Source organism: Verrucomicrobiia bacterium, from assembly GCA_036405135.1.
Taxonomy (GTDB): domain Bacteria; phylum Verrucomicrobiota; class Verrucomicrobiia; order Limisphaerales; family JAEYXS01; genus JAEYXS01.
Map to the genome: position 1 here is coordinate 1 of DASWYF010000045.1, position 45,424 is coordinate 45,424.

Annotated in this window: 46 protein-coding genes; 26 read left to right on the forward strand and 20 right to left on the reverse strand. The window is 56.5% G+C overall.

The features are described from left to right. Positions 1 to 639 precede the first annotated feature (639 nt). The 5 genes from VGH19_20760 to VGH19_20780 all read left to right on the forward strand — a co-directional run bounded on the left by VGH19_20760 (position 640) and on the right by VGH19_20780 (position 5,742). Positions 640 to 1,722 (forward strand): ionic transporter y4hA, encoded by a 1,083-nt coding sequence (locus VGH19_20760; protein ID HEY1173809.1) that lies wholly within the window; start codon positions 640 to 642, stop codon positions 1,720 to 1,722. 207 nt (positions 1,723 to 1,929) lie between these two features. Next, positions 1,930 to 3,162 (forward strand): M14 family zinc carboxypeptidase, encoded by a 1,233-nt coding sequence (locus VGH19_20765; protein ID HEY1173810.1) that lies wholly within the window; start codon positions 1,930 to 1,932, stop codon positions 3,160 to 3,162. Positions 3,163 to 3,187: 25 nt separating this feature from the next. Further along, positions 3,188 to 3,652 carry a hypothetical protein gene (locus VGH19_20770; GenBank protein HEY1173811.1) on the forward strand — a complete coding sequence of 155 codons (465 nt, stop codon included), beginning with the start codon at positions 3,188 to 3,190 and terminating at the stop codon, positions 3,650 to 3,652. Positions 3,653 to 3,671: 19 nt separating this feature from the next. Further along, positions 3,672 to 4,367 (forward strand): pseudouridine synthase, encoded by a 696-nt coding sequence (locus VGH19_20775; GenBank protein ID HEY1173812.1) that lies wholly within the window; start codon positions 3,672 to 3,674, stop codon positions 4,365 to 4,367. Positions 4,368 to 4,488: 121 nt separating this feature from the next. Then, entirely contained in the window at positions 4,489 to 5,742 is a 1,254-nt protein-coding gene (locus VGH19_20780; GenBank protein HEY1173813.1) for an MFS transporter, read from the forward strand. Positions 5,743 to 5,943: 201 nt separating this feature from the next. On the opposite strand, the gene VGH19_20785 is transcribed toward VGH19_20780, so the two are convergent. From VGH19_20785 to VGH19_20795, 3 genes are all read right to left on the reverse strand, one after another. Continuing rightward, positions 5,944 to 6,144, reverse strand: a complete 201-nt coding sequence (locus VGH19_20785) for a hypothetical protein (protein ID HEY1173814.1) — start codon at positions 6,142 to 6,144, stop codon at positions 5,944 to 5,946. Positions 6,145 to 6,309: 165 nt separating this feature from the next. Beyond that, complete coding sequence (locus tag VGH19_20790) at positions 6,310 to 6,699, reverse strand: Hsp20/alpha crystallin family protein (GenBank protein HEY1173815.1); 390 nt, start codon at positions 6,697 to 6,699, stop codon at positions 6,310 to 6,312. Positions 6,700 to 6,779: 80 nt separating this feature from the next. Next, complete coding sequence (locus VGH19_20795) at positions 6,780 to 7,247, reverse strand: Hsp20/alpha crystallin family protein (GenBank protein HEY1173816.1); 468 nt, start codon at positions 7,245 to 7,247, stop codon at positions 6,780 to 6,782. 257 nt (positions 7,248 to 7,504) lie between these two features. On the opposite strand from VGH19_20795, the gene VGH19_20800 reads away from it, so the two are divergent. Together VGH19_20800 and VGH19_20805 are read left to right on the forward strand one after the other, a co-directional pair. Continuing rightward, a complete protein-coding gene (locus VGH19_20800) occupies positions 7,505 to 8,071 on the forward strand; it encodes a DUF922 domain-containing protein (GenBank protein ID HEY1173817.1) in 567 nt (188 codons plus the stop codon). Between the two features lie 180 nt (positions 8,072 to 8,251). Continuing rightward, entirely contained in the window at positions 8,252 to 9,685 is a 1,434-nt protein-coding gene (locus VGH19_20805; protein HEY1173818.1) for a hypothetical protein, read from the forward strand. A gap of 76 nt (positions 9,686 to 9,761) precedes the next feature. Here VGH19_20805 and VGH19_20810 read toward each other — a convergent pair whose 3' ends face one another. Together VGH19_20810 and VGH19_20815 are read right to left on the reverse strand one after the other, a co-directional pair. Beyond that, entirely contained in the window at positions 9,762 to 10,418 is a 657-nt protein-coding gene (locus tag VGH19_20810; GenBank protein HEY1173819.1) for a sulfite oxidase-like oxidoreductase, read from the reverse strand. A gap of 92 nt (positions 10,419 to 10,510) precedes the next feature. Next, a complete protein-coding gene (locus VGH19_20815) occupies positions 10,511 to 11,530 on the reverse strand; it encodes an aldo/keto reductase (protein ID HEY1173820.1) in 1,020 nt (339 codons plus the stop codon). 189 nt (positions 11,531 to 11,719) lie between these two features. Here VGH19_20815 and VGH19_20820 point away from each other — a divergent pair, with 189 nt between their 5' ends. The 5 genes from VGH19_20820 to VGH19_20840 all read left to right on the forward strand — a co-directional run bounded on the left by VGH19_20820 (position 11,720) and on the right by VGH19_20840 (position 17,288). Further along, positions 11,720 to 12,409 (forward strand): UDP-N-acetylglucosamine diphosphorylase, encoded by a 690-nt coding sequence (locus tag VGH19_20820; protein ID HEY1173821.1) that lies wholly within the window; start codon positions 11,720 to 11,722, stop codon positions 12,407 to 12,409. 44 nt (positions 12,410 to 12,453) lie between these two features. Continuing rightward, complete coding sequence (locus VGH19_20825; GenBank protein ID HEY1173822.1) at positions 12,454 to 12,891, forward strand: antitoxin Xre/MbcA/ParS toxin-binding domain-containing protein; 438 nt, start codon at positions 12,454 to 12,456, stop codon at positions 12,889 to 12,891. Then, positions 12,888 to 13,373, forward strand: a complete 486-nt coding sequence (locus VGH19_20830) for an RES family NAD+ phosphorylase (GenBank protein HEY1173823.1) — start codon at positions 12,888 to 12,890, stop codon at positions 13,371 to 13,373. Before VGH19_20825 ends, VGH19_20830 begins: the two co-directional genes overlap by 4 nt. A gap of 3 nt (positions 13,374 to 13,376) precedes the next feature. Further along, entirely contained in the window at positions 13,377 to 15,503 is a 2,127-nt protein-coding gene (locus VGH19_20835; protein HEY1173824.1) for a helicase C-terminal domain-containing protein, read from the forward strand. 156 nt (positions 15,504 to 15,659) lie between these two features. Then, positions 15,660 to 17,288: a methyl-accepting chemotaxis protein gene (locus tag VGH19_20840; protein HEY1173825.1), complete on the forward strand. Its 1,629-nt coding sequence runs from the start codon at positions 15,660 to 15,662 to the stop codon at positions 17,286 to 17,288. A gap of 163 nt (positions 17,289 to 17,451) precedes the next feature. Here the strand turns inward: VGH19_20840 and VGH19_20845 are convergent, their stop codons facing one another. The 6 genes from VGH19_20845 to VGH19_20870 all read right to left on the reverse strand — a co-directional run bounded on the left by VGH19_20845 (position 17,452) and on the right by VGH19_20870 (position 21,741). Further along, entirely contained in the window at positions 17,452 to 17,790 is a 339-nt protein-coding gene (locus VGH19_20845; GenBank protein ID HEY1173826.1) for a hypothetical protein, read from the reverse strand. 87 nt (positions 17,791 to 17,877) lie between these two features. After that, positions 17,878 to 19,413, reverse strand: a complete 1,536-nt coding sequence (gene trpE, locus VGH19_20850) for an anthranilate synthase component I (protein HEY1173827.1) — start codon at positions 19,411 to 19,413, stop codon at positions 17,878 to 17,880. A 118-nt stretch (positions 19,414 to 19,531) separates the two neighbouring features. Continuing rightward, on the reverse strand, positions 19,532 to 19,915 hold the full coding sequence (gene hisI / locus VGH19_20855; GenBank protein ID HEY1173828.1) for a phosphoribosyl-AMP cyclohydrolase: 384 nt from the start codon (positions 19,913 to 19,915) through the stop codon (positions 19,532 to 19,534). Next, entirely contained in the window at positions 19,912 to 20,328 is a 417-nt protein-coding gene (locus tag VGH19_20860) for a DMT family protein (GenBank protein ID HEY1173829.1), read from the reverse strand. The genes hisI and VGH19_20860 overlap by 4 nt, the downstream gene beginning before the upstream one ends. Beyond that, entirely contained in the window at positions 20,325 to 21,098 is a 774-nt protein-coding gene (hisF, locus tag VGH19_20865) for an imidazole glycerol phosphate synthase subunit HisF (protein ID HEY1173830.1), read from the reverse strand. Before hisF ends, VGH19_20860 begins: the two co-directional genes overlap by 4 nt. Positions 21,099 to 21,360: 262 nt before the next feature. Continuing rightward, positions 21,361 to 21,741 carry a hypothetical protein gene (locus VGH19_20870; GenBank protein HEY1173831.1) on the reverse strand — a complete coding sequence of 127 codons (381 nt, stop codon included), beginning with the start codon at positions 21,739 to 21,741 and terminating at the stop codon, positions 21,361 to 21,363. 447 nt (positions 21,742 to 22,188) lie between these two features. On the opposite strand from VGH19_20870, the gene VGH19_20875 reads away from it, so the two are divergent. The 5 genes from VGH19_20875 to VGH19_20895 are packed head-to-tail and all read left to right on the forward strand — an operon-like array spanning position 22,189 to position 26,155. Next, positions 22,189 to 22,797 (forward strand): hypothetical protein, encoded by a 609-nt coding sequence (locus VGH19_20875; GenBank protein ID HEY1173832.1) that lies wholly within the window; start codon positions 22,189 to 22,191, stop codon positions 22,795 to 22,797. Positions 22,798 to 22,848: 51 nt separating this feature from the next. After that, positions 22,849 to 23,478, forward strand: coding sequence for a penicillin-binding protein activator LpoB (locus VGH19_20880; protein ID HEY1173833.1), 630 nt, complete (start codon positions 22,849 to 22,851; stop codon positions 23,476 to 23,478). 25 nt (positions 23,479 to 23,503) lie between these two features. Continuing rightward, complete coding sequence (locus VGH19_20885; protein HEY1173834.1) at positions 23,504 to 24,673, forward strand: hypothetical protein; 1,170 nt, start codon at positions 23,504 to 23,506, stop codon at positions 24,671 to 24,673. A gap of 12 nt (positions 24,674 to 24,685) precedes the next feature. Then, positions 24,686 to 25,096 carry a YcfL family protein gene (locus tag VGH19_20890; protein ID HEY1173835.1) on the forward strand — a complete coding sequence of 137 codons (411 nt, stop codon included), beginning with the start codon at positions 24,686 to 24,688 and terminating at the stop codon, positions 25,094 to 25,096. Positions 25,097 to 25,114: 18 nt separating this feature from the next. Further along, positions 25,115 to 26,155, forward strand: a complete 1,041-nt coding sequence (locus tag VGH19_20895; GenBank protein HEY1173836.1) for a hypothetical protein — start codon at positions 25,115 to 25,117, stop codon at positions 26,153 to 26,155. A 129-nt stretch (positions 26,156 to 26,284) separates the two neighbouring features. Here the strand turns inward: VGH19_20895 and ubiE are convergent, their stop codons facing one another. Further along, positions 26,285 to 27,004 (reverse strand): bifunctional demethylmenaquinone methyltransferase/2-methoxy-6-polyprenyl-1,4-benzoquinol methylase UbiE, encoded by a 720-nt coding sequence (gene ubiE, locus VGH19_20900; GenBank protein ID HEY1173837.1) that lies wholly within the window; start codon positions 27,002 to 27,004, stop codon positions 26,285 to 26,287. Between the two features lie 307 nt (positions 27,005 to 27,311). On the opposite strand from ubiE, the gene VGH19_20905 reads away from it, so the two are divergent. The 8 genes from VGH19_20905 to VGH19_20940 all read left to right on the forward strand — a co-directional run bounded on the left by VGH19_20905 (position 27,312) and on the right by VGH19_20940 (position 33,746). Then, positions 27,312 to 30,113: a DNA topoisomerase III gene (locus tag VGH19_20905; protein ID HEY1173838.1), complete on the forward strand. Its 2,802-nt coding sequence runs from the start codon at positions 27,312 to 27,314 to the stop codon at positions 30,111 to 30,113. A gap of 256 nt (positions 30,114 to 30,369) precedes the next feature. Next, positions 30,370 to 30,621, forward strand: a complete 252-nt coding sequence (locus tag VGH19_20910) for an AbrB family transcriptional regulator (protein ID HEY1173839.1) — start codon at positions 30,370 to 30,372, stop codon at positions 30,619 to 30,621. Then, positions 30,614 to 31,012, forward strand: coding sequence for a PIN domain-containing protein (locus VGH19_20915; protein HEY1173840.1), 399 nt, complete (start codon positions 30,614 to 30,616; stop codon positions 31,010 to 31,012). The genes VGH19_20910 and VGH19_20915 overlap by 8 nt, the downstream gene beginning before the upstream one ends. Positions 31,013 to 31,034: 22 nt before the next feature. After that, entirely contained in the window at positions 31,035 to 31,994 is a 960-nt protein-coding gene (gene xerA, locus VGH19_20920) for a site-specific tyrosine recombinase/integron integrase (protein ID HEY1173841.1), read from the forward strand. Further along, positions 31,969 to 32,352, forward strand: coding sequence for a hypothetical protein (locus VGH19_20925; GenBank protein ID HEY1173842.1), 384 nt, complete (start codon positions 31,969 to 31,971; stop codon positions 32,350 to 32,352). Before xerA ends, VGH19_20925 begins: the two co-directional genes overlap by 26 nt. Positions 32,353 to 32,414: 62 nt before the next feature. Further along, positions 32,415 to 32,768: a septum formation initiator family protein gene (locus VGH19_20930; protein HEY1173843.1), complete on the forward strand. Its 354-nt coding sequence runs from the start codon at positions 32,415 to 32,417 to the stop codon at positions 32,766 to 32,768. Between the two features lie 149 nt (positions 32,769 to 32,917). Continuing rightward, positions 32,918 to 33,310, forward strand: a complete 393-nt coding sequence (locus VGH19_20935; protein ID HEY1173844.1) for a DUF1801 domain-containing protein — start codon at positions 32,918 to 32,920, stop codon at positions 33,308 to 33,310. Between the two features lie 25 nt (positions 33,311 to 33,335). Continuing rightward, positions 33,336 to 33,746 carry a hypothetical protein gene (locus tag VGH19_20940; protein ID HEY1173845.1) on the forward strand — a complete coding sequence of 137 codons (411 nt, stop codon included), beginning with the start codon at positions 33,336 to 33,338 and terminating at the stop codon, positions 33,744 to 33,746. A 75-nt stretch (positions 33,747 to 33,821) separates the two neighbouring features. On the opposite strand, the gene VGH19_20945 is transcribed toward VGH19_20940, so the two are convergent. Then, positions 33,822 to 34,241 carry a DUF1398 domain-containing protein gene (locus VGH19_20945; GenBank protein HEY1173846.1) on the reverse strand — a complete coding sequence of 140 codons (420 nt, stop codon included), beginning with the start codon at positions 34,239 to 34,241 and terminating at the stop codon, positions 33,822 to 33,824. 10 nt (positions 34,242 to 34,251) lie between these two features. Then, complete coding sequence (locus VGH19_20950) at positions 34,252 to 34,716, reverse strand: MarR family transcriptional regulator (protein HEY1173847.1); 465 nt, start codon at positions 34,714 to 34,716, stop codon at positions 34,252 to 34,254. A gap of 256 nt (positions 34,717 to 34,972) precedes the next feature. Between VGH19_20950 and VGH19_20955 the strand changes: the two genes are divergently transcribed. Further along, positions 34,973 to 37,684, forward strand: coding sequence for a right-handed parallel beta-helix repeat-containing protein (locus tag VGH19_20955; GenBank protein ID HEY1173848.1), 2,712 nt, complete (start codon positions 34,973 to 34,975; stop codon positions 37,682 to 37,684). A gap of 88 nt (positions 37,685 to 37,772) precedes the next feature. Here VGH19_20955 and frr read toward each other — a convergent pair whose 3' ends face one another. The 6 genes from frr to VGH19_20985 form a co-directional block, all read right to left on the reverse strand. Next, positions 37,773 to 38,327 carry a ribosome recycling factor gene (frr, locus tag VGH19_20960; GenBank protein HEY1173849.1) on the reverse strand — a complete coding sequence of 185 codons (555 nt, stop codon included), beginning with the start codon at positions 38,325 to 38,327 and terminating at the stop codon, positions 37,773 to 37,775. 40 nt (positions 38,328 to 38,367) lie between these two features. After that, entirely contained in the window at positions 38,368 to 39,102 is a 735-nt protein-coding gene (pyrH, locus tag VGH19_20965; GenBank protein ID HEY1173850.1) for a UMP kinase, read from the reverse strand. A 195-nt stretch (positions 39,103 to 39,297) separates the two neighbouring features. Further along, positions 39,298 to 40,128, reverse strand: coding sequence for a translation elongation factor Ts (gene tsf, locus VGH19_20970; protein ID HEY1173851.1), 831 nt, complete (start codon positions 40,126 to 40,128; stop codon positions 39,298 to 39,300). Between the two features lie 92 nt (positions 40,129 to 40,220). Then, positions 40,221 to 41,021 carry a 30S ribosomal protein S2 gene (rpsB, locus tag VGH19_20975; protein ID HEY1173852.1) on the reverse strand — a complete coding sequence of 267 codons (801 nt, stop codon included), beginning with the start codon at positions 41,019 to 41,021 and terminating at the stop codon, positions 40,221 to 40,223. Positions 41,022 to 41,260: 239 nt separating this feature from the next. Continuing rightward, positions 41,261 to 44,707: a PAS domain S-box protein gene (locus tag VGH19_20980; GenBank protein ID HEY1173853.1), complete on the reverse strand. Its 3,447-nt coding sequence runs from the start codon at positions 44,705 to 44,707 to the stop codon at positions 41,261 to 41,263. Positions 44,708 to 45,211: 504 nt separating this feature from the next. Next, on the reverse strand, positions 45,212 to 45,424 hold a 213-nt coding region (locus VGH19_20985), incomplete at its 5' end, for a hypothetical protein (protein HEY1173854.1).

Consider the following 45,424-nt stretch of genomic DNA (forward strand, 5'->3'; position numbering starts at 1 on the left):
GATTGCAAATCTGCCGCAGGACTTCCAGTTTCGAACGGTGCTGGTTTGAGTGCTTTTTTGTTTTCACCTGCTCCGTGTGGCGCAGTCAAAATCCTCAGACCAGCATTTTCTGCTTCTACTCCTGTGGTTTGCTACTGATCCTCAAATTTGAAATCCTCCTACCTGTTTGACGTTTCCTGCCCCCCTCTTTAATTTTTTCCCGCATGCCTTTCCCCGTTCAACCACCCACCAGTGCCACACTTTTTGGGAACATTCGACCTTCGTCACGAACCCCGCGCCAATAGGTCGGGGTCGGATTTCGTCATTGATCATTTTTCTCCCCAATATCCCCAACTGCACCTTGCACAAACATTCCCAGTGAATAAACTGTCCTTTGTCTCGTCAGGTTATGGCGGATGTCACAACCGCTTCCAGATGGCGCTTCTTAGAAGTCTCCGCCTAGACGACCTGACCGGCATCTGACCGTCGTCCTGTTTGCCTGTAGGCATGCAGAAACAGCACGGTTCAAGGTAAACAATTTTTACCAGTGATTTCAGCAACCGCCCGGACATTCCCGGTAGTGGTCACTGGTCCGGGAATGCGACCGCCCAGGCAGCCACCGCTACCCGCGCTAACAACACAACGCCTTTGCTATCCGACATGACGAAGAAAAACACGCCTGTATGGACCTGGTTGATCCCAGTGCTCGCCCTCATCACGCTCATTTTGACGCTGATCACCGGCGTTAGCACCGTCACAGCCCTCATTTGTAGCGCTGCGCTCGCCGGTGCCGTGTTCGTCGCCGTCCACCATGCGGAAGTCGTCGCCCATCGCGTCGGCGAACCGTTCGGCACCCTCGTCCTCGCCCTCGCCGTGACCGCCATCGAATCCTCCCTCATCCTCTCCATGATGATGGCCGGCGGCCAGGAGATGGCCGTGCTCGCGCGCGATGCCCTCTTCGCCGCCGTCATGATCATCTGCACCGGTGTCGTGGGCCTGTGCCTCCTCGCCGGCGGCATAGCTCATCGTGAACAAACCTTCCGTGTGGAAGGCGCCAGCGCCGGACTCGCCGCTCTCATCGTGCTGGCCTCGCTCACCCTGGTCATCCCCGCCTTCACCACCAGCACCTCCGATGGCACCTATAATAAATCCCAACTCGCCTTCGTCGCCATCAGCTCCGCCACCTTGTGGGCCATCTTCGTCTTTGTGCAGACCATGCGCCATCGCGATTACTTCATCCCCGCTGAGAATTCCTCTGACCCGGAAGCGCACGCCGCCCCGCCCACGAACCGTGAGGCCTGGATCAGCTTCGGCTTTCTCCTGCTTTCGCTTGGCACCGTGGTGGGCCTCGCCAAGATGCTCTCTCCCTCCATTGAAAAAGTCGTAGCCGCTGCCAACGCCCCACGCGCCGTCGTCGGCATCATCATCGCCGGCCTCGTGTTGCTCCCGGAGACGTGGGCCGCCGTCCGCGCCGCCCGTGCGAACCGTCTGCAAACGAGCATGAACCTCGCCATCGGCTCCGCGCTCGCCACCATCGGCCTCACCGTGCCCCTTGTCGTCGTGGCCTCCCTCATGTTCGATCTGCCCTTGGTGCTGGCCCTCACCCCGAAGGATATCGCCCTGCTGACCGTAACGTTTGTAGTGAGCTCCATCACCCTCGGCACCGGCCGCACCTACATGATGCAAGGCGCCGTCCACCTAGTCCTCTTCGCCGCCTACCTCTTCCTCGCCCTAGTCCCATGATAAAGCGGCGAAGCATCAAGCCCCGTGCTGCCGGATTCCAGCCGGCAGGATAAGCGCGTACGACGCAGCCAACCCGCCCGTAGTGGGACAGGTGCCACCACCTGTCCCGTCTCCCATTCTGATCTGCGCCTATCTGCGTTCATCTGCGGTTAACTTTTCTTTCCCTGTTTTCATTTCTTGCTGATTATGCTGAACTCAATCACCGCCATGAAACACACTCTCACCCTCGCTCTCCTCACGCTGTGTTTCCAACTCACCGCCGCCGCCGAAGTCAAAGTCCGCACCGATTTCGAAGGCGGCTCCGCCCACATCGAGAGCATCGATCAAACCAACAAGGTCATCCGCTTCACCCCCGGTGGCGATCCCGCCCGTGGCTGGGCCTGCTGGTGGTATCTCCGCGTGGACGGCATCGCCAAAGGCGACACGTGGACCTTCGACCTCGCCGCCAGCCCCAAGCCCACGCGCAACGACGGCAAGCTCCAGCCCAATCCCCTCGCCGCCTCGTGGGCCATGGCCGACCGCGCCACCTTTTCCACCGATGAAAAAACGTGGACCCACACCGCCCCCGGCAAACGCGTGGACAAACGCATCCACTACACCGTCACTGGCACCGGCGGCCCGCTCTGGCTCGCCTGGGGCCCGCCCTTCACCCCGCGCGATACCGATAAACTCCTCACCGAAGCGAAAGCCAAACTGCCCACCGCCGAGATCTTCACCCTCGCCACCACCCGCGAGAAACGCCCCGTGAAAGCCTTGCGCATCAATGAGTCAAAGAATCCCCAAGCCCCCGTCATCTGGGCTCACGCCCGCCAACACGCGTGGGAAGCCGGCGCCAGTTGGGTCGCCCGCGGCCTCACCGAATGGCTCGTGAGCGATGACGCAGACGCCCGCTGGCTCCGCGCGAATGCCGAGATCATCCTCATCCCCATCATGGACGTGGACAACGTCGCCACCGGCAACGGCGGCAAAGAAGCCGACCCCCGCGATCACAATCGCGACTGGACCGAGCAACCTGTTTACCCGGAAGTCGCCGCCGCCCAAAAACGCCTGCTCGCCTACGTGAAAGAAAATCGCCTCAGCCTCTTCCTCGATCTGCACAATCCCGCCCCCGGCGATCGCCAGCCCTTCTTCTTCGTCGGCCCGGAAGAAGACCTCACGCCCCAAGCCAAAGAGAACCGCGCCAAATTCCTCGCCGCCGCTATGACGCACATAAACGGCCCTCTCCCCGTGGAAAAGAAAACCCGCACCACCGGCGCCAGCTACCATCCCCTCGTCAAACAGATCAGCGGCATGTGGGTCACCGCGAACGGCAATCCCCACACCGTCGCCGCCTGCCTCGAAACCTCCTGGAACACCCCGCACAGCACCACTGAAGGCTACTTGACCGTCGGCAAACAATTAGGCGAAGCAGTGACCGCTTACGTGAGGCAGCAGAAGTAAGTCTGATTCTCGCTCATCCATCACCATGCCCAAAAAACGTTCGCCATTCTATCAACCACTACCCGATCATGGCATAGTTGTCGCAGTCAAACTGGAAAATGGACTGTGGTGTTATGTGAGAAAGTATGTGCTTTGCTACGGCTTTCTCCCATTCCTTTCACGAGCACCTTTATCCGCCAAACAACTTCCCACTCTGCAAGCCGCCCTCTGTTTCGACCTCTGGTGCTACGATTCAGAGCCGACACCCATGGTTTACATCGGCAAGTTTCCCTTCGCCAACCAGGCGGAATCCATTGGTGAACCTTGCTATACCGCTCCGGACATCATCGATAACTGCTACAGGATCCATGAAGTAGCCAATGGCATCTCGCGCCTGAGAAAGACCAAGGATGTCAACGAAGTATCCGGCATGCGACTTCAACGCCGCTACGAGCCTTCAGAATTCGGTAAATTTCTAAATGGAAAGACCAGTGCTTGGCCCATCTTATAAAAACCCTTACCCTCACTCCGTGCAACCGCGTCGTCTCGACCAGATCTTTTCCCGCTACGGCTACGGCAGCCGGAGCGAGGCCCGTCATTGGCTCAACTCCGGTCGCATCACCGTCAAAGGCGTCATCGCTAAAGAGCCCGATGATAAAGCCGACCCGCTCGATGTGCTCATCGATGGCAAACCCATTGAAGCGCCCGATGGCCTGCTCGTCCTATTCCACAAACCCGCCGGTTACGTCTGCTCCCACGACACCCGCGAAGGCGCGAACATCTACGATCTCCTGCCGCCGCAATGGCTCCAGCGCAACCCACCCGTGACCTCCATCGGCCGCCTCGATAAAGACACCACCGGCGTGCTTCTGCTCACCGACATCGGCGAGATCGTCCAACGCTGGACCTCACCCAAACACAAAGTCTCCAAAATCTACGACGTCACCGTGGAAGGCGTCCTGAAGCCCGAACTCATCCCCCTCTTCGCCGCTGGCACTTTGCAGCTCGAAGACGAAGATAAACCCTGCCTCCCTGCAAAACTCGAGATCCTCTCCGCGAATACCGCCCGCCTCGAACTCATCGAAGGCAAATACCATCAGGTCAAACGCATGTTCGCCAGCCAAGGCAACCCCGTCACCAAACTCCACCGCAGCCGCTTCGGCGATCACACCGTAGATGATCTGCCCGCAGGCCAATGGCGCGCCATCCCCCTCCCCAAACTGTAGCCGCGGACATTAGTCCGCGCTTGCCGCCCTTTTAGTCAGCGCCGACTAACCTCGGCAGCTACGGCTCACTTTCCCCATTGCACAATTTCCCCCTCACCCCACAATCCGCCGCGTTGTGTCAATGACGACGGATGCCCATCCTGCCGCCCCTTCCGCGGAGATCACCCGCCTGACGTTCCGTAGCGAACGTTGGCGGGCATTCAGTTCTGGCATCCTCGAAACCGCCGCCACCACGTTCCTCCTGCTCATCGCCGTGAAGGAACTTCACGCGGGCGCGACGGCGAAAGCCCTCATCGCCGCCGGTGGTAGTGTGGGTTTGTTGCTGGGCCCTCTGACGGTTTCCTTCGTGCAAGCACGCGGGATGAAGCCCTCCGATGCCGCCGCGCGCATGGCCATGATGGGTGCCGCCGCCTTCGTCGTGATGGCGCTATTGCCGTTTCTGCCCGTCTATGTCATCGGCAGCATCGTGGCACTCACTGCATCCACAGCGGTGATCCCGCTCATCACCCAGGTCTATCAGGAGAATTATCCGGATAAGGAACGCGGACGAATGCTCTCGAAGTCGTTTGTTATCCGCATCGCCACCGCCGCCATTTTCAACGAACTCGCCGGACGCGCCCTCACCGGTCATCTCGAAAAATATCAATGGCTCCTGCTCGTCTTCGCCGCCGCCTATGTAGTGGCCGCCTATTGGCTCGCGAAAATCCCTTCCACCCCCCTGCACGTCAGCGGCGGCACGCATCCCTTCAAATCCCTGCGCTATGTGAAGGAAGACGCGCTCTTCCGCCAAACCTTGGTCGCCTGGATGCTCATGGGCTTCGCGAACCTGATGATGATACCCCTGCGCGTGGAATACCTGGCCAATCCGCAATACGGCTATGCCCTCACTGCGGGAGAGATCGCGTTTCTCGTCGGCGTGGTCCCAAATCTTGCGCGCCTCGTCCTCAGTCCCTTCTGGGGCTGGGCCTTTGATCACATGAATTTCTTCATGCTGCGCGTGGTGTTAAACATCGGCTTCGCGCTCGGCATCCTCTCCTTCTTCACCGGCGAGACCATGACCGGCATGCTCATCGGCGCGATCATCTTCGGTGCGTCGAATGCCGGTGGTGACGTCGCATGGAGCTTGTGGGTCACCAAATTCACCGCGCCCGAACGCGTGGCGGATTACATGTCCGTGCACACCTTCTGCACCGGATTGCGTGGACTTTTCGCTCCGCTCGCCGCCTTCCACCTCGCCGCACATTTCACACTCATCCAGCTCGGCTGGTTCGCCGCCACCTTGATCGGCCTCTCCTGCGCCGTCCTGATCCCCGAAATCCCCTGGGGCAAGAAAGCCAAGCAATCCGCCCCCCTCACTGAAGAAGTGCAGGATTAGCTGGAGCGCCGGCCTCCGGCCCGGCTCGAACGACGAATCCTTGCGCCCCGTGCTGCCGGATTCCAGCCGGCAGGACAATCGCGCCCGACGAATCTCAAGCCCCGCCACGTAGGCACACTCCGTCCGTAAATGAGAACAATTGAGAGAACCCAAAACTCCTAAAACTTACACGCCGATTCAGCGATCGGCGCTCCACTCACCTCACGCCGCCCACAACCGCAGATCCGAAGGCATCGGCACCACGCGCTCGCGCGCATGAGCATACCGCAACGCCATCTGATGGCTCCGCTCAATGGAACTCTCCAGCGCTGCACGAAAGCCTTCGTGCGCGAGCAATTCGCCCCAAACCTCCGGCCCCACCACCCCGGCCAGCCATTGTTTTTGCGTTTCTGTAGGTTTCATACCGTCTGCTTTTTGTTGCTGTAAGATTCGACGGCGCGGCTTTCCTCTTTATTGAATTTCTTTCAAAATATTTTCACCCCTTTTAAGCACAAAAAAGACCGGCAGAGCATCTTCCGCTCCGCCGGTCTGCACTTCACTCACTGACAATCACTTACATCAATCGGTTCAGCTCACCTGGATGCGACGCGGCTTCACTTTCTCTGCCTTCGGCAGCTCCAAAGTCAGCAGCCCCTGATCGATTTTCGCCACGATGCGATTCGTATCCACCACTGGGTCCAATTCAAAGACCCGTCGGTAATCGCGACCCGTGCTTTCACGATAAAGCGGCTCACCTACCCCAGATACCGCCTTGCGATGGCCGATGATGGTCAGCTCGTTATCTTCCAGGAGGATTTCGAGCCCATCCTTAGCCACCCCCGGCATCTCCGCATGCAGCACATACCCATCCTTCTCTTCATGGATATTCACGCGCGGCGTCAGATAGCTCTTTTGCTCCTGCTTTGCCTGCGCAGGTGCCGCCTGGGTGCCATTGGTTTCGGTAACAGTATTCGTCATAACTCTAAGTTCTCTTTGGTGTCCGAGGCGATTTACCTCGGACGGATTGTTCACGTTTTTCGTTTTGGTTCGTTCGTTTGTTATTCTCCCGTCACCGTGATCTGGCGCGGCTTGGCTTCTTCGGCTTTTGGCAGCGTCACCGTCAGCACACCATCTTCATAGGTGGCCTTGATGTTGTCCGCCTTCACCTGTTTCGGCAGCGTCACTGTGCGATGGAAGCGGCCATAGAAGCGCTCCAAACGATGCGTCGCGCCGTGGTCATCCTTCTGCTCGAACTTGCGCTCACCCGCCACATGCAGCGCACCATCCTCCAGCCACACGTCGATTTCTTCCTTCTTCAAGCCCGGCAATTCCACGCGGGCCACGAGGCTTTCCTTATCCTCATACAGATCGAGGTTCGGCGACCAGCCATTGAAGAAATCCGCCCGGCGCTCCAGCAAGCCAAACGGCTCCTCGAACAACCGGCTGATCTCATCACGCAGATGCGACAACTGCGGGGTCGAACTCCAGTTCCACAAACTCGGATTTTGAATTCTCATCAGTTTCATATCGTTGTTCCTTTCTTTAAAATTCGTTTTTAACCGCAAGCATTAATATAGCGTATGGAATGCCAACTCGCCTGAATTTTCTCAACTCGCACATTCACAGTTATTTACGAAATATTACCCACTCAAATAAACCCCTCAAAGTGAGACATTTTGTCCCAAATTATGTGACTTTGAGAACTTTTCAAAGTGTGACAAAATGTCCCATTTCAGAAATCATTAGGCAAACCACATCAGCGAGAACTATAATGAGTTAGCGCGTGAGATTGAGGGTCATACTTCTATGGATTTGCGGCTTGTGGCTGAGCAGTCAGGCCGGAGCCGCTCCCGTCGTGAATCTCAAGACCAATTACTACTACATCCAAGGCCAGTCCCCTCGTGAATTGCGTCATTCCATGAATGCGCAACGGCCTAAGAACCAAACCCACGACGCCTTCACCGTCTGGAATGTCACGTGGAGCTACACCTGGCGCAACGCTGAGGGCGGAGGCGTGCTGATCCACCAACCCAAGATCACCGTCACGATCAACACCACGCTGCCACGTTGGAGTCCGCCAAAAGACACGGACAAATTCCTCGTGGACCGCTGGACAGCATACATAAAAGCCCTCGCGCTTCACGAAAACGGTCATGCCGCTTATGCTATTCAAGCGGGACGCGATCTGGAGCAACGCCTCGCCACCCTCGGCAAACAACCCTCCGCCGAACTGCTCAAACAGACTGTCGACATGATCGGCCACCAGCTCATCGCCGAAGCTCGCGAAAAAGAAAAACGCTTCGACGAACAAACCCATCATGGCATGAAACAAGGCGCACGATTCCCCTGATGGAGCGCCGGCCTCCGGCCCGGCTCGAATAATCCGAGTCCCACAAAATTCCCGAAATCTTCCCGACGATTGAAAGATCGGCGCCACACCATACCCACACTTCCCTTCCTTCATTCGCTTGACCCCATTCGGTTGAAAAATTTCTCTCCTGCATCATACTCTTCCCACACCAATTGCCGTATGAAGCGAAGCCACCTAAACCTTCTCATCGCGTTCCTGACGCTTTCCACCTTCGCCATTACTGGCCTTGCCGCGACAAACAAACCCGTCTGGGAACTCGCCCAACCGCTCAAGCCCGTTCCCGGCGCACCGAAGTATAGCGATGTCACCGCCCGCAGCCTCACGCTTCGCCCCGCGAACGCCAAAGACACAAACGACACCTTCCGCATGGCTCAGGAGTTTCATCTTACGCGACTCGACTGGTGCTACGGTGTGGACCGCACCTATGCTCAACGCGCCAAGGAACTGAAACTCAGCATCGGCAGCGCGTTGAGCGCGAATCTGCCGGATGCAAAAGGCAAACGTGACACCGGCCGCGTGACGGATAAGGAAGGCAAACTGCGCACGTATAAATGGATGGCGGATGGCATCTGGGCCGGTTGCCCCACCGCGCCTGAATTTCGTGCCGCCTGGCTATATCACGCCACGAACGCCGTCAACGCCGGTGCAGATTTCATCCAACAAGACGACCCGCACATGAGCACACGCACGACCTCGCTCTGCTATTGCTCACACTGCACCGCTGCCTTCACCAAGTATCAAGCCCAGCACGGCACGAATGCGACCTATGAGAAATTTCAGGAAGACGCCGTGCTCACCTTTCACAAAGAGATGCATCAGCAGCTCGATAAATTCGCCGGTCGCCACGTTCCTTTCTCGCATAACAGCATCATCGGCTTCACCAGCAAGCTGGACTGGACCGCCCCTGCGTTTGATTTCGTGAATGCCGAGATTGAAGGCAAACACGTGCATCCCATGGAACTCGCCAAGATCGCCGCTGTGCGTCGCAGTTCCGGCGTGCCCATGGTATTTCAGTATCGCGAAACCTCCGTCACCGCCAATCGTCGCGCCCTCGCCGCCATCTACGCGAATGGCATGACCATGATGCTGCCGTGGGATGTTTACATGCCGGATAACGCGCCGCGGTATTTCATCGCCAAAGAAGACATCGCCGATCTCTCCGCCTTCATCCGCGCGAACGCCAATTACCTCGATGGCTACGAACACGCCCTCGCCACTGGCCCCGGCCTCACCGCCTATAGTAATCTGTTGAAGCTCGAAGGCGGCACCGTAAACACCTTCGCCTACCTCCGCGCGCAACCTGACAAAGCCGATGCGCCAGTGGTGATCCACCTTGTTGAATGGGCAGACAAAGGCAAACCCTGCAAACTCCTCCTGCACAAAAGCGCTCTTGGTGGTGATCGCAAATTCACCGCCCGCATCCGTCTCCCGCTTCCCTACGATGCCGGCGCGCACACGAAAGCCCAAACCACCGGCATCTTCACCACCCTGATCCAAGAAACCAACCTCCCCATTACCACAAACGGCGACTGGCTCACCATCGAAGTTCCCGCCGTGAACCCTTGGGGAATCTTAGTCCTGAAGCCCGAATGAAGTTGAAATACAATCAAGTGTGGTAGGGACCGGTGTTCTCACCGGTCCGCCGCCGAAACCAATGGCGTGCGAACACTTACGGAAAAGTGACGTCCTCATTCCGAGAAAACCTATCCTCACGCCACGGATCCGCCGTATTCGAATACCCGCGCACTTCCCAAAAACCCAAGATATCCCGATCCAAAAACGTGATCTCACGTATCCATTTCGCGCCCTTCCACGCATAACGCTTCGGCACGATCACCCGCGCCGGTCCGCCATGCTCCACTGCCAGCGGCTTGCCGTTCCAATGATGCGCGATGAGCACATCGTCATCCATGCACGCTTCGAGCGGATTGTTCGTGGAATACCCATCGTAACTCTTGAAGAAAACATGCGTCGCCTCTTTCGTCGGCTTCACCAGATCCATGAGTGTGAAGAACGCGACGCCTTCCCACTGCATGTCATACTGGCTCCAAGTCGTGACGCAATGCATGTCACTCACATCTTTGAACTGCGGCAGCGCGAGAAAATCCGTCCATTTGAGCCTCACCGGATTCTCTACCTTGCCATGGATGTAGAGTTCCCATTCCTCCAACGGCACCTTGGGCTTCACGCCCAGATCGAGCGTCGGGAAATTATGCACCTCCCGTTGTCCGGGCGGCAGACGATTGCTCGACCGCACCGACGGCTTCTCCTGACCCGCCATCTTTCGCGCCCACCGTTCCTTCCGTGCGATGTAGTCGTCTTTCATGGCTTAATAGGAGCGCGGGCTTTAGCCCGCTTCAATGTAAACAAGCAAAGCGCCACCTGGAATTCAAAACGCGTATCCCTCACGCAAACAGCTCACCTCATCAGGTCTTCCACCCGCAACAACTCTTCCCGCGTCAGCACATTCTTTTCCGACGCCAGTGCAAACTCCACCAAATCCTCGCGCGAGGCAATATTCGGCAGGCAACTCGCCACCGTCGGCTCCGCCAGATGCCAGAGCAACGCCGCTTGCGCTAACGTGCGCCCGGTATCCTTCCCCGTCAAAAACTGAAACCGCTCCGCTTGCGCCAAGCCATCACGCAACCACTCCACCCCCAGCTTGCTCCGCGCATCATCCGGCTTGAACCCTGTATCTGCCGTGAATTTTCCTTCCAGTAAACCTGACGCATGCGGCCCACGCACAATCAATGACACCGGCTGCTTCGCTTTCTCCGCCATCAGCCCATGACTGAACCGAACGGATTTGCCCACTTCCTCACGAAACGTCTCCGCCGTGATCGCCAACCCAGGCTTCGGTTCCAACAGATGATGCAGATGCTCGATGACTGTGGGCTTGCCACCATGCACCGCCGCCTTCGCCTCCTCCAGCCAACCCGCACCTGGCCCGAGAGCGATGCCGTGATGCCGGATCTTCCCCGCTTGCTTCAGTGCGTCCAACGCACCTTGCAATTCCTGATGCTGGATCGCCTCCACCGTCACATCATGCAACTGCAACAGATCGATGCGATCGCACTTCAATCGTTGCAATGCCTTATCGACAGCAAAACGGATATACTCCGGCGTGAATTGCACCGAGGGCTTGCCACTCGAATGCAATCGCGCATGCGCGTGATAAAAATCATACCCCACCTTCACCGCGATGGTGATCTCCTCGCGCTGGGAACGAAACGCCTTCGCTAACAATTCCTCGCCCGCTCCCTCCGCATCAACATCCGCGGTGACGAAGAAATTCACGCCCAAGTCCAGCGCATCATGCAGCAGCGCCGTGGCGTCCGTCGTATTGAAATGCCCCCAGCGACCCGTGACCAAAGTCCACAGGCCAAACCCGATCACCGAAACATTGATATCCGTCCCCGCCAGCGTCCGATACTTCATGCAACTGGAAGATGATAAGGCAACAGCTGCGAAACGCAATGCAGCGGAGCGCGACTCTCCGAGTCGCAGCAACTCCCATAAGCAAAGTAAGTTTTAAATTTCCCTTCATTCGCTTGCCCCCATTCGGTTGACATCTTTCCTTCTACGCTCCGCGCTTGCCGTCCGCTCATCTTCACTTACCTTGGCCACATGATCAAACCGTCCGATTTGTTTGACTTGAGCCAGACCGAGCACGCCGCCTTGTTTGAAGGCTGCGAGACCGCTTGGGATGCTCTCAAGAAATTGAAAGCCTACGTCGAGAAGACCGTGAAGCCCGGCCTCAAGAACCGCTGCGATGGCCACGCTTTCATCGGCGATCTCGTCTTCATCGGCGAAGGCACCGTGGTGGAAGACGGCGTGATGATCAAAGGCCCCGCCATCATCGGCAAGAACTGCGAGATCCGCCACAACGCCTACATCCGCGAGCACGTGCTCATCGGCGATGGCTGCGTCATCGGCAATTCGTGCGAAGTAAAGCACTCGCTCATCTTCAACAACTGCCAGGTGCCGCATTTCAATTACGTCGGCGATTCCATTCTCGGCTACAAAGCGCACATGGGCGCGGGCAGCATCCTCTCCAACGTAAAATCCCTCCCTGGCAACGTGACCGTGGAGATCGAAGGCAAGAAGGTGGACACCGGCCTGCGCAAATTCGGCGCGCTCCTCGGTGACCATGCTGAGATCGGCTGCAACTCCGTGCTGAACCCCGGCAGCATCATCGGCCGCAGTTCCATCATCTATCCGACTACGAGCTGGCGCGGTGTATTGCCCGCCAACTCCATCGCCAAGACCAAGGCGACGCAGGAAGTTGTCATAAAGAAGGCGAAGGACGGCAAATAATACCCGCTTGCGCGTTTGCCGTTTGGCTGGTTTATTGATGCCATATGGCAGTCAAAGAATTACCCTTGGTCGAACGCCTGCTCGCACCCGGCAAGAAACACGCGGAGAGCCGTCACGCTGTCTCCACGGCTGTGCTGATCCAAGGGGTGAAAGAAGGCTTTGCGGCCAAATCCTTCGATCTGCTCTGCGAGGCGTACGATGTCCCCCGCGAACGCATCTGCCAGGTCATCGGCATTCCTGTTCGCACCTTGGCCAGACGCACCGTGTTCAAGCCGGATGAATCCGAGCGCATCCTGCGCTTGGGTCGCCTCTTCCAACGCGCCACCGTTGTCTTGGGCTCTGCCGAGGAGGCACGCACCTGGTTTCAAGCACCTCAACACGCCTTTGGCGGCATTGCTCCGCTGGATTACGCCGATACGGAGCTGGGCGCACGCGAGGTGGAGAATCTGCTCGGCCAGTTGGAGCACGGAGTATTCGCGTGACCTGCCAGGCCTATCGCATTGTCCAGTCCCACCTGGTCCGCACCGCTTTTAGCGGTGAAGGCGCACGACTGTATGGAGGCCGTTGGAACAGCCCAGGCATCCGTGTGGTTTACACTGCTGAATCACGCGCTTTGGCTGCCTTGGAGATGCTTGTGCATCTTTCCTCTGAACAGGTGTTGCATCAGCAATACAGCCTGATCCCCATCCGCTTTCCTTCCAATCTGGCGAAACGCTTGGAGGAATTGCAGAAGTTGCCCGCGAACTGGAACGCTGTTCCTGCTCCGTTGGAACCCAAGCTAGCGGGTGATCGTTGGGTAACTGATCACACCACTAGCGTATTATCCGTCCCCAGCACGCTCATCCCTTCCGAGAGGAATTATCTTTTGAACCCCGATCATCCAGATTTCTCCAAGATTGAAATCGGTCGTCCCGAACGATTTGTCTTTGATGAACGTCTCGCCAAACGCCTAAAATCGGACTGACGGATGATCAGCATCATCGAACAGCAGCCCGCCGATACCGGCAGCGACCTTGTCGCGCAGGTAGAGGCCATATTTTCGCCTAATGGCATCCTGTCGCGGGCGAGTAATTTTGAGTATCGCCCGCAGCAACAGCAGATGGCGATGGCAGTGGCGCGTGCCTTGGAGAATGGCGATCACCTCGCGGTTGAAGCTGGCACAGGCGTCGGTAAGAGCTTGGCGTATCTGGTGCCGTCCATTCTGTTCGCGGTGGCGCGGAGCAAGAAGGCGGTCATCTCCACTTACACAATCAATCTGCAGGAACAGCTCATCGAGAAAGACCTGCCGATGCTGGAGAAGGTGCTGCCGGTGAAGTTCAGCTACACGATGCTGAAGGGCCGTCAGAATTACCTCTGCACCCGTCGTCTGCGCAAAGCGATGCAAACGGCTGACAGCCTCTTCACCTCGCCCGAGGTGCAGGAACTGCAACGCATCTACGAATGGTCCAAGACCACGAAGAACGGCAGCCTTTCCGACTTCGAAGAAGAGCCTGACCCGAAGGTTTGGGAGCACGTCTGCTCAGAGCGCGGCCTTTGCTCCCCGAAACTCTGCGGTCACAGTTCCGAGTTCGGCACGGAGAATGGCGCGTGCTTCTTCCAGCGCGCGCGTCAGAAGATTCTCTCGGCGGATGTCGTGGTGTTGAATCACACCCTCTTCTTCATGCACCTCGGCGGTATCAATGAGGAGATGGAAGGTGGCGTGGTGTTCAAGAACGACTTCGTGGTGTTCGATGAAGCGCACCAGATGGAAGGCGTCGCGTCACGTCACGTTGGCGTGAGCGTGTCCAGCGGACAGATCCGCTACGCACTGCAAAAGCTTTGGAATCCACGCACGGAAAAAGGCCTGCTCTCAGTTCTACGCAAGGGCAATGCGGTGAAGATGGTCTCAGATGTACTGTCGGAGAGTGACAAGTTTTTCAACGCACTGGAGGCGAGTTGCGAGGAGATCGCGGAGAAAGCCACTCCGGAAGACCGCACCAGTGCTGCCAACAAACGCACGTGGTCTGAGCTGCGCATCCGCCGCCCTGATCTGGTGGAGGACACGATGAGCCTGCCTATCCAGCGTGTGCGCGAGGCCTTGAGCGAACTCATCAAACTGAGCGATGACAAGGACACCGGGCAAGAGTTGATGGAATGCAGCCGCCGTCTTATGGAGGTCAAAGGTGCCATCGCCACCTTCATCGGGCAGATGGAGGAACACTACGTTTATTGGGTGGAGCGCGGCGGCAAGACGCAGCGCAATCTCTCCCTGCACGCTGCGCCGATCAATGTCGCCGCCTTCCTGCGTCATCGTCTGTTCGCCTCGGACACGTCCATCATCATGACGAGCGCGACGCTCTCCATCAGCGAGGATGTTTCCAAACTCAGCAACCCGAAGCCCGGCCAAGACACACCCGTTGCGAAAGCCAAGCAGTCTCGTAGCGGCCTGAACTACTTCGCCGGTCGCGTGGGCGCTGAATCCGCACATCTCCTTCAAGTCGGTTCGCCGTTCGATTACGCCGAGCAGATGCGCGTGTATGTGGCGGGCAAGATGCCGGACCCGCGCGAGGCCGGTTATCGCGATGCCTTGGTGAAATGGATCAAACACTTCATCAAGGAAACGCACGGCAAAGCCTTCGTGCTCTTCACCAGCTACAAGCTCATGATGGAAGTGAGCGAGCAGATGCAGCCGTTCTTCGACAAGCTGGGCATCGAATGTTTCGTGCAAGGCACCGGCACACCGCGCTCCACCATGTTGGAGAAATTCAAGGAAGACGTAGATTCCGTCCTCTTCGGCACCGACAGCTTTTGGCAAGGCGTGGATGTCCCCGGCGAAGCTCTCTCCAACGTCATCATCACGCGCTTGCCCTTCGCCGTGCCGGATCATCCGCTGATTGAAGCACGCATCGAGGACATCGAAGCCAGCGGCGGCAATGCGTTCGGTGATTTCTCGTTGCCCGAAGCCATCCTGAAATTCCGCCAAGGCGTCGGCCGCCTCATCCGAACGAAGTCAGACAAAGGTATCGTGGTGATCTTAGACAATCGCGTGCTGACCAAGCGTTACGGTCAGGCTTTCTTGGATGCGATTCCGAAATGCCCGGTGGAGGTTGTGTAACTTCCTCGGTCGGTCCTTGAACAATCCCCGTTTCGCTCTCAGCAAAAAAGGACAAGGCATTACTCCTGTAATTGCTTAATGCAACCCGCCTGCTTCCGATAAGCGATTGGACACGTGTGCAAGGATTCCCCTTGGAATCACGTTGATCCAATAAGAATGAATAATTGGACCGTCGGAAAACGCATCATCTTCGGCTTCGCCGCAGTGATCGCCATCATGATTGTGCTGGGCATCTACACCCGGCTGCGCATCGATTCCATCGAGGAGGACGTAAAAGAGATCGCCCAAAACGGCATGCCCAGCCTCATCCTGCTTGCCGAGGCAGATCACGCCATGACTGCCTCCCGGGAACTCATCTATCAACACATCAGTTCACCGAGCGCAGACGACATGAAGGCGCTGGAGAAAGAGATGCAAGAACGTACCGATAAACTGGAACACGCTCTAGCCTCATTTGAAGCCTTGGCAAGTGCCGATCAGAAAGAACTCCTGCAAAACCTAAAAACTCGTCGAAGCCAGTATATGAAATTGCGCGACGAGATACTGGAACAAAGCCACTCCGCAACAAACGCAGCTGATACCGCCAAACTCTATCAGCGCGCACGTGCCGAGTTTGATCCCATCAACGACGCCTTTGTAGAAGCCATGGACCGTTGCGAAGAAGCCGAGAAAAAGGAGAACACCCAATCCATGAAAGAGATCATGGAGGCCACACACACCACGAACCTCGCCGTCCTTACCGGCACCATTCTGGCGCTGACAGTAAGTATTCTCCTCGCCACTCTGATCATTCGCAGCACAGAATCTGTCCTGCGCCGTGTTTGCTCGACTCTGAGCGACGGCTCCGCCCAAGTGGCTGCTGCCTCCAGCCAGGTTTCGGCCTCCAGCCAATCTCTGGCGGAAGGCGCGAGCGAGCAGGCGGCCTCAGTCGAAGAAACGAGCGCCTCTCTCGAAGAACTTTCCAGCACCATTAAAACCACCACTGGAAACATCCAGAAAGCGAACGGTCTGGCGAAGGAAACCCGCACAGCCGCCGATCAGGGCGCACAGGATACTCACATGATGACCATCGCCATGGATGGACTCAAAACCTCCAGTGACGATATCGCCAAGATCATCAAAACCATCGATGAGATCGCTTTTCAGACAAACATCCTCGCTTTGAACGCCGCTGTGGAAGCAGCCCGCGCAGGGGAAGCCGGCATGGGATTCGCCGTAGTAGCCGATGAAGTCCGCAATCTGGCGCAACGCTGCGCCCAAGCCGCCCGTGAGACATCCGTGCAGATCGAAAGTGCGATTCTGAAAACGGAACAAGGCGTCGAAACGAGTCATAAGGTTTCTACCGCTTTGAATGACATTGTGCTAAAGGCCCGCGATCTCGACGGCTTGGTGGCCGAAGTCACCCACGCCGCCCAAGAGCAATCTCAAGGCATTGCCCAACTCGGTGAAGCCACCATCCGTATCGATAAAATCACTCAATCCACGGCAGCAAATGCAGAAGAGACTGCGGCAGCAGCAGAAGAATTGAATGCACAGGCCGAAACCATGAAAGCAGCCGTGGCCGACCTCACGAAACTGATCGGCGTCAATGGCTCCGCGAGCGAGAACCTCATCATTCCCCGGCCTGCCCCCTTCCCCTCAAACGCCAAATCGATGAACGCGAAAGCATCCGCGCCGCTTAATGGCAAGCGCAACGGTCATAGCCAGGTCATCCGGCCGCAAAGCCCGGTGAAGAAATCCGTTGAAGAAGAGCTTCCGATGGAAGCCGCTTTCAAGGACTTCTAAAAATCAGTTCTTTCAACCGGCTTCGGGCTAGCTCTGCTGCTCGAAGCTCTGCGCCAAGGCGATGGCTTTGATCATCGCCTTGGATTTATTTACGGTCTCCTGATATTCGCCTTCCGGCGTGGAGTATGGACCCAGCCGCCACCGGCTTGCACGTGCTCGGAGATTATTTAGGTGCTGGCATGCCCCGTTGCAGCCAGCGTTCATACTGCACCAACTGATTGGTACGATCGAGCGTGATAACAAGGGTGGCACCGACCAACCCCACAACGATTGCAGAAATACTTACAGCAGCAATGCCGGCGAAGCGACGGCGCAAGGCAAAACAAACCATCCCGACCAACGCGAGCGGCAGATACAGGAACAAAGCGATGAGCGGTTCCCAACCGGTGTGGCCTGATCGATTATCAATGGAGTAGCCGACAATAAATGCGATGGCAGCAAGCCCAAGGAAGGTCAGGAGCCATAGACAGAACGCTAGGAATCTCCTGAGATGGTCGCGCATCGCGCTAGTTTCTAGCAGACGCTAGAATTGATGGCGAGTGGTGAAATAGAGGGAGTTTAGCCGAACTGGAGTTAGGCGTTCCACCGCTTACTTCTGCTTCTCGAAACTCTCCGCCAGCGCGATGGCTTTAATCATCGCCTTCGATTTGTTCACCGTCTCCTGATACTCGCCTTCTGGCGTGGAGTCGTGGACCCAGCCGCCACCGGCTTGCACATGTGCCATGCCGTCTTTGATGAGGGCCGTGCGGATGGTGATGCAGCAATCGAGATTGCCATTGAAGGAGAAGTAACCCACGCAACCGCCGTAAGGCCCACGTTGCGTGCCTTCCAGTTCCGAGATGATCTGCATGGCGCGGATCTTCGGCGCACCGGAGAGCGTGCCCGCCGGGAATGTGGCGCGCATGAGATCGTAAGGTGACTTACTCTTCGAGAGCTGGCCTTCCACCTCGGACACGATGTGCATCACATGGCTGTAACGCTCGATGATCATCAGGTCTTTCACCTGCACAGAACCGTAATCACACACGCGGCCCAAATCATTGCGCGCGAGGTCCACAAGCATGACGTGCTCAGCGCGTTCCTTCGGATCAGCGAGCAAGTCTTTCTCGTTCGCCACATCTTCTTCCACCGTCTTACCACGAGCGCGCGTACCGGCGATCGGGCGTATCTCGACCTTGCCCTTCTCGCAACGCACATGGATCTCCGGCGACGCACCGACGAGCGCGAAGCCATCCAGCTCCAGCAAGAACATGTACGGCGAGGGATTGATCGTGCGGGCCGCGCGATAGATGGAGAGCGGACTGGCTGTGACCGGTGCGGAGAAGCGTTGCGAACCGACGACCTGGATGATATCGCCACTGGTGATGTATTCCTTGGACTTGAGCACGTTCGCAATGAACTGCTCCTTGGTCACGTTAGAAACAAACGGCAGGTCCTTCGTATCCGAGTTCAGCGTGACCGGCGTGTTATGCACCGGTTCCGAGAGCAACGCGAGGATGCGGTCGATCTCCTCCACGGCGTTCTCATACGCTTCATTCACTTTCGTCGGGTCTTCGATGAAGGCGTTGACGAGGATGGTGATCGTCTGTGCGACGCGATCGAAGATGAGCAATTCATCCGCGATCAGGAAATACATCGTGGGTGTGCCCAAGTCATCCTTCGCCGGACGCGGCACCACCGGTTCCACATCATGGATGAACTCGTAACCGAGAAACCCCACCGCACCACCCGTGAAGATGGGCAGGCCGGGCAATTGCACGACCTTGTAACGCGACAGCACGCGCTCAATGACTTCCAGACCATCGCGCACGCATTGATCGCATTCGGTGTTCTCTTTGCCCTTGGCCGGGATGGCGAATTTCTCGATGCCCTTGCCGTTCTCGATGAGTTCGATGCGGTTGCCGGTCTGCTTGATGATCGCGCGCGGATTGCAGCCCACGAAGGAGTAGCGCCCCAAGTGCTCGCCGCCTTCCACGGACTCGAGCAGGAAGGATTCGCCCTCACCGCGGATCTTTTGATAGGCGGAGAGCGGCGTCTCGAAGTCCGCGAGGATGCGGCGCGTGACCGGGATCAGGTTCCCCTGCTTGGCCAGCTCCAAAAACTCAGTCTGCTTGGGCGAATACATAACTGTTCTTTTACTCGGTCAGTCAATAACGGCACCGTCGTTTCAAAATCATGGGCTGATGCATTATTGGCACCAGCCTCGTTTTCACCTTGCTGCGGCTCGGAGAGCCGCGCTCCGTTTACTTCTTTCCGTAGATCTGTTCGGGCGTCTCGAGTTGTTTCTCGGTCACTTCGAACTCGGCTTCTTTTACGGAGCGGAAGAAGCAGGATTGATAACCTTCATGGCACGCGGCGCCGATCTGTTCCACTTGGATCAGCAGCGTGTCGCCATCGCAATCAAAGGCCACGTCTTTCACCGCTTGCGTGTGGCCGCTGGATTCGCCCTTCATCCAGAACTTCTGGCGGGAGCGGCTCCAAAAATGCGTCTTGCCCGTGGCGATGGTCGTCTCCAGCGAGGCGCGGTTCATCCACGCCATCATGAGCACGCGGCCCGTGGATTGTTCCTGAACGATGGCCGGGATGAGGCCATCCGAGTTGAACTTCAGCTTGTCGTAAAAGCTCATTCTGTTTTCTCCGTCGGATTTACGTTATTAAGAGTATCAAGCGGACGCTTCTCATGAAAGCGATCCGGCAAAAAGGTGAACGCCACGGCTGCCAGGATGCACAGGAACGCAGCGATGTGATTCCACTTCAATTTTTCGCCCAAGATGGCCACGGCAAAACCACTGAAAACCACCAGCGTGATCACTTCTTGAATGATCTTAAGCTGCGTGGCCGAAAAATTCGTATGCCCGTAACGGTTCGCCGGAACCATCAGGCAGTATTCAAAGAACGCGATGCCCCAGCTCGCCAGAATGGCCGTCCACAGCGGCACATTCTTGTGTTTCAAATGTCCATACCATGCGAACGTCATGAACACGTTGGAGCAAACCAACAGGACGATGGGGAACCAGCGTGTTTGGATGAGGTCGTTCATAAACGCACCGGGATATTTTGCTTCGCCAGATAATCTTTCACCTGCCCCACGGTGAATGTGCCGTAGTGGAAAATGCTCGCGGCCAAGACCGCATCCGCGCTACCCGCCAGCAACACCTCGGCCATGTGCTCCAAGCTGCCTGCGCCACCGCTAGCCACCACCGGCACAGCGACGGATTCACTCACGCGCTTGGTGATGACGAGATCGAAACCCTTCTTCGTGCCGTCCGCATCAATGCTGTTCAGCACGATCTCACCGGCACCGAGGCCAACAGCTTTCGTCGCCCATTCCACGGCATCAAGGCCAGTAGACTTGCGACCGCCGTGCGAGAACACTTCCCAACGATCCGGCGCGACTTTCTTGGCATCGATGGACACCACGATGCATTGACTGCCGAACTTCTCGGCGCCAGCACGGATGAGATCGGGATTGGAGAGCGCGGAGGAGTTGATGCTGATCTTGTCCGCACCGGCCTTAAGCATGATGCCCATGTCTTCCACCGCGCGGATGCCGCCACCGACGGTCAGAGGCATGAAGCATTGGTCCGCGACGCGTTCGATCACGCCCACCATCGTGGCGCGACCGTGGGCGCTGGCGGTGATGTCAAAGAACACCATCTCGTCCGCGCCCTGCTCATTATATCGCAAAGCCAGCGCGACGGGATCGCCGACGTTCTTCAACTCACCCGCTTCCGCTTTGCCGAACTGCACGCCACGGGTCACCTGACCATCATGCACGTCCAGACATGGTATGACACGTTTGGCTAACACAAATTCTTGCTACGTTCACTGCATCCGAAACCGCCAACACGCTGGCCGGTTCCATCAAAAAAAAATTCCCGATGACCAGTTAATCATCGGGACGGGACCTTGCCACGCTTTGCCAGGCAAAAACGAGTCTCCACGAGGGAGGTCCCGCTTATCTATGCCAATGGCTCAAGCCTGCAAACATGGTGAAACTAGACCCGAAACAGAACCGCCGCGCAAGCCCCCATTTTTTCGGGCATCGCGCGGCGGTGTCTGGATAAAAGGTTTACTTCGCGGCGCTGAACTTGCCGTCGGCGCGTTTGAAATTTTTGCCTGAGTAAAGCACCACGTTGAGCGAGTTCATCGGATCCTTGGTGCTGAACACATAACCGAGCTTCAAGATGCCATCGAGAATCTCCTGTTTGGTCATAGCCTTGCCGGAAGCGACCTTCAACGCAGCTTCCTTCAAGGAAAGCTCATTGCGGGCGCGACGACGAGGGCCGCGAACGCCAGCAGCTTTAGGGGCTTTGGCGGAAGAAGCAGAACCCCCTTCACTAACCACACCCAAGGCTTTTTCAATTTCTGCCAAGCGGGCAGTCAGTTCCGCTTTTTCTTTAAGAAGACCGTCACGAAGAGCGATAAATTTTTTAATGCTGCTGTTTTTCATATTCAGAAGTTGTTAACTTATAACAACAAACAAGAACTTGCCAACCAAGATTTCGGCAGGTCAATCGCGTCAAATGTCGCTAATAGATAAGTCCAATTTGCTCCAACCGATTATAGCATTGGTAATTTACACGTGCAAACTTCGCAAAAAACAGCTATAAAATTATCATTCTTATATTACCGCCGTCCCCATTTTCTACCCGCTCTGAAAGTTTCCAAAGCACAGGGAATGTTGCCCACTTGAAGAAAATCCGACACTACTACCATCATACCCTCATTGTGATACTGATTTTTTCTTCCCGTTGATTTCTGAATCAAACATGCGAGGTTTTAACCAGAGTTCGCCAATCGCCTGCGTTTCTATGCAACATGCACGGGCGCAACGATTAGCAAGCACCGGTGTTGAAATGAATGAAACGCACCGTTTTGGTGTCCAATGTTGTAACATATGAAGAGTTTGGTTTTAGCAGCAGCAGTCGTATTCGCGGCAGCCATTCCGGCCCAAGCACAGCTATTCGGCGGCCCTAACTCAGTGGGCGGAGCGGTTCTGGGTGGCATCGCTGGTGGTATCATCGGCCACAATAACGGTGGTCGCACTGCTGAAGGTGTGGCCATCGGTGCCGGTGCTGGTTTGGTTTTAGGTGCCATCGCGGATCGGAATAATGCGGATAGGGGCTATTATGGTTATTCTTCACGCCCAAGTTATTCAGTAGGTGTGAGTTACGGATACGGACATAGCCCGTATCGTTATGGGTACGGTCACAATCATTGGGGCCACCGCCATTACGGGCATTACCATTACCCCCGTTACAGCGTAGGCTTTTACAGCACGCCAAGTTACTACTATCGTCCCACCTATGTGGCTCCGGCTCCGGTAGTTGTGAGTGCCCCTGCGCCAGTGTATGTCTCACCGAGTACGCAATACGGTTACGAACCCACCTACCAGACTCAGTCGCAACCGGCTCAATCTGCCCCGCAGCAAGTCACGATCATCAATAACAACTATTTCGGCAACTCCTCGCCCATGAGCAGTGCCAACGGACTTTTTGGCCGCTAAGATTTGCGGTTGGCCAAAATCCGATTCAACTTTAGGATGGTGGAACCTTTTATGAAGAAGTCGTACGTAAACTATTCTCTTTGCTTGGCCGCTATCGCGGCATTGACCGCTGGTTGCGCCTCCTCTGGCGTGAAGAATCCTCGTGGCGTTCCGGTCACCGAAATGAAGGCCGATGAACGCGGCTTCGTCGCTGGCACGGGCGTGGAATCCCAAGACCTTGTGACCGTCACGGACAAAATGGCCCGCAGCATTCTGGCCATCCCCGAGATCGCCAATGCCCAAGGCACGCCGCGCGTGGTCTTGAATCCGGTGAATAACGAGACCCGTTTCCCGATCAATAAGGACATCTTCCTCACCCGCATCCGCGCGCAACTGAACTCGAAGGCTGCCGGTAAGGTGCGCTTCCTCGCGCGTGATCAGATGGCTGCCTTGGAAAAGGAACGTGACTTGAAACAATCCGGCCAAGTGACCGCTTCCAGCGATCCGAATGTGGTCGAATTCAAAGGTGCGGATTTCTTCCTCACCGGCACGCTCCAAAACATGACCACCCGCACCTCGAAGGGCGTGAGCGATTACGTGCTCTACTCCTTCCGCCTGATCGATGCCCGCACCAGCGACATCGTTTGGGAAGACATGGCGGAGATCAAGAAGCAGGGATTAGAAGATGCCGCTTACCGTTAAGCGCGTATCATCCGATCATTAAGTCATGAAGGTCGCTTTTCTCAGCGTGGCTCTGGGGGCTGTGTTGCTGCTCACAGGTTGTGCCTCCACACCGAAGGCATCACGCCTCCCGCTCACTGGTGACGCCCTCGTCGATGGCCGCACGCATATCGAACAAGGCCCGGTCAATGACCGCGTGCTCTGGCAATATCGCACGGCCCTCGTAGCGATGCGGCGCGGCGATTACCCACAGGCGAAAGCCTTGCTGGATGACGCCATCCTCAGCATCGGCGGCATCCTGACGAATGATCGCGATGCGCGGAAGGCACGCAGCATGTTCGCCAGCGAGAGCCGCAAGAAATATATCGGTGAACCGTATGAACGCGTGATGGCGTATTACTATCGCGGCATCCTCTACTGGATGGATGGCGAACCGGATAATGCCCGTGCCTGCTTCCGTAGTGGTGAACTCATCGATAGCGATACCGAGGTGGACCATTACGCCGCGGATTACGTGCTGCTGGACTACCTTGATGGTTACGCCTCCGACAAATTATTCACCGATGGCAGTGATGCCTTAAAACGCGCCAAAGCAAATGCCAGCGCGAAGTCAGAGATGCCTCCGGATTACGATAAGGCTGCCAATGTAATCTTCTTCACTGAATGTGGTAACGCACCACAAAAGTACTCCACCGGCCAGTATCGTGAGCAATTGCGATTCCGCGAAGGACAGCAACAAGCACGCACCGTGACCATCACGCTGAATAACGGTCAGACCATCCGCACACGCGCTTGGGATGACCTGTATTTCCAGGCCTCCACTCGTGGCGGTCGCGTGATGGACCACATCCTCGCGAATAAAGCAGTGTTCAAGCAAAGCACTGATACGGTGGGCGATGTGGCCATCGTGAGCGGTGCTGTTCTGGCTACTGGACAGAACACACAAGAGGCCGGTCTCGGTGTGTTGGCATTCGGTATCCTGAGCAAAGTAGTTGCTGCCAGCACAACTCCCGCAGCGGACATCCGCACTTGGGATAACTTGCCGCAATACTTGGGCTTCGGCGCATTGCGCGTGGCTCCGGGCAACTATACTGCCAAGGTTGAATTCCAAGACGCCGCAGGCCGTCTATTGGCTAACCTCACGCGCACCATCTCATTTGAAGTCAAAGCAGCAGATCGCGATACCGTGGTGTATATTTCCGACAAGCAAAAGTAACGTTGTATCCCTATGAATAAGATTTGGTTCAGCTCACTCTTACTCGCCGCCGTGGTGGCTACCGGTTGCAAATCCGGTGGTGCTTATGCGCCGAAGAACACGACGAAGTATGATCTGGAGAATAAGGAGAAGTTCGTGCTCATGGACAGCATGGTGCAACGCTCCGTGACCTCCTCCGGCATACAGAAACGCATTCTGCCGGATGGCCGACTGGAAGTGATCGCGCATGTGCGAAATCGCGAAGGTCGTCGCATCCAGGTGCAGACCAGTTGCGTGTTCAAGGATGAGCAAGGCTTCTCCACGGATGACGAGACGCCGTGGCAGACGCTCATCCTCACCGAGAATTCCCAGGAAGACGTCCGTTTTGTTTCCATCAACAACAAGGCGCGTGATTTCACCATCCGCGTCCGTCAGGCGCACTAAGCTAAAGAAAGTTTCCGTATGAAAACGTCCATTGCAGCTACACTGGCAGTTGTCCTCGCCGTTGGTTCGGCTTATGCCCAGCCCGCGCAGAAGATCGGTCCGGATGGCAAGCCGATGGCTCCGCAGCCACCACCGCCGTTGACCACCGCTGAAGGCGGCGCAGTGCAACCGCCCGTGGTGCCCACAGCGAACAATCCGGTTTACGTCTATCAACAGCAGCCGATCGCCGGACAGCCTTCACTCGTCTCGCCCGAACAGGCGCGTGGCATCATCGAGGCATTCAAGAAAGGTTACGCCAAGCTCGGCGAGCCACGTATCCTGATCTACGTGAATCGCGAACTGGTGGATGAAAAATCCGGTTTCGCGCTCTCCGGTCGCACGGAGAAAACGACCACCTCAAAGACCACTTACAACAGTGATTTCGTAGCTGATCCGAACGCCAATAACAAAGCGAACGGCGGCAACATCTCCGCCGGTGGCAATGTGAACATCAGCGGCGATGCGGGCAGCGGCAATGTGCCGATCGGCAAGGGCAATATTTCCTCTGTGAACGAAAAGTCCTCGCGCGATGATACATTCAAGAACACCGCGCGAGCTGACCAGACCTTGGCCGATAAACAAACCGTGCGCGATGTGGAACGCCTCTTCGGCCGTCCGCTCCGCCACGGCAATGCGAAGATCACCGATCAACGCACCGCCACCCAGCTCATGGGCAGCCGCTCTGTGGAAGAGATCCTGAAATCCACGGACACCGAGCAAGCCCGCAAAGATCGTGCGGCCATTGCTGCACAGGCAGACGTGGTGCTGGAAGTGCTCATCTCCTCCCGCAACATCACCGTGCCCGAAGTCAGCGGTGACAAAACGTATTCCGCCCCTGACATTCAAGCCACGGCCATCCGCGTGAAAGACTCGCAGATCATCGGCCAAGCCTCCGCATCGGACATCCTCGGCAAAGACCGCTACGCCGGTCGCGTGCTACGCAGCTTCGATGTGCGAGAGATCGCTGAAGCCACCGCGCTGGCGCTTATGGAAGACATGCTGCTGAGTGTGAAGGATTAAGTTTAAGCCTCAATAAATGTGCATGCCCCGAACGAAAGTTCGGGGCATTTTTCTTTATCCGTAGCCGCGGCCGTTAGTCCGCGCTTGCACGCAAAGAGTCAGCGTCGACTAACGTCAGGCAGCTACATATCAGGAAGCCTTCACTCCATAATTAATCCCCATCACCCCGCCCAGCAGATTCACCACCCGCACATCCTGACAGCCCAGCTTGTGCATCAGCTTCTCCACCCCGCGTTGCGCCGGGTAATGCTGCAGAGACTTCAGGATGTAAGCATGCGTGTCTGAATCCCCGCAGAAGAGCCGACCAAAGACCGGCACGAACCATTTCAGATATTGAAAGTAGCCCCAACGCCAAAGCACATTGTCCGGCACACCGAAATCCAAAACGAGCAACCGTCCACCTGGCTTAAGCACCCGCAACATCTCACGCAAGCCTCCCTCAAAATCCGCTAAGTTCCGCAAACCATAGCTGATCGTCAGCACATCCACCGATGCATCCGCCGCTGGCAGTCTCAGAGCATCGCCGCGCACGAACTCAACCTGCTTCACGCCATCCCGCGCCTGACGTTCCTTCGCCACCATCAGCATCGGACCGCTGAAATCCACGCCCAATACCTCCGCCCCCTGCCCCGCCAAGGCGAAGGCGACATCGCCCGTCCCGCAACAAAGGTCCAGCGCCTTCCCCCCGGGCTTCACCGCCGCCAGCTTGATCAATTTCCGTTTCCAAAGCCGGTGCATCCCGAAACTTTGCAGGTCATTGATCAGGTCATAACGGGGCGCAATGGCAGCGAAAAGGTCGTTCACCTTCTCCGCCCGTTTCTCACCCGCCTCATAGAACTTGTTAGCCATTGCGCGGGCGCACTTTAGCACGATTGGGTAAAAAACAAGCCCCCTGACCGGGCAAACACCAAAACCCAAGCTCCAAATCCCAAAGAAATCTCAAATTTTCAAACAGCAAAAGACGGCGCACTCATAACTTATTCATCCAAAACGCTTTAGCATTGGTTGTCCACTGTGGCTTTGAGCTTTGGATTTGACGTTTTTCTCCTCACTTTTAGGAATGAGTTTTTGACTTGTGGCGGTTTTTTGTCCACGTTTCGGCGCTTGTAAAGTCTCGGAGCGCAATCAGCCCTGCGAGGTAAAGCGTACAGAAATCATGGGCAAGTCACTGATCATCGCAGAAAAGCCATCGGTCGCTGGCGACATCGCCAAGGCCTTGGGTGGTTTCAAGAAAACGGACGACTATTACGAGAGCGATAACGCTGTCATCGCCTCGGCCGTCGGCCATTTGCTCGAGATCGCCTGCCCGGAAGAGTATGAGGTGAAGAAGGGCAAGTGGAGCTTTGCCGCCCTGCCCGTCATCCCCCCGCACTTCGCCCTGATCCCTCGCGAGAAGAGCATGGATAAGCTGAAAACGCTCCAGAAGCTCATCAAGCGCAAGGACGTAGACAATTTGATCAATGCTTGCGATGCCGGGCGCGAAGGTGAACTGATTTTCCGTTACATCATCCAGCACACGGGTGCCAAGCAGCCCATCCAACGTCTCTGGCTGCAAAGCATGACGGCAGCAGCCATCAAGGAAGGTTTCAATAAACTGCGCAAGGGTGAGGATATGCAACCGCTCGCCGATGCCGCCACCTGCCGGAGCGAGGCCGATTGGCTCGTAGGCATCAACGGCACGCGCGTGATGACCGCCTTCAATTCCAAAGGCGGCGGTTTCAACAAGACTACCGTGGGTCGCGTGCAAACGCCTACCCTCGCCATTCTTGTTGAACGCGAGGAAAAGATCCGTCGCTTCATCCCCCGCACCTATTGGGAAGCGAATGCTACTTTCACCTGCGAAGCGGGCGAATACGTTGGCCGTTGGTTCGACGAAAAATTTTCCAAACCCGCTGGCGGCAAGGAAGCCGATGAAGCCCTGCGCGCCGAGCGCATCTGGGACAAGGCGAAGGCGGAAGCGATCAAGGCGAAGTGCCTGGGCAAACCCGGCATCGTCACGGAAGAAAGCAAACCGAGCAGCCAGCTTTCCCAGCTCCTCTACGATCTGACGAGCTTGCAGCGCGATGCCAACCGCCGTTTCGGCCTCTCCGCTTCGCGCACGCTGCAGATCGCGCAAGCGCTCTACGAGCGTCACAAGGTTTTGACCTATCCGCGTACTGATGCTCGCGCCCTGCCGGAGGATTACCTCCCCACCACACGCACGACGCTGGAGTCCATGGCGGATACGGTGTACGCACGTTTTGCCGGGACGATTTTGGAGCAAGGCTGGGTGCGCCCGAACAAGCGTATCTTCAATAACGCCAATATCTCGGATCACTTTGCGATCATCCCCACAGGTGTCGCACCGAAGGATCTGAGTGACATGGAGCTAAAGGTTTACGACATGGTCGTGCGCCGTTTCCTCTCCGTGTTCTATCCGGCGGCCGAATACCTCGTCACCGTTCGCATCACGCGCGTGGAAGGCGAACCCTTTAAGACAGACGGCAAAGTACTCGTGAAAGCGGGCTGGCTCGAAGTCTATGGCAAGGAAGGCGCGGGCGATAGCGATGACACCACGAGCAATCTCGTGCCGGTGAAGCCGGATGAGAAGGTCCACACGCGCGAGATCGACCTCAAGGAATCGCAGACCAAGCCGCCTCCGCGCTATTCAGAAGCGACGTTGCTCTCCGCGATGGAAGGTGCGGGCAAATTGGTGGATGACGAAGGCTTGCGCGAAGCGATGAGCGAACGCGGTCTCGGCACACCCGCCACGCGCGCATCCATCATCGAAGGTCTCGTTAACGAAGAATATCTGCTCCGCAATGGCAATGAACTTCAGCCCACTGGCAAGGCGTTCATGCTCATCGCGCTGCTGCGCGGTCTGAACATTCAGGAGCTGTCCAAGCCGGAGCTTACCGGTGAATGGGAGTTCAAGCTCAAGGAGATGGAACAAGGCCGCCTCTCGCGTCCGGATTTCATGTCGCAGATCGCGGACATGACGCGCCGGATCGTCGAGCGCACGAAAGGTTTCCAAGGCGAAGAAGTCCCGGGTGATTTTGGCGACCTCAAAACGCCCTGCCCGAAGTGCGGCGCAGTGGTGAAGGAGAATTATCGCCGCTTCCAATGCACCAAGTGCGATTTCAGCCTGCCGAAGTTCCTCTCCGGCCGCATCATGGAAGGCACGGAATCCGAGACGCTGATCCAGAATCGCGTGCTGGGACCGCTGCAAGGTTTCCGCAGCCGTCAGGGCTTCCCCTTCGCCGCGATGCTGAAGCTGAGCGATGAGCACAAGCTCGAGTTCGATTTCGGCGATAACAAGAAGGAAGGCGAATCTTCCGCGCCCGTGGATTTCACCGGCAAGACGCCTTTGGGCAAGTGCCCGAAATGCGGCGCGCAAGTGTTCGAGCATGGTCTGCACTACGTCTGCGAGAAGGCCACGGGTCCGGAAAAGACCTGCGACTTCCGCGCGTCCAAGGTCATCCTGCAACAGGAGATCGACGCCACGCAGATGACGAAGCTCCTTGCCGACGGCAAGACCGATGTGCTGAAGGGCTTCGTCTCCAAGAAAACGAACCGCAAGTTCGACGCCTTCATGGTGCTGAAGAAGGGCGAAGTGAAGTTCGAGTTCCCGCCGCGCGAAGCCAAGAAGGGCGCGAAGAGCAAGGAACCCGCACCGAAAATCGATTTCACCGGCCTGACCCCGCTCAACGGCAAATGCCCGAAGTGCGGTGGCCAGGTCTTCGAGACAGCGGACAATTATCTCTGCGAGAACACTCAGCGCGACGCCAAGAAGTGCACCTTCAAGACCGGCAAGCTGATCTGCCAGCTCGCTATCGACAAGGATCAGGCCGAGAAGTTGCTCAAGAGCAAGCGCACTGATCTGCTCACCGGTTTCGTCTCCCGCTCCGGCAAGCCTTTCAAGGCCCATCTGGTGGTGAAGAAGACCGGCAAGGTGGAATTCGAGTTCCCGGATAGTTAGGCCATCCCCAAGCAAAAACGGCTTGCAAGACCGGAGCGCGACTCTCCGAGTCGCAGCAACGTACCTAAGCACAAGCAGGTAAAGATTCGTTCACCCGCTCAGAAGCTTGTTTTTGCGTCCTATTCTAGCTTTGAAAGCTATCTGATCATTCCACATTGCTGCGACTCGGAGAGTCGCGCTCCATTCAAACCGAAAGCCTTGCCACGTTTATGGTTTAACATTTGCCATAACTTAAACCCTATGGCATACCATAGATATGGCAGAAACCACGCTTACCATCGATAAGTTTGGCCGCATGGTCATCCCCCGGTCATTGCGCACCGCCTTGGGTGTTTCTGGCGAAACAAAGCTCAAGGCCGAGATCCAGAACGGGCGGCTAGTGGTCGGTCTGCCGGATAAGAAATCTTCCGTGGTCAAGAAGAGCAACGGGTTACTAGTCATCAAAGCCGAGAGCGAGCTGCCTGCGGTGACCGCACTCAAGCAGATGCGCAAGGAGCGCTATGAGTGATTACCTCGACTCGTCCGTGCTCATCGCCGCCTTAGTGGATTCCCAGCCCTTTCATGAAGAATGCGCGGATGCCCTAGCCGCTGGAGGCATCACTTCTGCTCATGCCTTGGCCGAAGCGTATTCCATCCTCTCGGGTCGTCTGCGGCTCGATCCACAAACCGTGAGTGATGTGTTGCTGCATAACACCAAGGACCTCAAGAAAGTGGACCTGACCTGGAGCGAGTATTCCAAACTGATCGCCAGCTCACCGAAGAATGGCGTTCGTGGCGGTGCCATCTTTGACGCCCTCCACGTCGCTGCTGCACGGAAAGCTTCCGCTAAACGCCTGCTGACTTTAGATCAGGATTATTATTCCTTCGCCCCCGACCTGATCCATTACTTGGGCAAGTAAGCGAAATCGAGTATAGTGTTTTATGTCCGCAACCGCCGCAGAAACCGAGATCAAAGACGAACTGCTCTTGCAGTTCCTCCAGCATCTCGCCACGGATCGCGGGGCTTCAGTTTACACGCAACGGAATTACCGTCACGCCCTCACGGACTTCTGCAGCTGGCATAATCAGGAACGCAAATCGCCGCCCAACTGGAAATCCCTTCAGCGCGATGATTTCCGCGCCTTTCTCCGTTACTTGGGTCGCAAGAATTTCGGCCGTGCTTCCATCCAGCTTCACTTTAGCTCGCTGAGAACGTTCTACAAATTCCTCGTGCGCCGGGGTGAAGTGGAAGTGACGCCCATTCGCAATATCTCGCTGCCTAAGCAGCCCAAGCGTCTACCCAAATTCCTCACGCCGGAACAGACCCAGAGTTTGCTCGAAGCCCCCTTGCGTGAACTCGACGCCATCCAGAAATCTGAGACCAAAGGCGTCGACCCCGTCGATTTCCTCCGCGATGCTGCGGTGCAAGAGGTCATCTACTCCTGCGGCCTGCGTATCAGCGAGGCTTGCGGCATCAACATCGAGGACATTGATTGGAACGAGCAACTCATCCGCGTGCGCGGCAAGGGCAAGAAGGAACGCCAGGTGCCCATCGGTACGCCTGCACTGGAAGCCATCCGCCGCTACCGGAAAGCCTTGGGCAATGACGACTCTGCCGATGGCCCGCTCTTTTTCAGCAAAGCCGATTCCCGGAAGCCGTTGCAACCGCGCCTTGTGCAACTCCGCCTGAAACGCTACCTCGCTGCCAGCGGTTTGGATCCTTCATTGACGCCCCACAAACTACGTCACAGCTACGCCACCCATCTGCTGAATAACGGCGCTGACCTGCGCAGCGTGCAGGAACTCCTCGGTCACGCGCATCTCGTGACCACGCAGGTATACACCCATTTGACCACGGATCGACTCAAGAAAGCCTATGAATCCGCCCACCCACGCGCCTAAAACGTCACGCCTTGCCGGAGTTTGGCTCAAGTCACTTTGCACTCTATTCCTATTCCTCACGCTCGGCCTCTTCGCTGGCTGTCAGACGAACAAGATTGATTGGGCTTCCCGAGTCGGGAACTACACCTTTGATGATGCCGTGAAAGAAATGGGGCCACCGGATAAGACCGCCACACTGACGGATGGCACACAGGTCTGCGAATGGCTCACTTATCGCGGTTCAGACGGCGGCACCGTGGTCACCAGCGGCTTCTATGGACTGCAGACCAGCACCATGACCGGCTCGCCCGACTCCTACATCCGCCTCACTTTTAATCCCGAGAAGAAGCTCACCGAAGCCAAGCGCGTCTACAAATAACCGCACGATTTTTCATTTCTCCGCTTCACAAGCCGCCACAACTCTGCTTTTAATCACCGCAAATGAGTGACAGTGCGAACATCTGGGATCGTTTAACTCAGTTGGTGCTGTGCCTCATTGTCGTCGCGATTCTCCTCGGTGTCGGCGTCTGGTATCTCCCCCTCATCCAAAAAAATGAGCGCATGCGCAAAGAGATTTTGCGCCTGGATAACGAGATTCGCCTGGAAGAAACCAAGGCCCGCGAACTCAAAGCCTCCATCGATACCCTGCGCGATCCCGCGACCGCTCCGAAGGCCGTAGAACGTCTCGCTCGTGAACGCCTCGGTTACGCCAAGCCAGGCGAAACCATCATCCGCTTCGAGCCTCCCGGGACGAACAGTGTTTCGTTGCCTCCTCAAGGCCCGGTGACGCAGTAGTCATTCGTAGCCGCCGAGTTCAGGAGGCGGAACTTGCTTCATTCGATTTTCAGAGTTCGGTGTTGGATGTTCGATTTTTTCCCTTCGCAATCGTAGAACCTCCTTCGCTTGCTCCCCAGATTCACACGGCATACCCTCGCACTATGCCCATGAAGAAAACCATCCCAGCGGCAACCCCTGATGCCTATGTCGCCGCCCTGAAAGGCTGGCGCTTGGAATGCGTCACCGGCATACGCGAAGCAGTCAAGGCTGCGGCCAAGCTGGAGGAAGTCATCAAATGGGGGCACTTGGTTTACTTCAGCAACGGTCCCGTGCTCCTCATCCGGGCGGAGGAAGACCGCGTCCTCTTCGGTTTCTGGCGCGGCCAGCTTTTGCGTGAGATCGAGTCCCGCCTGAAACCCGGCGGCAAATACGAGATGGCCACCCTCGAACTCCGTGAAGGTGATTCCATTTCCGCCACCACCGTCCGCAAACTCGTCAAAGCCGCAGTGAAGTTGAACAGAGATTTGGGCGATCCTGCAGACATCGCAAAGTCCCGGTGAATGTCAGAACGCAGAAAAGGAATTTATGGAACGTTCAAAAATCAACTCTGCTTGGCCAACTGCTCTGCGTTGGTTCTTGGTTCAAGAGCTGAACAGTTTCACGCCTTGGCATTTTATCAAAGAACCGGAGGAGATGGCCTTTGCCGCCAAAGTGTTTCACCACGAAGATGTGCATGCAGGCGAAGTCTTCGTTTTCGCGCGCCGTCAGGATTGTGACGATTTTGCCGGACTTAAAATCATCGATGGTCGTATCACCGATGAAGTAATCTATTTCCATCCAGTATTTACCGACACTTCAAAACCATCTCCCCGGACATGGAACATCTTGGTCGGTTGCTTTGAAGATACTTTCGCCTTTGTTACCCAAGTAGTCGTGCCAGATATGAAGGATTGGGCAATGACAGAAGACGCCAACGGTTTCGAGCCGCGACAATAGTAAATTAAAGGCAGGGCCGGGTTTCCCCCACCTAACCGTCCTCCCGGCAGAGGCACGATCTCTCTTTTCTCCTTATCATTGGCCTGCCGGTGCAACCGGCGCTCCCGGAAACCATTCCGTATGAATCTCTCCACGACGTCCCAGATACTGCACACACTTCCCCGTCAGCAACACAAAGTAGCCTACGCACCCCGCCAGCTTCGTCCTCCGCACAAACTCCGGGTACAGCACCTCACCCCGCTGTGCTCCACGCACGGATGCCTGCACTTCCTCGGCTGAAAACGTCTCACCCAATGCCGGTTGTGCCACTTTGAGTGGGATCACCAACGTCTCTTCATTCGGCAGGTAATACGTTGTCTCAGCGCGGGAATAGTCCGCGTGATACCGTTCCACGCCTGCTTTGATCAGCCGCTGTACCACTTCGCCAAACGAGATTTGTCCCGCTTGCGATAAACGGCTGCACTCTTCTATCTCCGCTACAATCGTTTCATTCATATAAATCCCTTCAATCAACCGGCACATCTTTCAAACCATGACGCCTGACAATCTCCTGCAACACGCCAGTCACTTCCTTCCGCTGCATGATGTTCAGATGCCCGAAAAACTCTTCATCATTCTTATCTGCCAGAGCTGCCAATACGGGCACCAGCTTCCGCCCTGCTGAGGTCAGTTTCAACCGCTGCACCCGGCGGTCCTGCTCATCTGTCATGGAGTTCATCAAACCCTTGTTCACCAACCGCTCCACCAGCTTGGACACCGCCCCCTTCGTCAAACCGACCCGCTCCACCAGTCCGCTAGCATTGATCTCCGTCACATCGAATAGAGCCCGCAACACCACCCATTCCGCCACCGTCACGCCCTGCTCCTGCACCTTCCGCGCAAACGCCTGCGAGACATGATTGGAGACAAACCGCAGCCAATAGCCTAAATGGCCTTCCAAGCCTGAAGTCGCTGTTTGCTTATCTCTCACAGATAAATAGTTTCCTAGGAAACTATTTAAGTCAAGCACCTGCAAGTGGAGCGCGGGACTGTGTCCCGCAGGACCATACGACATGGCAATTGATGACCAAATACTAAGAAAGGCTTCACCACTGTTTTCAGTAGATTCAACCGCGCTAGTGTTTATAAACCGTCCTGCGGGACACAGTCCCGCGCTCCATCCCGCAATTCCGCCTTCCCCTTCGCTTGAAGATGACCGATTGTTTCAGCGTCCATTTTACATCGTTATGCTGACGTCTCGTTCACTTCGTCTCGCACTGGCCGCGTGGTTCTGCGGCCTGGCCTCCGCACTTTCTGCCGCCACGCTTCGCGTTGCACCGAATGGCAATGATCAATGGTCCGGCAAACTAGCTGGTCCGAACGCCGCCAAGACCGATGGCCCACTTGCTTCGTTGGATGGGGCGAGGCTGGCCGTACGGAAGCTCAAGGCTGCCACGCCGAATGAGCCGATCACGGTTCAGTTCGCCAATGGCACCTACACCATCACGCAGGCGGTGAAGTTTGATTTGGCCGATAGCGGCAGTGCCTCTGCGCCGATCCGTTATGAGGCCGCGCCTGGGGCCAAGCCGCTCATCACGGGCGGACGCGTCATCAAAGGTTTCAAGCCTGCGGCCAACGGGCTCTGGACCGCTGAGGTGCCGGAGGTGAAGGCTGGTCAGTGGTATTTCGAGCAGCTCTGGGTGAATGGTCAGCGCGCCACCCGTGCCCGCACGCCGAACAAATTCTTCTATTACATGCAGAGCGTGGACGAGACCATCCTCGATGCAGGAACCGCCAAGGCCCGCGCCAAGAAAGCCACGCAGACCGTCACCACCCTGCCGGAGAACCTGAAAACCCTCGCCACGCTCAAGCCGAATGAGTTGAAGGATGTCAATCTCGTGGCCTTTCACAAATGGGATAACACGCGCCGCTTCCTCGACTCCATCGATGCGACCGCTGGCACCTTCACCACCTCGGGCGAAGGCATGAAAAATCACAATTCTTGGGATTACAAAACTGGTTTCCATTTCGAAAATTACCTCGCCGCACTGGATGTCGCGGGTGAATGGTTTCTCAGTCGCACGGGCACGCTTTATTATAAACCGCGCCCCGGTGAGGACATGACGAAGGCTGAAGTCATCGCGCCGGTCACGGACAAGTTCCTCATCATCGCGGGTGATTCCACTAATGGCAAATTCGTCACGCACCTGACTTTCAAAGGCCTCACCTTCTCCCACGCGCAATGGCTCACGCCCGCGAGCGGCTTCGAGCCCGCGCAAGCCGCTGCGCCGATTGAGGCCGTGGTGCAAGTGGATGGTGCGCGCAATATCAACATCGAGGATTGCGAGCTCAGCCACTTCGGCACTTACGCCATCTGGTTCCGCAAAGGTTGCAAGGATAACACGGTGCAACGCTGCTTCATCACGGATTTCGGCGCAGGTGGCGTGCGCATCGGTGAAGCGGGCATCGCAGCGAAGGCGGATGACCGCACCAGCCATATGAAGGTGGATAACAACATCATCCGGCATGGTGGGCACGTCTTCCCCTGCGCTGTGGGCGTATGGATCGGTCACAGCGGTGATAACAAGGTGACGCATAATGATATCGCAGATCTCTATTACACGGGCGTGTCCGTCGGCTGGCGTTGGGGTTACGCGGAGAGCTTGGCGAAGCGGAACACAATCGATTTCAATCACATCCATCACATCGGCTGGGGCATGCTGAGTGATATGGGCGCGGTCTATACGCTTGGGCCCTCCGAAGGCACAACCGTGAGCAACAATCGCATCCACGATATCAATTCCTTCACTTATGGCGGCTGGGGCCTCTATAACGACGAAGGCAGCACGGGCATCATGATGGAAAACAACCTCGTCTATAACACCAAGACGGGCGGCTACCATCAGCACTATGGGCGAGACAACGTCATCCGGAACAACATCTTCGCCTACGCCATCGAGCATCAACTCCAGCGCACGCGCGTGGAGCCTCACATCTCCTTTTACTTCACGAATAACATCGTGCTGTGGAACACCGGGCCGCTCCTCGCGAGCAATTGGAAGGACACCAATGTGGTGGTGAACAATAACCTCTATTGGAACACCGCTGGTGAACCCGTGACGTTCCTCGGCCTGTCACTCGCCGATTGGCAGAAAACTGGCAAAGACAAGACCGCCCAGATCGCCGATCCGAAATTCACCGCTCCGCAGAAATACGACTTCACCCTCGCGTCCAGTTCACCCGCATTAAAGATGGGCTTCAAGCCATTCGACTACAATAAAGCTGGCGTGTATGGCGACAGCGCGTGGACCAAGCTAGCCAGTTCCGTCACCTATCCCCCCGTGGAACCGCCACCAGCGCCTCCCGGTCCGCCGCCAATGAGTTTCAAAGAGGACTTCGAGAAGCTGGCCGTAGGTGCTGAGGTGAAGAAGGCCACGGTGAGCACGGAAAAGAAAGGCGACAGCATCACCGTGACGGAAGAAAAGGCGGCTTCGGGCAAACGCAGCCTCAAGATCACAGATGCGCCGGGATTGAAGGCTGGGTTTAATCCGCACTTCCATTTCGATCCACATCACACTGAAGGCGTCACCACTTGCGCGTATGATATTTATCTGGAGCCCGGCGTGCAGTTCTATCACGAATGGCGCGACAACTCTGCGCCTTACAAAACCGGCCCGAGCCTATGGATCCAAGGCGGCAAACTGTCAGCCGTTGGCAAACAGATGGTGATCCCGAATAACCAATGGGTACGGCTCGAAATCAAAGCGGGCTTAGGCGCGCAATCTACGGGCATGTGGGACCTCACGGTGACGGTGGCCGGGCAAGCTCCGCAGAAGTTTACCGGCTTAAAGAACACGCATGCGGATTGGAAATCGCTGCGCTGGCTGGGCTTCGTGAGCAATGCGCAGGTGAAGACGGTTTATTATCTGGATAACTTGGAACTCAAGAATCAGAAGTGATGGCCACGAAGAGGCACAAAAAACACAAAAGAAAAAGGGCCGCATCTCTGCGGCCCTTTTCGTTTTCAAAATATTCTACCCTCTCACCTCACACCGTCATGATCTCTTTTTCTTTGTGCGCGAGATGCTTGTCGATCTTGGCGATGTAATCATCCGTCAGCTTCTGCACTTCCTTCTCGGATGCCTTCACATCGTCTTCTGTCACGCCACCAGCCTTACCCTCTTTCTTGAGCGCTTCCATCGTGTCGCGGCGCACGTGACGGATGGCCACCCGAGCCTTCTCCGCCATGCTCTTAACCGCTTTCACGAATTCTTCACGACGCTCCTGGCTCAATTCTGGCAACACGATGCGCAGATATTTCTTATCGCTCACCGGGTTCAAACCGAGGTTCGCCTTCTGGATCGCTTTGTCGATCGCGGACACAGTAGTGGCATCCCACGGCTGGATCATGATCACCCGCGATTCCGGCGTGGTGATGCCCGCCAGCTCACGGATGCGCATATGCGAACCGTAAACATCCACCAAAATATTTTCCACCAGTGAAGGCGAGGCCTTGCCCGTGCGCACACCGCTAAACTCGTGCTGCACGACCTCCTCGGTCTTCTGCATCTTCTCTTCCGCTTCCAGCAAAATGTCGTCGATTGGCATAATGTTCTCCTGTCGTCTGCTATCTTAAATTCAATTAGGACTTCACCAACGTGCCCACCTTCTCACCCAGCACCACGTTCTTGATGTTATGCGGCTTGAAGAGGTCGAACACGATGATGGGCATCTTGTTATCCATGCACAGCGAAAACGCCGTGGAATCCATCACTTTGAGTTGTTTCTGCAACGCATCGATGTAACTGATCGTCTCAAATTTCTTCGCCTTGGGATTCTTCTTCGGATCACTGTCGTAGATGCCGTCCACCTTCGTCGCCTTCAAGATCACTTCTGCACCGATCTCATTTGCGCGCAAAGCCGCCGCTGTGTCCGTCGAGAAATAAGGATTGCCCGTGCCACCACCGAAGATGACGACACGACCTTTTTCCAAGTGCCGCACCGCACGGCGCCGGATGAACGGCTCGGCGACTTGTGACATCGAGATCGCGCTCTGCACGCGAGTCGCAACGCCCTTCTTTTCCAAAGCATCCTGCAGCGCCAGCGCATTGATCACCGTCGCCAGCATCCCCATGTAATCGCCCGTGGCGCGTTCGATGCCGCGTTCGCTGCCGGCCAGCCCTCGGAAGATATTGCCACCGCCCACCACGATCACGACCTCCACGCCGAGTGCGCGCACTTCCTTGATCTGCTGGGCCATGTCATGCACCACCTCCGGGCAGATACCCACGCCTTCCTCGCCCCCCAATGCTTCACCGCTCAATTTAAGAAGAACACGACGAAACTTGGGTTTGGGAGATTTAGACGTTTTTTTCATGCAATGCTGGTATCGGGTAACTTGTGCTGTTGTTGCACTTTGCACAAACGACATTCCCGAATCAGTTCGCGAGGTTTCTACCAACGGGGCGGTAAGCAGTCAAATGAAGACGAGGTAGGAGAAACCCCAAATCCCTCCTAAAAACAAAAAACCGGCTGCTCCGAAGAACAGCCGGTCCTCGAAACTACTTTAAACTTACGCGCCCACTTGCAGACGGACGAAGCGACGGATGACGATCTCGTCACCGAGCTGCTTGCCCACGGCGGCCACATGTTCCTTGATCGTGATCTCGCTGTTACGCTTCACGAAGCCTTGATCCACGAGGCAGGTCGTCTGGTAATACTTCTCCAGCTTGCCTTCCACGATCTTCGCGATGGCTGCCGCCGGCTTGCCCTTGGCTTGCTCTTCGGCGATCTCTTTTTCCTTCGCCACCACAGTCTGATCCAATTCCGTGCGGTTCACAGCCGAAGGGCTGGCCGCAGCGATCTGGAGCGTGATGTCACGCACGAGCTGCTTGAATTCTTCCTTGGAAGCCGTGGCTTCCTGGCCAGCGCCCACTTCCACCAGCACGCCGACTTTGGCGCCCGTATGGATGTAAGCGGCCACGAGACCGTTGCCTTGCACTTCCATGCGGCTGTGACGGGAGATCTTGATGTTCTCACCGACCTTGGCGACTTGTTCAGCGCGGAACGGTTCGAGATCGATGGAGGGATTTTCCGCCAGCTTCTTGGCCACTTCATCGCAGAACGCGCGGAAGGACTCGTTCTTGCCCACGAAATCCGTCTCGCAATTCACTTCCACGATCACGCCCACCTTGGAGCCTGCCGTGATATGTTGGGCGATCACGCCCTCATTCGTATCGCGACCACCCTTTTTGATGGCGATCGAGCCGCTCTTCTTGCGGAGGATGTCCACCGCGGCGTCCAATTCACCATTCGCTTCCGTCAACGCCTTCTTGCAATCCATCAAGCCGGCGCCCGTCATCTCACGCAATTTGCCCACTGAGGCAGCAGTAATTTCAGCCATAATCGTTTTCTCTCTTTGTCGTTGAACAGTGAAGAGCCGGACGGGGAATTTTCCCTGCCGGCTCTTGCACAAGTAAAGTTGTCGTCTTGTTATTAAGCCGTGGCCGGAGCTGCCGCTGCTTCTGCCGGAGCGGCAGGTGCAGGAGACGCAGCTTCCTGGGCTTTTGCTTCTTCATCACGCTTGCGACGGGCATTCTTAGAGTCGTACTCCGCCTTCGCCGTCTGCACGCTGTTCGTGATCGTGTTCAGGATCAAACGCAGTGAACGGATCGCGTCATCGTTCGCGGCGATCGGGTAGTCCACCAGATCCGGATCCGCGTTCGTGTCCACGATGGCCACGATGGGGATACCGAGGCGACGGCCTTCGGCCACCGCGTTATGCTCGCGCTTGATGTCCACGATGAACATCGCGTCCGGCTGCTGATCCATCGTGCGCACACCGTCCAGGTTTTTCACCAGGCGGGCGGCCTCGCGGCGGATCATGGACTGCTCCTGCTTCACGTAATCGTTGATGGAACCATCCGTCTCCATCTTCTCGATCTGCTTCAGACGGGCAAGCGAGCGCTTGATCGTCTTCAAATTCGTCAACGTACCACCGAGCCAGCGCTCCGTGATGTGCATCTGGCCGCAAGCCTTGGCAGCTTCCTTGACCGCTTCCTGCGCCTGCTTCTTGGTGCCCACGAAGAGCACCTTGCCGCCGCCGAGCACCGTCTTGGACAGGAAATTGCACGCTGTCTCAAGCTGGGTGACCGTCTGGCTCAGGTCGATGATATGGATGCCATTACGCGCGTCGAAGATGAAACGCTTCATCTTCGGATTCCAGCGGCGCGTTTGATGACCGAAATGAACGCCTGATTCCAGGAGTTCTTTGATACCTACATTCGTTGCTGCCATGTACTTATATTTCCGTTTGTTATGAACCGGATAAACCGGCCATCCTGCGGAACACAGGATTTATGTTTAGTGTTGTTGTGACCACCCTTACCTACACGATAACGGCTTGATATTAAGGTCGTTGCAACTTCTTCCCGACCACAGTCACCAGCGGTAACCCAGCCGAAAAGAGGCGGAAAGATACCAAATGCCTGTTGCTGTGCAATCCTTTATTTTCAATCAGCTATCTCACTTCGGAGCTACGATTTGGCCGGAGCAGCTAACACTTCATGGATGGTGTTCAGCAATACTTCCGCCGTGTAAGGCTTGGGCAAGAAATGAGCAACCCCCAAGCCGCTGGCCTGGGCCACCTTGCTGTTGGCATTGATGCCGCTGGCCCCGATGATCCGCAAGTCCGGGTTAAGCCGTTTTAATACTTGGATGGTCGCCGGACCATCCATGATGGGCATCATCATGTCCGTCAGCACGAGGGCTACCTCCTTCTGATGCTTCACATACTCTGAGATCGCCTCCGAGCCATCCACTGCCAACAGCACCTTGTAGCCGAAGGCTTCCAAGGTTTGCTTGGTTATCTGGCGGATGGATATCTCATCATCCACCACCAAGACCGTCTCCCCCTTTCCGCGCGGCAGTTTCACTTCACCTGTCGTGGTTTCAGTGGCACAGGAGGTGCCTTCAGCCGGCAGATAAATGCTGAACTTCGCCCCCATGCCTGGTTCGCTATACACCCGGATAAAACCTCCATGCCCCTTCACAATGGCTTGCACAGTGGACAACCCCAGCCCGGTTCCCTTGCCCACCTCTTTCGTCGTGAAGAACGGATCGAAGATGCTGTCGATGATATTTTTCGGTATGCCGGTGCCGGAATCTTCCACTTCGATCTTCAGATAAGGGCCTTCACGCGCCTCGATGTTCATCGCTACGTATTGGGAGTCCGCCATCATGTTATCGGCCATGATGGTGATCTGCCCGCCATCCGGCATGGCGTCACGCGCGTTCACGCACAGATTCAGCAACACCTGGTGCAACTGCGTGGGGTCCGCCTTGAGCACCCACAAGTCCTTGCTCACTCGGCTCTGCAACCGGATGTTCTTCGGGAACGTCTCATTCGTGATCTTGATGATGTCACGGATCAGGTGCTTGGCCTGCACCTCAACGCGCCGTCCCTCCAAGCCGCGCGCGAAGGACAACACCTGCCCCACCATCGCCGCACCGCGACTCGCGCTGGTCTCAATCGTATCCAGTATCCGCACCCGATCCGGATCCGCCTCCTCCAGCTTGAGCAAGTTGGCAGACATGATGATCGGCGCGAGCACATTGTTTAGATCGTGAGCGATACCGCCCGCCAGCGTGCCGATGCTTTCCATCCGTTGCGTGCGCAGGAACTGGCGTTCCAGTTTCTTGCGCTGGGTGATGTCCGTATTGATCGCCAGGATTGATTTGGGCTGGCCTGCTTCATCCCGCACCAAGGTCCAGCGCGCTTCCACCACGATATCCGCTCCAGCCTTGGTCTTCTGATCGATCTCGCCGACCCATTCCCCCTGTTTCAAAACGGCAGCCGTCGCCGCCTTGAACGCCGTGTCGTCTTTGTACAAAAACTCAGGCAAAGGCCGCCCCATGACTTCCTCCGCCGTCCAGCCATAGACCCGTTCCGCGCTTTTGTTCCAGAAGAGCACCCGATGCTCCAGATCACGGACCAAAATGGCGTCCTGCGCCTTGTCCAGCAACGTGGCTTGTTCGCGCAATTTCTCCTCGGCGACCCTTCGCTCGCTGATATCCGTGATCCCGCCGATCATCCTGATCGCCTTGCCTTCCTCATCCCGCAAAATGTAGCCGCGATCCAACACATAGGCATAGGAACCATCCTTGCGCCGGAAACGATACTCATCCGTCCAACTCGACTCGCCTTTATCAATCGCCGCATGGATTCCATCCACCACCCGGGCATGATCCTCCGGGTGCAACCGGTTCGTCCAAGACTCGATCGACGGCTCCACTTCACGCCGTTGAAAACCGAAGAGCGTCTCAAAGCTCTGCCCCCACCACAGCGTGTTCACCACCAGATCCCAATCCCAGATGGCATCCTTCGTGGCCTTGGCCACCAACTGAAACCGTTCTTCATTGACCCGTATCAACTCCGCCGCCCGCTTGCGCTCTGTGATGTCCCGGGAGATGCCGACCAATCCTATGATCTTCCCATCCACGTCGCGATACGGGGCTTTTGTCGCCAGATAAGTGCGGGTCACCCCGGCGGCTGTCAGCACATCTTCCGTCGTAAGCACCTCTCCGGACTCGATCACCCGCATGTCACTGGTTTTGATCACCAGCACATCCGCCAGGGAGAAGATGGCGGTGTCATCCTTGCCCAAGACCTCCGCCGCACTGCGCCCGACCAGCCGCGCCGCACCTTCATTGAACAGCAGGTAACGCCCTTGCATATCCTTCACGAAGATCGCATCCGGCGAATTGTCCGCCACCGCCCGTAACAATTCCGTCGAGCGCCGCAATTCCATTTCCGCCCGCCGCTTCTCCGTGATGTCCGTGCCGATGCTCAGGATTTCCTGCACCCTGCCCTGTTCATCCTGCACGATGCGGTTTGTCCACGAGACCCAGACTCGTTCCCCATTGCGCCGGATGTTCTCGTTGACGTTCTGTTCAAACGCCTTCGGGTCCGCGCAGATCTGCTCCATCAAATACTGCAAATCGCGGCCGCTGCTTTCCGTGCTCGGCACGATCGTCTCCAACAAATGCCGCCCCGCTATCTCCTCCGCAGTATAACCGAAAAAGCGCAACCCGAACTCGTTCATCAAGGTGATCTTGCCCTCGGAATTCATCCGTAAGATGATGCTGTTGGCATTCTCCACCAGCTCGCGATACTTCTGTTCGCTGGCCGTCAAGCGGTCTAGCGCCAGCTTACGTTGCGTTCGCTCGATCGAGAGCAACAGGACACCTTCATCCACCGGCTGCACCCGCAGATCAAACCAGCCCCTGGTGCCGTCCTTGAATTGGAATTCCACCTCCTCCTGCCCGGGCAAACGCTCCTTCAAACCGCGCTCGATCAACGCATAAAACGGTGCCTGTTCAATCCCCGGCCAGACCTCCGTTATTTTGCGACCCAACAAGTCTGACTTGGGCCGCCGGTTATGAGCCACCGCCGCATCATTGACATAAAGGAAACGCCCATCAAAACCGACCAGCTGGCAACCCTCCAAGATGCTGTCCAAGGTCGTGCGATAACGGTGTTCACTCACCCGCAAGGCCGCTTCCGCCAGCTTGCGCTCCGAAACATCGATACCCACCCCCACCAAACACAGGCGATTACTGAACTCCACCTTGCGCCCGGTGAAAAAGTAAGGCGTCGTCCGCCCGTCCTTCGCCAAAAAAAGAGCTTCCACGCTGGATTCACCCTTCGTGAAAACCTCCGCGATCCGTTCCTCGATCAACCCCTTGTCTCCCTTGGTAAAGAAATCCAGTGGATGCATCCCTGCGATTTCCTCTGCACTATACCCGGAGACTTTTTCGAAGTTTTTATTCCAGCGCAGGAACTGCCCCTCCATGTCGTAAAAGTACAGGATGCCCGGCATGCTCTCCACCATCATGTCGGAAAACATCCGTTCCTCCCGCGCCAGCGCCTCCCCTTCCAGACGCGCTTGCCGCCGGGCCAGATCATCCAAAGACTCTCCCATACTCATTACCCTTATACCGTGGCAACAATGCCAAACCGCTCCTGCATTTCAGCTTGCGACTTCAACTATAGAACCTGCCAACAAAAATGTCCAGAAACCATACACCCCGCCAACCAGCTAACTTTCCCATTCGTCCCATCCAAGTTAATCGTTAAACAGATTCACCCGCCGAATCGCTTCCCGATCCAATCCATTTAACTCTTTAACGAACCACCAACTACCCCTTCTCGATGTCCAAAGTTCGATGTTGGAAGCTGGCACATTGACCAACCGCCACTGAGGCCCTGACTAACTAACCTTCCTTTCGACGTTCGATGCTTCCCCCAATTTCCCTTTCTTCATTCATCCTTCTTAATTCTAAATTCGTTCCCCGAAGTCGCCTTCCCGTCTCGTCCGTTTGATGCTCCCTCATCTCGATGGCATCCTGTCCTGCGGCACTCTAGCCACCAGTCCACACCCACCAGATCGAAACCCTCGCCAGCCACTCCAATAGCCTAATCGTCGTCATTCTCGTCCTTCGTCGTCGTCCTCGAACAACGACTTTGGAGTGCGGAGGCTTGCCTCCGCTTTCCGCCTGAGGCGGCTTGCCGCCTCGAACCCAAAACCCGCCACGATACCCAAAAGAAAGAGCGGTGTATCAGTTTTCAGTGCCCTATAGGCCTGCCGGTGCAACCGGCCTGAAAACTTTCCAACTCCATCATCCGACGATGGCTCAAG

What these genes read in the sequence shown, in the direction of transcription:
- VGH19_20760 (HEY1173809.1), top strand. Translation starts at nt 640, where the DNA reads ATGACGAAGAAAAACACGCCTGTATGGACCTGGTTGATCCCAGTGCTC.
- VGH19_20765 (HEY1173810.1), top strand. Translation starts at nt 1,930, where the DNA reads ATGAAACACACTCTCACCCTCGCTCTCCTCACGCTGTGTTTCCAACTC.
- VGH19_20770 (HEY1173811.1), top strand. Translation starts at nt 3,188, where the DNA reads ATGCCCAAAAAACGTTCGCCATTCTATCAACCACTACCCGATCATGGC.
- VGH19_20780 (HEY1173813.1), top strand. Translation starts at nt 4,489, where the DNA reads ATGACGACGGATGCCCATCCTGCCGCCCCTTCCGCGGAGATCACCCGC.
- VGH19_20785 (HEY1173814.1), bottom strand. Translation starts at nt 6,144, where the DNA reads ATGAAACCTACAGAAACGCAAAAACAATGGCTGGCCGGGGTGGTGGGG.
- VGH19_20790 (HEY1173815.1), bottom strand. Translation starts at nt 6,699, where the DNA reads ATGACGAATACTGTTACCGAAACCAATGGCACCCAGGCGGCACCTGCG.
- VGH19_20795 (HEY1173816.1), bottom strand. Translation starts at nt 7,247, where the DNA reads ATGAAACTGATGAGAATTCAAAATCCGAGTTTGTGGAACTGGAGTTCG.
- VGH19_20805 (HEY1173818.1), top strand. Translation starts at nt 8,252, where the DNA reads ATGAAGCGAAGCCACCTAAACCTTCTCATCGCGTTCCTGACGCTTTCC.
- VGH19_20810 (HEY1173819.1), bottom strand. Translation starts at nt 10,418, where the DNA reads ATGAAAGACGACTACATCGCACGGAAGGAACGGTGGGCGCGAAAGATG.
- VGH19_20815 (HEY1173820.1), bottom strand. Translation starts at nt 11,530, where the DNA reads ATGAAGTATCGGACGCTGGCGGGGACGGATATCAATGTTTCGGTGATC.
- VGH19_20820 (HEY1173821.1), top strand. Translation starts at nt 11,720, where the DNA reads ATGATCAAACCGTCCGATTTGTTTGACTTGAGCCAGACCGAGCACGCC.
- VGH19_20825 (HEY1173822.1), top strand. Translation starts at nt 12,454, where the DNA reads ATGGCAGTCAAAGAATTACCCTTGGTCGAACGCCTGCTCGCACCCGGC.
- VGH19_20835 (HEY1173824.1), top strand. Translation starts at nt 13,377, where the DNA reads ATGATCAGCATCATCGAACAGCAGCCCGCCGATACCGGCAGCGACCTT.
- VGH19_20840 (HEY1173825.1), top strand. Translation starts at nt 15,660, where the DNA reads ATGAATAATTGGACCGTCGGAAAACGCATCATCTTCGGCTTCGCCGCA.
- VGH19_20845 (HEY1173826.1), bottom strand. Translation starts at nt 17,790, where the DNA reads ATGCGCGACCATCTCAGGAGATTCCTAGCGTTCTGTCTATGGCTCCTG.
- trpE (HEY1173827.1), bottom strand. Translation starts at nt 19,413, where the DNA reads ATGTATTCGCCCAAGCAGACTGAGTTTTTGGAGCTGGCCAAGCAGGGG.
- hisI (HEY1173828.1), bottom strand. Translation starts at nt 19,915, where the DNA reads ATGAGCTTTTACGACAAGCTGAAGTTCAACTCGGATGGCCTCATCCCG.
- VGH19_20860 (HEY1173829.1), bottom strand. Translation starts at nt 20,328, where the DNA reads ATGAACGACCTCATCCAAACACGCTGGTTCCCCATCGTCCTGTTGGTT.
- VGH19_20870 (HEY1173831.1), bottom strand. Translation starts at nt 21,741, where the DNA reads ATGAAAAACAGCAGCATTAAAAAATTTATCGCTCTTCGTGACGGTCTT.
- VGH19_20875 (HEY1173832.1), top strand. Translation starts at nt 22,189, where the DNA reads ATGAAGAGTTTGGTTTTAGCAGCAGCAGTCGTATTCGCGGCAGCCATT.
- VGH19_20880 (HEY1173833.1), top strand. Translation starts at nt 22,849, where the DNA reads ATGAAGAAGTCGTACGTAAACTATTCTCTTTGCTTGGCCGCTATCGCG.
- VGH19_20885 (HEY1173834.1), top strand. Translation starts at nt 23,504, where the DNA reads ATGAAGGTCGCTTTTCTCAGCGTGGCTCTGGGGGCTGTGTTGCTGCTC.
- VGH19_20890 (HEY1173835.1), top strand. Translation starts at nt 24,686, where the DNA reads ATGAATAAGATTTGGTTCAGCTCACTCTTACTCGCCGCCGTGGTGGCT.
- VGH19_20895 (HEY1173836.1), top strand. Translation starts at nt 25,115, where the DNA reads ATGAAAACGTCCATTGCAGCTACACTGGCAGTTGTCCTCGCCGTTGGT.
- ubiE (HEY1173837.1), bottom strand. Translation starts at nt 27,004, where the DNA reads ATGGCTAACAAGTTCTATGAGGCGGGTGAGAAACGGGCGGAGAAGGTG.
- VGH19_20905 (HEY1173838.1), top strand. Translation starts at nt 27,312, where the DNA reads ATGGGCAAGTCACTGATCATCGCAGAAAAGCCATCGGTCGCTGGCGAC.
- VGH19_20910 (HEY1173839.1), top strand. Translation starts at nt 30,370, where the DNA reads ATGGCAGAAACCACGCTTACCATCGATAAGTTTGGCCGCATGGTCATC.
- VGH19_20915 (HEY1173840.1), top strand. Translation starts at nt 30,614, where the DNA reads ATGAGTGATTACCTCGACTCGTCCGTGCTCATCGCCGCCTTAGTGGAT.
- xerA (HEY1173841.1), top strand. Translation starts at nt 31,035, where the DNA reads ATGTCCGCAACCGCCGCAGAAACCGAGATCAAAGACGAACTGCTCTTG.
- VGH19_20925 (HEY1173842.1), top strand. Translation starts at nt 31,969, where the DNA reads ATGAATCCGCCCACCCACGCGCCTAAAACGTCACGCCTTGCCGGAGTT.
- VGH19_20930 (HEY1173843.1), top strand. Translation starts at nt 32,415, where the DNA reads ATGAGTGACAGTGCGAACATCTGGGATCGTTTAACTCAGTTGGTGCTG.
- VGH19_20935 (HEY1173844.1), top strand. Translation starts at nt 32,918, where the DNA reads ATGAAGAAAACCATCCCAGCGGCAACCCCTGATGCCTATGTCGCCGCC.
- VGH19_20940 (HEY1173845.1), top strand. Translation starts at nt 33,336, where the DNA reads ATGGAACGTTCAAAAATCAACTCTGCTTGGCCAACTGCTCTGCGTTGG.
- VGH19_20945 (HEY1173846.1), bottom strand. Translation starts at nt 34,241, where the DNA reads ATGAATGAAACGATTGTAGCGGAGATAGAAGAGTGCAGCCGTTTATCG.
- VGH19_20955 (HEY1173848.1), top strand. Translation starts at nt 34,973, where the DNA reads ATGCTGACGTCTCGTTCACTTCGTCTCGCACTGGCCGCGTGGTTCTGC.
- pyrH (HEY1173850.1), bottom strand. Translation starts at nt 39,102, where the DNA reads ATGAAAAAAACGTCTAAATCTCCCAAACCCAAGTTTCGTCGTGTTCTT.
- tsf (HEY1173851.1), bottom strand. Translation starts at nt 40,128, where the DNA reads ATGGCTGAAATTACTGCTGCCTCAGTGGGCAAATTGCGTGAGATGACG.
- rpsB (HEY1173852.1), bottom strand. Translation starts at nt 41,021, where the DNA reads ATGGCAGCAACGAATGTAGGTATCAAAGAACTCCTGGAATCAGGCGTT.
- VGH19_20980 (HEY1173853.1), bottom strand. Translation starts at nt 44,707, where the DNA reads ATGGGAGAGTCTTTGGATGATCTGGCCCGGCGGCAAGCGCGTCTGGAA.